This is a genomic window from Acidisarcina polymorpha, from assembly GCF_003330725.1.
GTDB classification, from domain to species: domain Bacteria; phylum Acidobacteriota; class Terriglobia; order Terriglobales; family Acidobacteriaceae; genus Acidisarcina; species Acidisarcina polymorpha.
On record NZ_CP030840.1, the window covers coordinates 4,605,242 to 4,662,912 of the forward strand.

The 57,671-nt window shown below is 57.9% G+C and carries 38 protein-coding genes (1 of these 38 cut by a window edge); 8 read left to right on the top strand and 30 right to left on the bottom strand.

The window, feature by feature from the left end:
• The 17 genes from ACPOL_RS19515 to ACPOL_RS19595 form a co-directional block, all read right to left on the bottom strand.
• A protein-coding gene (locus ACPOL_RS19515) for a hypothetical protein (protein ID WP_114208535.1) crosses the window boundary here: on the bottom strand, positions 1–239 show its start. It extends 364 nt beyond the left edge of the window; only the first 239 of its 603 coding nucleotides appear in the window; the start codon lies at positions 237–239; its stop codon lies off the left edge, out of view.
• An 84-nt stretch (positions 240–323) separates the two neighbouring features.
• Positions 324–563 carry a hypothetical protein gene (locus tag ACPOL_RS19520; RefSeq protein ID WP_114208536.1) on the bottom strand — a complete coding sequence of 80 codons (240 nt, stop codon included), beginning with the start codon at positions 561–563 and terminating at the stop codon, positions 324–326.
• Between the two features lie 78 nt (positions 564–641).
• Entirely contained in the window at positions 642–2,960 is a 2,319-nt protein-coding gene (locus ACPOL_RS19525; RefSeq protein WP_114208537.1) for a hypothetical protein, read from the bottom strand.
• Positions 2,961–2,980: 20 nt separating this feature from the next.
• Positions 2,981–3,961, bottom strand: coding sequence for a hypothetical protein (locus ACPOL_RS19530; protein WP_114208538.1), 981 nt, complete (start codon positions 3,959–3,961; stop codon positions 2,981–2,983).
• Complete coding sequence (locus ACPOL_RS19535; protein ID WP_114208539.1) at positions 3,958–4,446, bottom strand: hypothetical protein; 489 nt, start codon at positions 4,444–4,446, stop codon at positions 3,958–3,960. Before ACPOL_RS19535 ends, ACPOL_RS19530 begins: the two co-directional genes overlap by 4 nt.
• A gap of 33 nt (positions 4,447–4,479) precedes the next feature.
• Positions 4,480–4,917 (bottom strand): hypothetical protein, encoded by a 438-nt coding sequence (locus tag ACPOL_RS19540; protein ID WP_114208540.1) that lies wholly within the window; start codon positions 4,915–4,917, stop codon positions 4,480–4,482.
• Between the two features lie 34 nt (positions 4,918–4,951).
• Positions 4,952–5,575 (bottom strand): hypothetical protein, encoded by a 624-nt coding sequence (locus ACPOL_RS19545; RefSeq protein WP_114208541.1) that lies wholly within the window; start codon positions 5,573–5,575, stop codon positions 4,952–4,954.
• 108 nt (positions 5,576–5,683) lie between these two features.
• Positions 5,684–6,652 (bottom strand): hypothetical protein, encoded by a 969-nt coding sequence (locus ACPOL_RS19550; RefSeq protein WP_114208542.1) that lies wholly within the window; start codon positions 6,650–6,652, stop codon positions 5,684–5,686.
• A gap of 124 nt (positions 6,653–6,776) precedes the next feature.
• The gene (locus ACPOL_RS19555) at positions 6,777–7,223 is read right to left on the bottom strand and encodes a hypothetical protein (RefSeq protein WP_114208543.1); all 447 of its coding nucleotides are present in this window, start codon (positions 7,221–7,223) and stop codon (positions 6,777–6,779) included.
• 42 nt (positions 7,224–7,265) lie between these two features.
• Positions 7,266–7,814 (bottom strand): hypothetical protein, encoded by a 549-nt coding sequence (locus ACPOL_RS19560; RefSeq protein ID WP_236656899.1) that lies wholly within the window; start codon positions 7,812–7,814, stop codon positions 7,266–7,268.
• 147 nt (positions 7,815–7,961) lie between these two features.
• Complete coding sequence (locus tag ACPOL_RS19565) at positions 7,962–9,287, bottom strand: phage portal protein (RefSeq protein WP_338026682.1); 1,326 nt, start codon at positions 9,285–9,287, stop codon at positions 7,962–7,964.
• Positions 9,288–9,444: 157 nt separating this feature from the next.
• Entirely contained in the window at positions 9,445–10,353 is a 909-nt protein-coding gene (locus ACPOL_RS19570) for a DUF3037 domain-containing protein (protein ID WP_114208544.1), read from the bottom strand.
• A gap of 328 nt (positions 10,354–10,681) precedes the next feature.
• The gene (locus ACPOL_RS19575; RefSeq protein WP_236656900.1) at positions 10,682–11,437 is read right to left on the bottom strand and encodes a HipA domain-containing protein; all 756 of its coding nucleotides are present in this window, start codon (positions 11,435–11,437) and stop codon (positions 10,682–10,684) included.
• 68 nt (positions 11,438–11,505) lie between these two features.
• On the bottom strand, positions 11,506–12,981 hold the full coding sequence (locus ACPOL_RS19580) for a terminase large subunit (RefSeq protein WP_236656901.1): 1,476 nt from the start codon (positions 12,979–12,981) through the stop codon (positions 11,506–11,508).
• Positions 12,982–13,199: 218 nt separating this feature from the next.
• Positions 13,200–18,350 carry a glycosyl hydrolase family 28-related protein gene (locus ACPOL_RS19585; RefSeq protein WP_161557453.1) on the bottom strand — a complete coding sequence of 1,717 codons (5,151 nt, stop codon included), beginning with the start codon at positions 18,348–18,350 and terminating at the stop codon, positions 13,200–13,202.
• 2 nt (positions 18,351–18,352) lie between these two features.
• Positions 18,353–18,841, bottom strand: a complete 489-nt coding sequence (locus tag ACPOL_RS19590) for a hypothetical protein (protein ID WP_114208546.1) — start codon at positions 18,839–18,841, stop codon at positions 18,353–18,355.
• 313 nt (positions 18,842–19,154) lie between these two features.
• Positions 19,155–19,598: a hypothetical protein gene (locus ACPOL_RS19595; protein ID WP_114208547.1), complete on the bottom strand. Its 444-nt coding sequence runs from the start codon at positions 19,596–19,598 to the stop codon at positions 19,155–19,157.
• A gap of 847 nt (positions 19,599–20,445) precedes the next feature.
• On the opposite strand from ACPOL_RS19595, the gene ACPOL_RS19600 reads away from it, so the two are divergent.
• From ACPOL_RS19600 to ACPOL_RS19610, 3 genes are all read left to right on the top strand, one after another.
• Positions 20,446–21,066 (top strand): S24/S26 family peptidase, encoded by a 621-nt coding sequence (locus tag ACPOL_RS19600; RefSeq protein WP_150133067.1) that lies wholly within the window; start codon positions 20,446–20,448, stop codon positions 21,064–21,066.
• A gap of 62 nt (positions 21,067–21,128) precedes the next feature.
• Complete coding sequence (locus ACPOL_RS19605) at positions 21,129–21,344, top strand: hypothetical protein (RefSeq protein ID WP_114208549.1); 216 nt, start codon at positions 21,129–21,131, stop codon at positions 21,342–21,344.
• 8 nt (positions 21,345–21,352) lie between these two features.
• Positions 21,353–22,402, top strand: a complete 1,050-nt coding sequence (locus tag ACPOL_RS19610) for a Gfo/Idh/MocA family protein (RefSeq protein WP_236656902.1) — start codon at positions 21,353–21,355, stop codon at positions 22,400–22,402.
• 13 nt (positions 22,403–22,415) lie between these two features.
• Here ACPOL_RS19610 and ACPOL_RS19615 read toward each other — a convergent pair whose 3' ends face one another.
• Entirely contained in the window at positions 22,416–25,031 is a 2,616-nt protein-coding gene (locus tag ACPOL_RS19615; RefSeq protein WP_114208550.1) for a GAF domain-containing SpoIIE family protein phosphatase, read from the bottom strand.
• 114 nt (positions 25,032–25,145) lie between these two features.
• Here ACPOL_RS19615 and ACPOL_RS19620 point away from each other — a divergent pair, with 114 nt between their 5' ends.
• Entirely contained in the window at positions 25,146–26,159 is a 1,014-nt protein-coding gene (locus tag ACPOL_RS19620; protein WP_236656903.1) for a VOC family protein, read from the top strand.
• Between the two features lie 99 nt (positions 26,160–26,258).
• Positions 26,259–27,611: a carbohydrate porin gene (locus tag ACPOL_RS19625; RefSeq protein ID WP_236656904.1), complete on the top strand. Its 1,353-nt coding sequence runs from the start codon at positions 26,259–26,261 to the stop codon at positions 27,609–27,611.
• Here the strand turns inward: ACPOL_RS19625 and ACPOL_RS19630 are convergent.
• The 7 genes from ACPOL_RS19630 to ACPOL_RS19660 form a co-directional block, all read right to left on the bottom strand.
• Positions 27,608–28,597, bottom strand: coding sequence for an LOG family protein (locus ACPOL_RS19630; RefSeq protein ID WP_114208551.1), 990 nt, complete (start codon positions 28,595–28,597; stop codon positions 27,608–27,610). The genes ACPOL_RS19625 and ACPOL_RS19630 overlap by 4 nt on opposite strands.
• 2 nt (positions 28,598–28,599) lie before the next feature.
• Positions 28,600–28,962 (bottom strand): hypothetical protein, encoded by a 363-nt coding sequence (locus ACPOL_RS19635; RefSeq protein ID WP_150133068.1) that lies wholly within the window; start codon positions 28,960–28,962, stop codon positions 28,600–28,602.
• Between the two features lie 149 nt (positions 28,963–29,111).
• Positions 29,112–30,923, bottom strand: a complete 1,812-nt coding sequence (typA, locus tag ACPOL_RS19640) for a translational GTPase TypA (protein WP_114208553.1) — start codon at positions 30,921–30,923, stop codon at positions 29,112–29,114.
• Positions 30,924–31,371: 448 nt separating this feature from the next.
• A complete protein-coding gene (locus tag ACPOL_RS19645; RefSeq protein WP_114208554.1) occupies positions 31,372–32,928 on the bottom strand; it encodes a S10 family peptidase in 1,557 nt (518 codons plus the stop codon).
• Positions 32,929–32,932: 4 nt separating this feature from the next.
• Positions 32,933–33,256: a hypothetical protein gene (locus tag ACPOL_RS19650; protein WP_114208555.1), complete on the bottom strand. Its 324-nt coding sequence runs from the start codon at positions 33,254–33,256 to the stop codon at positions 32,933–32,935.
• A 261-nt stretch (positions 33,257–33,517) separates the two neighbouring features.
• Positions 33,518–34,957: an ATP-binding protein gene (locus ACPOL_RS19655; protein WP_114208556.1), complete on the bottom strand. Its 1,440-nt coding sequence runs from the start codon at positions 34,955–34,957 to the stop codon at positions 33,518–33,520.
• Positions 34,954–35,685, bottom strand: coding sequence for a response regulator transcription factor (locus ACPOL_RS19660; protein ID WP_114208557.1), 732 nt, complete (start codon positions 35,683–35,685; stop codon positions 34,954–34,956). Before ACPOL_RS19660 ends, ACPOL_RS19655 begins: the two co-directional genes overlap by 4 nt.
• A 319-nt stretch (positions 35,686–36,004) precedes the next feature.
• Between ACPOL_RS19660 and ACPOL_RS19670 the strand changes: the two genes are divergently transcribed.
• The 3 genes from ACPOL_RS19670 to ACPOL_RS19680 are packed head-to-tail and all read left to right on the top strand — an operon-like array spanning position 36,005 to position 41,904.
• The gene (locus ACPOL_RS19670; RefSeq protein WP_114208559.1) at positions 36,005–37,246 is read left to right on the top strand and encodes an efflux RND transporter periplasmic adaptor subunit; all 1,242 of its coding nucleotides are present in this window, start codon (positions 36,005–36,007) and stop codon (positions 37,244–37,246) included.
• A 3-nt stretch (positions 37,247–37,249) separates the two neighbouring features.
• Entirely contained in the window at positions 37,250–40,456 is a 3,207-nt protein-coding gene (locus ACPOL_RS19675) for an efflux RND transporter permease subunit (RefSeq protein WP_114208560.1), read from the top strand.
• Entirely contained in the window at positions 40,453–41,904 is a 1,452-nt protein-coding gene (locus tag ACPOL_RS19680) for a TolC family protein (RefSeq protein WP_114208561.1), read from the top strand. Before ACPOL_RS19675 ends, ACPOL_RS19680 begins: the two co-directional genes overlap by 4 nt.
• Positions 41,905–42,299: 395 nt before the next feature.
• On the opposite strand, the gene ACPOL_RS19685 is transcribed toward ACPOL_RS19680, so the two are convergent.
• The 5 genes from ACPOL_RS19685 to ACPOL_RS19705 all read right to left on the bottom strand — a co-directional run bounded on the left by ACPOL_RS19685 (position 42,300) and on the right by ACPOL_RS19705 (position 57,208).
• Positions 42,300–42,884, bottom strand: coding sequence for an ECF-type sigma factor (locus ACPOL_RS19685; protein WP_201758906.1), 585 nt, complete (start codon positions 42,882–42,884; stop codon positions 42,300–42,302).
• Positions 42,885–42,899: 15 nt separating this feature from the next.
• Complete coding sequence (locus ACPOL_RS19690; RefSeq protein WP_114208562.1) at positions 42,900–45,716, bottom strand: serine/threonine-protein kinase; 2,817 nt, start codon at positions 45,714–45,716, stop codon at positions 42,900–42,902.
• A gap of 229 nt (positions 45,717–45,945) precedes the next feature.
• Positions 45,946–49,335 carry an MBG domain-containing protein gene (locus ACPOL_RS19695; RefSeq protein ID WP_114208563.1) on the bottom strand — a complete coding sequence of 1,130 codons (3,390 nt, stop codon included), beginning with the start codon at positions 49,333–49,335 and terminating at the stop codon, positions 45,946–45,948.
• A gap of 442 nt (positions 49,336–49,777) precedes the next feature.
• Positions 49,778–53,197, bottom strand: a complete 3,420-nt coding sequence (locus ACPOL_RS19700; protein ID WP_114208564.1) for an FG-GAP-like repeat-containing protein — start codon at positions 53,195–53,197, stop codon at positions 49,778–49,780.
• 108 nt (positions 53,198–53,305) lie between these two features.
• Positions 53,306–57,208: a protease pro-enzyme activation domain-containing protein gene (locus ACPOL_RS19705; protein ID WP_114208565.1), complete on the bottom strand. Its 3,903-nt coding sequence runs from the start codon at positions 57,206–57,208 to the stop codon at positions 53,306–53,308.
• Positions 57,209–57,671 lie beyond the last annotated feature (463 nt).

Here is a 57,671-nt window from a genome sequence, read left to right on the forward strand (position 1 = left end):
TGGGTCGCGGTAACTGGTCGCCGCCTCTGCTCCTCGATTGAGGAAAGCCTCGTCTTCAGTGCCAGCTGCGCTTTTGTTTGCTGCTGCACCAGCCCCTCAATCTGTTTTTGCTGCTGGCCGTTTTCATTCGCCGCTTTGAGGCGTGCATCGTGTTCCTGCTTCCACCCGTGAACCCCGAAAAGCGCCACCAGTAGAACGATGGTTCCTGCAATCACAAGAAAACTCGACTTTATTGTCAAGGAGTACTCCTCACTGCCCGAAAGCTTGATTCGAGGCGAGAGATCATCTGCCTCCTAACTCCACTTGTAGAACGTTGGCTGATCCTAGCGCTCATGAAGGTAGCGGACTGCCACTTCAATCAGAGTGAAGATCACACCAAAAGCTGCGATAGCTCCCTTTGCGTGTTGTATTCCGCGTTCGTGCTGATCAAGTCGGTGTTCCAGCGCATAGAGCCGGCCCGGCTGTCCAGCGCCCACCAGGGACGCCATCTGGTTCTTCAATACCGCCATCTCACTCTTTACCAGCGAGAGGTCGTTGAGCACGGTTGTCTCGAAATCTGTCATCGCTTCCACATCGCTTTCGAAGTATCGTCTGTTTCCGCAGCAATGTCGCCATCACTGTTACAGAACAAGACAGTGCGATCACAAAGGAACGTTGATGAAGACCGCGCTGGAAAAGCGCGAGTAATTAGCAGGCGACGAAGCGTCGTATTGACGGATGAAGTATTGCTCGATTGCGGCCTCGCGGGGAATGGCGAAGTTGGATACGGGGCTCCGCAGTACCAGGTCGGCATCATTGCTCGGTCCGAAGTACCAGTCCCGGCGTCGCACCTCAAAGCCGCCCCCGGCCGGTGGACTCACTCCCGCTGCTATCTGAATGACTGTTCCTGTAACCGAAGACACTGCCAATAGCGTCAAGCTCGCGAGTACCGTCACCGCGGTCTGCGCCTGCTGTGGCAACCAGGCATCTTTGGGCACGCTAATTGACACTTTCATGGAGAGTGCCTCTGCCCAGTCATTGGCGAACTCGATTGTGTAGCGGGGTAAATCGGGCGATGAGGTGCTGGCCTCGATCGACACCGCACGAACCACCAAGCTCACGTTGATCCCCAGAGAGATCGAATTCACCGCCAGCAAATCTCCCGGCCAGAAGTCTTGAGGAGCCTGCAAATTGAAGCCCGTATAACTTCCCGACCATGCCGCGTCACGGCTGGTCGTCTGCGCAAGCAGAGTAAACGCCGCGTTTTCACAATCTGCCGAGCTGCGAGTAACCGGACTCGTAACGCTTCCTATCCACCGTGCCGTTCCCGGGATAGTGCCGTTTCCTTCTGCGCCGACGCTGGCTGAGTTGGCTAATCGAGCCACGGAACGATGCGCAGTTCGATACGTCACGGTGATGGTTTCATTAGCCGCTGGTATTGCGCTTGTGTAGAACCGCAGTCTTCCATTCCGCTCAATCCGGGCATCCGCACCCTGAGTGGCTAGCCCAAGTTTCCGCGTAAACGCACTTCCGCCTGGATCTTGACTCATAACCCAGACAGCACCCGCCTCAGTCACATGGATACTGGCGATGCTTCCAATCAGATTCGTGCTATTCACTGGAGCAAAAGTTACTAAGGCCGGTGAACTCACCACCCATCCGTCGTACAGCACCGTCGATATGTCGGTCGCTCCACTAGTCGTGTCCTGTACTTCGATGACCAACTTAGCTCCCGCCGGTATGGCATTGCCTCCGTAGCTGACTTCTCCGTTGCTTCCTACTGCATAGTAGGCGGCCAGGATCCGCTGAATCTCGACGCAATAGGTCCGAATGCGCAGGGTATAACTGTGTCCCGCTGTCGGAGTGAACGTGGCGCCCGCTGCGACGCCCTCTATTAATGGAGAAACAACCGTAGCCCCTGCCACTTGCTCTACCAGAAAACCTGCGAAACATCCAGCCGCGCTCACTGAGCCCGTATACAGCCCGCAGACAATCCCCGCGCTCAACGCTCCGAACTGTACCCCTCCCGCCTCAATCACCAATGCTCCGCCGACCTCCAGCTGATCGATAGCCACAACCGCTGTCTGTCCGTCGATGCCATTCCCTCCACTCAAGGTCAGACCGGCTGCGGTAAGGCTGATGTGCCCTCCGCCATCCTCGATCTGCCATAACACTGGATTGATGACCGCCCCCTGGAACAGATCGACCAAGGCTTTCGAGTGCGACGCGGTAGGGAAGTAGGGAAGAAGAGTCAGATCGAAGACCACCGTGCTGCCATCTCCGGAGAAAATCTCGGTGACATAGGCTGCTCCCTCCTCGGTCCCGCAAACGGTGATGTCATTGGCCAGAGTCTTTACTCTGGATGCGTTAAGACTCTTCACCTGCAGCGTCCCCGCAGATTCGCTTAGCACATGAGTCACAGTGCCGATCGGAGCCAAACTTAATGTGCCGGAAATCGCCGAATAAGCGGAACGTGCCATCGCTGCAATCGAGCCCGCGTTCTGCGACCAGCATTGCCCTGGATCAGGCATAAAATGCCCCACAGAAACCGGAGTGGCCGCTATATTCAGTGTCAGAAGAGTTGGATCCACCCTCGAGGTGAGTGCTGAGAGGAGTCGCCCCGCCGTCTGGCCGGCGGTCGCACGCGTCTGCGGAACGCTCTGCCGGTCCAGTAGCACTTCATCGCTTTCCGCCGTGAGCGTAAGCTGGCAAATAGCGCCGGTTGTTCCAGCACCTGCAAGCTCGCGTGCCGGTTCAGTGACCACATAGCCGGTGAACAGGACGACGCCGTTGTCATCTGTAACAATTACTCTTCCGTTTCTAAGGGGTGTCTCTGGTCCTGGAGCATTCAGCGCCAAAGCAAACGAGCAAATGGACGGCACATTCAGCTTCCGCGTTATAGAGACGGGCGGTTTGTTCAAAAGCGATCCGGAGTAGTCGATGGTTCCATTGCCGTTGAGATTGTCAATCGTCAGTTTCAAAGCACTGTCCCTTCCTCGCTTTAAAGCAATGTCATCGGACTAGGCAGGAAGCTGCGGAAACAAAGCACCTGCTCGCCATCGTTCGCATCAATGACCGGCATCGCTCGAAAGCTGGCACTAAGTGTTATCCAATCCAATAGCGGGATCAGTGTCTCAATGCTTTCGTGTGCGCCACCCATCGGCTGCAAGCGAGGATAGTGATAGAGGATCCGCTCCCGCTGTTCCCCGAGCATTACAAAAAGCGCCGACCACTCCTGAAAGAAGGAGCCACCTTCCCGATCGACGAATCCCTCAATCACTTGAAGCCTCATATTGGTCACCGGTGCGCCGGCGGGCAGAGCTTGAGCCAGCGTTAAAGCAGTTCCGCTGACCGACGCAACCAAAGCCACGTTGAAGCTAACCCTCCGTACGTAATCCGGATCGTTGTTCACACTCGCTGCGCTGCGAACATAAGCTGCGCTGACCCCGCTCCCGACGAATCCCGTTTGCCCGCCATAATCCAAATCGGCGACGACCATCTGCCCCGCATGAAAACTAGCCAGGTTCGCCGAAGGAAGATAGAGCGTCGTCGCCGTCGATCCAGGAAGCAAAGTCACCGCCGGCTTACCAGTACTTCCAGAGCCGTTCGCAGCGAGCGCTGAAGCGGGCGCCAGCAGGTTCATGTGTTCCGATCCTGCGCTAAGCGCCATCGACAACTTCTTCCAGGCAAGAAAGCGGAACGCGACGCTCGCTCCAATCATCTCCCGCATTTGCACTTGAGGAGCAGCGGGACTGCCTACGTTGAGAACACCCACCGAGCTGGCCGATGTTCGAGAAAAGTCGGCGATCCATCCAAGGTCGATCCAAGGAGATGGAGGACTATCCAGATTGAACGATCCATTGACCGACGGGTCGAAGATCGTGGGCTGCCCGGCCGCGCGGTTCACCGGAGCAAAGTAGGCCCGCACTCTTCGTGTCAACGGCGTCGTCGGTGTCGTATACGTCACAGCGGCTGTGCTCATAGCTCTCCCGGTTCCTGGTAGGCAAATACGGTAACGGCGGCAGAACGCGTCAGGCGGTCGCGGAGCGGAATGACCGCGGTAAACGCGGCCGCCGTCCAGAAAACCGGAGTGTTCAATTGCAAGACCGGGCTCTGGGCATAATTGAGCTTTGGCGTTGACGGCGGTGAAAGGATACTGACAACTTCAGCATCCATCTCCTCCATAGCCCGCCCTCGGTCTAAACCCGATGCCACTTGCGTTCCACCGGTCGTGTAGTGGATTTCGCAAACCATCTGCGCCATCACCAAAGGCAGGTAAATATCTGTCTGAAGTCCTCTCCAGCGCAAAACAAAAACATCCGCTGGCAGCATTGCAACTACCGCCTCCGCCTCTTCCACTAAGATTCCGGGACGCTGAGTACCACGCAACAGCATTGTCCGATTTGGATTCAAAAGCGCCAGCCTGTTGCGCAAGGCGACATAGAAGGTGTCCTTCGCATTTTGCATATTGTCCTCCGTCACGCCGTCAAAGCCGTATCGTCAAAGGGCTTGAGCTAACGCCTCTCGTAACTGCAGCCGATACAAATAGGCTTGACCAAACACCTCGGGCGCCGTCACTGCTTCGATCATGAACAACTTGCCATTGACCGTCACTCCCGCTGCTTGCGTAAACAGCGCATCGGCGGAACTCAACTGCAACGCTCCGACCAGCGCCTGGATCGCAGAGGCGGAGATTGACAGCTCAAACTTCTCCGGCTCGCCCTCCAGCATGGGTATGCGCACCCGGCGGAAGATGGCAGGGCTAAGCGGAAGCTGCTGGTAGGTCTGTGGCGTGATGCCGATCTGCGCCGCATCTCCCGCCGCGGCGTATACCGGCATCTGCAATCCAACCGAGAACCCGCCGAGGGAGCGCAGCAAAGCGTCCGCGGCACGCTGCGCGATCGGGCTGTAAATTCGAACACTTAGATCCGCGCTCATTGTGTCCTCTCTTTGTGCATTCCGCCGGCACCGCTCATCCTAGCCGATTTGCGATGTAAGGCCGCAGCAGCGCAGCCACTTGGCTATCGATGAGCGAATTAGAAAAATAATTCATCTGCAGCGTGTCTAACCTGCTCGACTTGACATTCAAGGATGGCGTCGACTGCATGTTCTTGATGATCTGCGCGCACGCCGACATCACGTCATTGCCGATCGCCATCAGGCCCACCGTGTAGGTGATCGCGACCTCGTTATAGGGAAGCCCCAGAATGTTCATCGGGAAGATTAGTTCTCCAGTGTCGAAGACCCAATCAATGGTGCTAGGGTCGACAAATGTCCATGCGCCCGGCAAGCCGAATGCCCAGGCTATCTCCGCCTGCACCGGGTAAATAAGTTCACCTCGGCGAGGCCGCGCATACCTGGCATTGATGCTCACCAGCGGTGAGCTCGACGGCGGAATCGCGACCAATGGAAGATAGCTCAAACGCACCGTCTGCGCGCCCTCTGTCAACCTCATCCGTTCGGCGTATTGTGCCGGATTCAGACTGGTGCGCCGGCAGTAGGACTCCATTAGAGCTGAAGCCGCCGTCACCCGGTCATCGGTCGTCGCTGGGTCCAGGCCGAAATTCGTATAATCCGTTGGCTGCAAATATCCCATGCTGGCACTCTCAATCGGTGGTTCCGCTCAACTTCGAAAATCAACAAGAAAGGCCAGTCCATTTCGGACTGGCCCGATCGTGCGCGGACTCAGCGGCTTCCATACCGCCTAGCGGTCAACAAGGACCTGATAGTGCGCGTAACTTGCGCCCTTCACCACGACCCCGCCAAACTTGACAGCAACATACTGAGAGGCAAGCGAGCCGGGGACTCCAAGCTGGAAGATCCGCGGCGAAGGATCGCTCAGCCAGTGGTACTCGATCATGTCCTCGGTCACAATGTAGGCCGGAAGCACCGCCGATCCCGAACCCGGCGTACCCGTGTAAGGAAGCGCCCACTCCGGGATCAACGGAAGCTCGCCGGCTTGAGTCGAAAGCGTCTTCACCGTGAAACCGGCGTTGATCTCCTTCGTCGCCAACACCACGTTGAATTCGGTCTTCATCTCTCGATCGATCAAATCCAGCAGCACCGGATTGGCATAAATGGCCGTGGGACGAATCTGATAGTTGGCGTTCGCCACCATCTGTGCGATTGTGGATTTCAGTCCATCCACAATGCTTGCCGTGGTGCCGATCGTCGTTGTGTTTCCACCCGCCACAATTTGGCCTATGGCGCCGAAGTACTGCGCCGTGGTTGGCGTTGAGAGCGACGTGTCGCTTCCGCTCCACAACCCAACATCATGAGTGGTGAGCACCCCCTCGACCGTATCCACCAGGTCCTTCGCCTGCAGATAGGCGAACTGCTTCTGTTGATTGCTGAGTTCGATATCGAACAAGTTGTAATTAATCTGTGCCACGATCGCCTTGAGCGGCACACTACGTTCGACTCGCGTCGGGCTGACAGTTGGAGCCACGATCGCGCGCGGATTCACAAACCCGGCCGAACCCGGATTCGGAATTGCCGTCTCTTCAAAGAAGCGCGACGGATGACCGGTCGCCGGCACTTGCTTGATGCGCTGGCCGAAGATGCCCCGGCGGCGAACAATATCCGTAATCTCCGTTTGATAGAGGGGAACTTCGATCGCACCAGGTCCGATAAAATCAGCTGCCGAATGGATGTCAAAGAAATTAGCGTTCATAGGTTCTTTCCGCCTGAACAGGCTCTCGCAGGTTAGGGGCACTAAAGTGCCGCTACTGTTACAAATTCCGGATCACCGCTTATCGACAGGCTCTTCCATCGATTGGAGCGACGCGATAAGGAGTTTAGCCTAGGAGTCCAGCACGCATCAGCTGCGACTTCACCGCAATCCGCTGTTCGAGGCTGAGGCCAACCAGAGCAGCGTCGAGGGCGCCGCCGTTGACTTGTTCCAAGGTGTCGATACCGTGCTTGGCCAGCAGATGGGAAGCCGCCACCGGCAGCGTCTTGCGGCTCGCCCCCGCTGCCGAAACTCCCAAGGATGCCTGGGCGCGTAACTCGGCAATCTGCTGCTCCGCTGTCTGCAGCCTGGCCTCGAGTTCGGTGATCCGTCCGGCCGGGTCGGGGTCGATCGTCGCCACCACCTTGGCGACCTCGCCACTCTGCGGAGCTCCCGCGCCGTTCCACCGTTCTTCGAGGACCAATGCTGTCTTCTGAAGTTGTGCCGCTGCGGCCGCGAGCTGAGTTACTCCGTCAAGCAGTGCGCCGTTGATTCCTTCTGTAGGGTTTTCCATGTACTTAATCTCCTTGTCGTCCCAGATTGAATAGCAGCTAAACTATGTCGCAGCCGTCGGTCTCCCGGCGAAGATCGAACCAGCATGCAGGTCGGCGCCCGGAGCGGCCTTCTTCAGGCGGAATGACGTATGCTGGTAAGCCGCCTTGTCCCGCAGCAAGATGGCCGCTCCCGTAAACGTTGCTCGAGTAAGCACCCAGACCGAAGCCCTCATATCGGCAACATGGGCATCGGCCAATTCATAGGACATGCCCATGCTTCCGGGCGCACCCTTGTGCATTTGTTCCTCCACCTCCGGGAAATCACGTCCGAAAAGATAGCCGCTCACGCACAGCTTGCCGGCTTCGATATCGGCCTGAGTCAGAATCCCGCACTTGCGGCGCGCATCATGCCCGTCCCACCCAGGCCGATAGTCGACCGCCATGCCCAGCAGGGATGGCAGTGCCGCCATCGCCGCATCATGGGTCAGGACGACCCGATGGCCCCGCGCTCCGGAAGGAGAACGGTCACTGGCGGCATCGACTACCGTCAGCACCCCCTCAAACGGAACCCGGTTTGGGTGCCCCATCACTCTCGGCATCGTCACTGCCATCGCCTCTAGTCTCATCAGATTTAGCCTTTCCCTGCGCCATCGATCCGGTTGTACTTACGCTAATCAGCTCACCACCTACAGTGGAGGCCAGGGCATGTTCGCAATGTAACTAGACTGCGGGCCGTCGGTGATTGCGATCTTATCGATTCAATTCGTCGTCGCCTCCTCTTTTTCACGCCCGATCTCAAGCGCTGGCAGAACGGGTGGGACGTCGCTCTCCGGCAATTGCCCCAATCCCCGCATCGCCCGAACTTCGTTGACTGTCAAAACTCCCGCAGCCAACAGAGCCGTCTGCATCGTGACCTCGGTCATCTCGTCCCGCGCTTCGAGATCGTTGAACACGAATTCGAACTCCGGCCAGCCCAGCTTCTTCGCGAAAAGGTCGCGCGTGATGTGTTCCGCTACCAGCTTCGCGAGAGGCACGATCGCGCTGCGAAAGGCCTCGTCGGCCTGCTCCGAAGCCGTCGATTGATTCACATCGCGCTCTAGGCCGAGCAGCATCGGGGGAAGAGAAAATGCGTTGCCCACCATACGAATGAGGAACTCCTGCCAGTTCAGCCGCAGATCGGCGTCAGTGCCAGCGGCGAAACGCAACACTTCCGGCTTCTGCTCGCTCGATATCAGCGGCACTCTTCCCGTGCCTTCAATCTCGTCCTGCCACCAACGGATCAGCCGTTCATGCTGAGACGGGCTGGTCTCGTTCAGCCACAACGCGTATTGCACCACCGAATTGCTGGCCAGCTTACCGGCAAACCGGTGCGCCCCGAGGAAGCTGTTGATCGTCTCGAACGCGACTTCTAAAGGCCCAAGCCCGAAGGGGGTATACGTCCGGGGATTCATGCGGAGATACATCAACTCGTCGTCCCGGAGCGGGATCAATCCAGGTGTCAACGTTCCGTCGAGCGGACTTCCCCCGAGTGGCGCCATCTGTCCCATCGCCAAACCAGTCGCTTGCGCGTAGCGAGGTGTCTCCGCGCTTCCGTCCCATTTCGCATTCACCTTGATCGTGGCGCCATCGACCGGCCACAACTCGAAAGGCCGCTGGCGGTCGCCGGTGAGCTCCATCTCGATTGCTCCGTAGCCGCCGACCAGAGTGTCCTCAAGCACCTGTTCGATTAACGTCCGGAAGGAATCGCCCAGGTTCGGACTCTCCAAGGTTTGCCGCAAGATGGCGCTGCGTTCCTCGAAATCAGGGACTGCAGCCGCCGGATAGCTTCGCTTCAAAGTGATCTGCCAGTCCAGGCTGGCAATCCTGTCCTTGATGATGTTGATCGCCCTGCGCGCAAGTGGAGTCTCCGCGAATCTCCGCAGGTTGACCGGGGTCGGTTTGGGTAGCAGACTTGCCGGCGCCTGATACGGTCCGAGAATTGAAGGCAGCGCGACCGTTTTCCTTGGTGTCGAAGGCGTAGCCCCGGCGCCGACCTCGCCAGTCCATTGCTTCCAGAGTTGTTGAATCGATCTCGCTACGTTCACTTGGAGTACCGGTCCTTTCCTGACACGCCGCTCTGCTTTTCAGATCAAGCTGCTATTCAGCTCGAGATGCTTGCCTGATCCAGGTGCAATCCAAATAGAAAAGGCATGGCGCCATCGCCATGCCTCGTTTCCCAAATGCTTGCCGTGCTTCTTTACCTTATTGGCCCGCCATCTCCATTCGTGCTCTTTCGGCTACCCGCGGAAGGTCCAGGGTAGTCAGCACCCGGATGGTCTCGCGCTCCATCGTGTCCACCGCAAAACGGTATTGTTCTTCCCGTTCAATATCGATCTCTCCTTCGGGTTCGTCCCCCTGGCCTTGAGTCTCCTTCATCTTCCCTCCTAAGCGAGAAGACCAGGACCCAAGCGGCTCAACAATGGCAGTCAATTCCAGGTCTGCTTTTTCTTCTCTTCTGATTCCGTCCTTAATTGCTGAAATGCTGAATGCCAGCACCTTCGCAGCATCTGGATCGGCTTCGAGAGAGACGGCCTGAAAGAGGCGGACTACTCCGTTCGGACGATAACCGCAATCGATGCGCAGCGGGTCGCCCGGTCTTGTGTACTGAGATACGGGGATCCGTTTGCGCATTCTCTCCCATACTCCAGCTACTTCGAACTGTCTGCGCATCGTCGCTACGATGGTTTGACGGCGGTTCTTCCTCGAGATAGCCTCGCGTTTCTGAGGCTCGACAAACAAGCGCATCAGCAGCTCTGTCTCGGCGATCAAATTCTCCGCGAGACAACGCTTGATCGCCGTCAGTTGCACTGAATTCGAGAGGGTGTCCTCAAATTCGGAAACAATTGAGCGGACACCGTCGCCGGTTTCCTCCAGCCGCCGGCGGATGTCCGCTTCCATTGCTTCCAGCCCCGCAATATCCGCGTCCGGGTCGAGACAGCGCACCCGCGACCAGTTGCGGGTAAATCGCACCACGGTCTCGCCACCGGCGCGCGGTTGCCCGGGTACCGTTCCCGCCTCGCGGAGCAAAACTCCGATATTCACAAATTCGTTCTTCACCCGGTCGGGCACATACCGCACCAGAAAGAACTCACACCGCCGACGCTCCTGCATTTCGCCCCATCCCGCTACCCATGTCGCCTTCAGCTTCCTGCAAAGATCGCGCAGCGCTCATCCAGTCTGACCGTCGCGCAGCGCTCGAAGCAAACGCTCGCGCATCACTCATCCAAGCCGACACTCGCGCAGCGCTTATCGAAGCTGACAATCGCGCAGCGCCATCCAAGCTGGCAATCGCACAGCGCCCCACCCCACGGCGGATATTCACATGACCGACTTGCTACCGCTATTTTCGTCCCAATCCACTCCTCGCATCACCTTCCCGCGGACATTTTCCCCCCGCCCCACCCACTTAGGAAAAGGCACGCGCGAAGATTCCCGAAACTCACCAATCAGCTCCCGGACTCGTGCCTGCCGCCCCAATCAGCTGCTCGACCAACCGTTCCAGCGCTCCCGTGTCGCCCCCATACCACTCCGGAGGGACCGTCTCCGCAATGCTCCAGATCTTGTCTGCCGCCATGTTTTCAATTCGTCCCAGCCAGGGCTCGAAGCTCTCCCAGCCGATCACTTCGTGGTATACCGCGTTGCGCGCGAAGACTCCTCGCAATGGCGCATCTACGAATTTCCACTCTCCCGCATTGAAGCAATATCCCTGATCGACGAAGGTGGCGAGGTAACGCTTCTCTCGATACTTCTTCGAAAATACCGCCTGTCGGCCGTTCCCGTTGCAAGTCCATTTGTCCAACGCCAGAATGCCAGGAAATTCATGAAGGTTCCTTACCTCGAGCAACATCTCCTCCGGCAGGAAGTCCACCACCTGCCCGGGCATTAATCCGCCCACAAAACGCGATCCGAACTGCAGCCCCGGAAGGCAACTCTCCCGGCTCCGGCTCAGCTCCATATCTAGCTCCGAGTTATTCGCAACCAGCCATTCGCTTACCTCGATCACTTCGCAGGCGGGAACTGTCAGTCCGGCAGCCTCTGCCAGCCGGGTCGCCATCAGCTCATTCGCTAGCACCCGAAGGTGCTGCGGGTTGTTCTGGAACTTGACGACATACAGGTGGTCGTCGGCGCCCAGCATCAATTGACTTTGAGCGCCCCCGCGCATCCGGCGGATCTGTTGCACAGCAATGACCGCCAACCCATTTCCTCCGATGGCCCTTTTCTGCCGCAGCTTTTCAAGTGACGAAGTGTTCCCAGATTCTACCCCTATATCGATAAGATTGGCCTCCGCATCCCATCGGACTTCCGGCTCGCTCTCCCCGCCATCTCATGCCGCGCCGCCAGTCCGATCGCCATCGCCATCAAGCAGTCGTCGTGCGAGCCCGACTCTGCCCCCGTTTTTCCATTGCGAAACCGGATAAACGTACGGCACTCCTTCATCAACCGCCGGCTCTGAAAGGTCCCTGCACTCTCGACCAGCGCTGCCGACATCGTTCCAATCATCTCCGGCCGGGAAAGGGAGGAGGTGAGCCATCCATCCTGCCCCTCCTGCTTGTAAACCCTGGGATACCGGCAGACGCTCCTCAAATACGCCAATACGCCCGAACCATGATTGTTGCGCTCTACGACCAGGATTGCCGTGCCATATTCACGCGCGAGCGCCGCTACCCGTAACGCCAGCTCCAAAGTTTCCAGCTTGCCCTGCAATTCCGCGCATTGCAGCCCCGTGGTCGTCTCAATCACTTGGGCCGCGGAAAAATCGCCTGCCGCACCGCCTCCCGCCGGATCTACCGCGACGATGTAGTCCCGCCCGGTCTCCGGCGGGTACCAGATCAACAGCTCCCCGCCATCCCGCGCCTCCACCGGCTCCGGCAGCTCGCGAAGGCGGGCATCCACTGAGGCTACATCGAAGACGCAGGCTCCGCTTGACAAGAAGCACGCGTCGGCATCCTCGGCATATTCTTGGCGCGCTAAATGGCGGAAGCCCGCTTCCATGCGGCGCCGGAAACCGATCTGTTCGCCGCGCAATCCATAGCGCTCGGCAAGCTGTCGTTCTTCAACTGAATACTGCGCCTTGGCGACCGGATCTCCAACATAATCCGCATCCCACCACCACGGGAAAAAATGCCGAACCAATCCCCCTCCGGCGCTCTCCCCACTGCGTCCGTCCTCCATCCCCCGCTGCCACTCCTCGTAGAAGCAACCGTCCGCTCCGTTCGGCGTCGACTCCAACACCAGCTCTCCATCCTTCGGCAGCGCCGCCCTCAGTCCCGCCAGTGTCTCGGCCGCATCTCCCGGCCAGCGCGCTACCTCCGAACAGTGCAGGTTCTGTATCGTCACCCCGCGTCCCGCATTGCGGTCGCCCGCCGTCTCCACCCGGTATTCACTGTCTAGAGCAGGGAAGACAATCTGCCTCGAACTTGCTCTGGCCGTCTTCAAAGCCCCATTGCGGAGCGAAGCCGGTAAAGCCCCAAGGAAGCGGTGCACACAGCGAAAGATGCTCTCCGCCGCCTCCTGGCTATGCGCCACCTGCACCGTCAACGTTCCCGGCTGAGTAATAGTCTTCAGGAAGAATCTTCCCGCGATCCAGGTACTGATCCCCATCTGCCGCGCCTTCAGCACGATGTTGTTCTGGCCGCGCCGTCTCTCGTACTCCCGCTGCGCCCGGTTCGCTCGCAATGGCGCCTGTTTCCCCTTCTTGTCCCGCACCCGCAGCAGCGACTCGGCCAGAAACACCGCCATGGTTCTTCCCCTTAGCTCCGGAGAACTGCGTTCGAGTTCCTGTCCCAGGTGCGTTAGGTCCGCCAGGCTGCCACCAGAAGTACGACATCGTCGCTCCATCCAAGCCTCCTCTCAGAAAACGGTTACGCATTATCAATCCAGATGTACTCCCGCCGGCGCGCTACCCTTGCGTTGACCGCACCAGCCTCCACGCTGCGCAGTAGCTGGGGAGCCGTTCTCTAAAATGCCTGCACCCACGCATAGGTCCCCGCCGTCGCCGTCTGCACACAGACTTGCTCATGGTCGGGCGTCCCTTGCACATACCAGTGCAGCGACCGGTTGGTTGCGTTACACGCCGGTTGGATCGCCGTGCCGGGAACGATCTGTAGACTTGGCACCACCACCTGCGCCTGCAATGCCGTCGCTCCGGTCTTGGTAGGCGTGAACGTCAGCGTTGAGATCGGACTGCTGCCCGAGCCCAACGACTGCTTCACTATCCAGTCGCTCGACTGCGACTGTGTCCCATCCCAGTAAGTCGCATTCAAGTCCCAGCCAGGAGAGTTATAGTTCAGCGATGACGTCGCCGAGGTGTTATAACTCAACTTGAAGGACGGTTGAAACGTACTGTAAAAGCCGACCGGCGCATAAAAGTTGAGATTCTCGAACGTTGGAGTTCCAGACGGCGTTCCGCCCACCACCACTTGCCAGGGATCATTCACTGGAGCAATGTTGTTCCAGAAAGAATCCGAGAAGTAGAGCGGCTGCGAGAAATAGTTGTTCGTCGAACTGGCGCGATTTGTGGCGTTCAGATAGACCGGCTCCCCGAATAAGGTCTGGGATGTCCCTGAGCAGGCCCGGTCCGCAACTACTGTCACTCCCGAAGGCAGCGCCGAGGTCACCGGCCCATACTGGTTCCAGAACTGCACATATCCAGAAGGTACATTGGTCAGGCATTGCATCGATCCAATAATCTTTGCGTTGAATGCGTTTGGAGAAATATAGTATCCGGCCGACAGAGGGTAAGCCGTCGCATTGTTCCAGGTGAATGTAGTTCCGAAGATCCCAGTTCCGCCCTCGACATCGAAGCAATACTCATACATCGAATCACACTCGGTCCCATAATATGCGTTCCCGTAGTCTGAAACTCCGACCGGGGAGCCATTCGGGTGGAAATGATAAAAGACATTGTCGCCCTCCAGGACCTCGATCGCAGCCGTGGTCCCCACCCCTCCGGTGGCGACGTCATAGAGGGTGTTATCGGTGAAATTGCCAAAGACGATTCCATAAGCCGCCGCAGGCAAGCTCGATATCATCACCGTAATCGCACCACTGCAATTGGAACCAGTTGTCACCGGAGTCACTGCCGTCACTACGCCACCCACCACCGTCACCGTCGCCGTCGGCATCACCTGACAAGGGTTTTTACTATAGCCGTATCCCAGCAGATATACCTGGTTTGTCGAACCGTAGTTACTCCCGCCACTCGTCACCGTGTAACTCGTCACCGAACCGCCAACTACGTTGGCCGTCACTGTAGCAAAGCTAGGCAGCGGATTGCCGGTTATATACACATTGCTCACCGGCGTCTGGTAGACCTGTCCATTGCTTCCATTGGCCGGAGTATCGCCAATCTTCATGAAGTGATCGCTTCCGCCGGCGCCCGAGCAGTTGATGTTCTCGATCTTCGATTCATTGACTCCGAAGATGTCCATGCAGGAAGGCGCCTTCTGGTTGGCGTTCACCCGGAAGTCCCGCAGCAGCAGCCGGCTCAGATTGCCGTTGATCGCGTCCGCGTGGTAGATCACCGCATTCGCGATCGTGCACGTCTGGGAGATGATCGTCTGTTCCTGACTCGCGCCTTGGATGGAGAGGGACCCAAAGTATCCATTCAAGGATGGAAGGATCAGTCCGCTACAAGTCGCGTAAATGCCCGGCCCTAGCACCAGTTTTGCGCCTGCATTGTTGGCTGCGATCCATGCATCCGCGGTCGCTGCCGCGCAGTCGAGTTCGGTCGTATAGACAGTGCTGCCCACCGTACAGCCCGCCGCCGGATAGCCATCCGCATAAAAAACCTTGTTGATCTGCCCGGCCGTAACCGTGGCCGCCGTTAAGGTGGTCGAACTGATGCTGCCAGCCGCGCTTACATTTCCAGTTGCAGTCAGGCTATCGGTTGTACTGCCGCCAGTTACCGTCGACCCGCCGGACACGCTCACGCCCAATGCGAAGCTGCCGCTGCCCGCCGTCGACAGGTTGCCATTCCCGTTCACGCTGAACTGCGTCTGCCACGCCGAGGTTTGAGGATTCCACTTATGAAATCCAATCCCCGCGCTGGCCCCCGTGTAATTAGGTCCTCCCAGAAACTGAAACCGATAGAGCGGATGGCAAAACGCCGAACAACCCAAGGGCAGAATCCCCAGGTTCGTGGTCGGCGCCGTACTCAGCGTGAAGGCGCTCCCAATTGCCAGCGGCGTGCTGTTCTGCAGATTCTCATTGCCCGACGTGCCCACATAGATGTTCCAGCCCGTTGCCAACCCGGCCGCATCCGCAGGCGGAGACGCGACCGTCATCTGCTGCCCAGCCGACACTGCCGCCATAACGCTCGGCGACACGATACCGGCTCCGCCTGCATAGGTGTACGCCGCGCGAACGCTGTAGCTTCCCGCTGGTACGCTCCCGCCAGCCGTCAAAACCGGGACGCCCGGCGCTGCCCAGTAAGGCATATCCATCATGTCGTTTTCATTGGCGATCTGCTCACCAATGCTGTTGTGTCCGTTTCCGTCATATACTGCGGCCGTCTGTTTATAGATACCGCTGATGTTCCCCACCGTGCGCTGGTTCGCATCGTCGACCAGCGTGAGCAGCGCCTGCGAGCCATTCGCATAGGTGGGCACCGAGACCAGAGAGCCGCCGGTTACGTTCACCAGGGATGCTCCCGAAGGCACGCTATATCCTTCTCCAGGCGAGATCCCGGCGTTAACGCCGCTTAGTTCGAGAATCAAATTACTGTGAGCAGCAAGCATGCCCTGTCCAGCAACACCGCCGGTGAACATCGAGACGTTTGAAAGCACCATATCGACCGCGGGGCCCGTTGTGCTGTCGCCCGCGCTCCCGCGTTGTTGTACCCAGCGTCCGTCCGGCACATACCCGCCAATGATCTCCGCGCAGGTATTGACCCCGCTGTCGTCACAGTTGCGCGTCAGGTTCGCGCCCGGAGCACCCAGCACCGAAAAAGCATCCTGCGCGTTTACATGGGAGTTCGTCAGTTTGAAAGACCGGATTCCCGTACCCCGAGCCTCGATCAGCGCTCCCGCCGGCCACGCTATTGCGGTCGTCCCGCTCGCGCCCCGTCCATTTGTCCCCAGGTACAATTTGCCATCTCCCGCGAACCCTGCCACTTCGACCACTTCATAAGTGCCCCGGGTGATCCCGTTTCCTAGGACAGATCCCGATGTGCTTCCAAACAAGAAGTCGGGAGGAAGAATCGTATAGGCAAGATAAGCCGGAAGTGTGCTCGGCACGTCGCTCGGCGACGTATAGAACTGCGGCATCCACGCCGTACTCTGCACCGGGAATGAAAGTGCCGTCGCACTCATCGATGCAGTCGTAGCAGTCCAATCTCCGATGCCGCCCGCAATGACTCCCGGGTTGACAAACCCGAGTTCAAAGTAGAAATGGTCGACGCTCGTCTCTTCCGAATTGAACGTCTTGAATCCACTCATCATCTGCAGCGATTTGATCGAGCCGCCATAGAAGCCGACATTTACGCCTTGATAGTTGTAAATCGCTGCATGTGGGTCAGGTGCAATAGCTCCCGCGGCCGGATACACGCCATTTACGCAATTCACGTTGTAACAGTAGCCGTCTGCCGACTGGCCGGGATAAAGCACTTTCGTGTTATAGAAGTAACTCTCATTGCTAGTGTTGGAGATAACCAGCGGCCATCGCGTCAGCATGATCGTCAAGTCGTGGCTCTCCAGGCGCTCCGTGCCGCCATTCAGCTGGAGTCCCCGTCCGCCGCCGTTGTACAGGCGCAAATTCTGCAGCCGGTAACTCACGACGTTATCGATCTCAACCAGCGTGCCCGTACTGGTATGCCCGTTGCCTTCAATCGTCAGATCGAAGATTCCGCCCTCGCAGTCGACGAATGGGCCGCCCACGCCACCGATGCCATTCGTGCACCGCGTCACCGTGATCGCATTCGCGGTGGCGCTGGTTTGTTGTAGGATCGAGCCTTCCTTGGAGATGCCTTTTAGCGTTACATTCGACGGAATGCGCAACTCACCACTGACCTTGCAAGTTCCGGTTGGCACTAGCACGGTCTGCGTGCCCTGCTGAAAGGTCTTTGCCGTCGCTGCATTCGTGGCAGCTGCTATCGCTCCCTGGAATGCCGCCGTGTCGTCCGCGCCGGTAGTGCCGTTCCAGTTGCACAAGGCTCCAAATTGAGGGCTGCCTGCGTAAATCTCTGTATTGACGCTCGCCGCAAACGCCGTCGGCATGTTGGTCGCTCCCACGCGTGCGGTTCCATCAAGAGCAGCTACCCCGCCCGCAACACCCACCTTGTTCAGAGGCAGCGCGGCATTCGCTGTAGCTTGTGCGGCATTCGCTGCAGCCTGTGCTGCGTTCGCCGCTGTCAAGGCCCCGCCTGCGCTCCCTGAACTCGTATCCACATACTCCTTCGTCGCTGCCTGCAGAGCGCCGGTCGGATCCGCCGCAAGCGTTAGCGGCCCAGTCAGGCTCCCTCCCGAAAGTGGAAGCAACGATCCGACTGAATCATCCACATAGTGTTTGTCCGCCGCCTGTTGGGCCGAAGTAGGATCACTGCTCAACAACAGTGGCCCCAACATCGTTCCACCGGTCGCAGATAAGTAGCTGCCCGTAATTGCCGAGACCGCCGCGTCGACGTATTGTTTGCTGACTGCCTGGATCGCCACGGTAGCCGGCACCAGTTGCGATCGAATCTCGCTAAGCGTCACGCTCGTCGCTGCCGGAACCACCCAGTATTCCTTGTTCACCGTGCCATCGCTCAGGTGATACACAGCAGTGTAGTAAGTGCCTCCCGGCAGCGCCAAGGCGTTGGCCGCGAGACTGAAAGACACGGCTCCATTCGCACCGATCGGCACCGTGATGCTCCCCGCGCCAATTGCTACATTCGTCGCAGTGGTAAACCCCGGCCAGCTTACGATTAGGGTTCCAGCCGCCGGCGACCCATCGGCGCGATAGATGACGTCGTGTATAGCGGTCGTCGCCGGCGCTTGGGCCGTCGCCACCAGACCCATGGCGAGCGGCAGTATCGCGGTCAAGCTTATCTGAAGGATGGAGCCCGCAAGGTTCTGGAGTCCTCGCCGGCTCGCATGCAAGCGCGTCGCGATTTGATGGAAAGCCTTGCTCATGGTCATTGTTCCTTCGCTCCGCAATTGACGCCTCTTTCCTTCATGTCGCCATTAGACACTGCCTCGGAGTCAACCTTGATATCTCCGCCACTCTTGCTAGCCTCGTCCGCGTGCTGCTTTCTGATTTCTGCTAACAACAGATCGGCCAGACTAGGCTCCGCTTTCCCTCGCTTTTGACGGTGAATATCTTCCTTCACCCCGCCGATATCAAAGAGGTATTTGGTGTGCGGCAGGCTGCCTTTCTCCGATGCTTCCGCCATCCTCACCATGATCTTGGCAAACCTTCCAGAGATAACTCCCTTTGTATGCCGCCGGTAATTTCGCACCGGCTTTTCTTTCTCACCTTCATCGAGAGCCGGCAGCGAAATCGATGGAACGGCTTCAGCCTTCTTCAGGGTCGCCTTGCTGCCGGCCGCCTTGTTCCGCGGTTTTGCGTTGACGCGCAACGCAGCCTTTTTCGCGGGGGTCTTCCAGCTGCTTTTCTCTTTCACGGATCGCCGCCTTACCTGGAGCCAAAGCAAAGTAGTCATCGTACGAAACCATCAAGTCGAACAAAACTTACCCTGGAGAAACCTTGCTGATCATGATCAGACAGCTTCCGGTAACTCTGCTTTGCTCAAATCTCGCCCAAAAAGAAAAGGAGGCGCAGGCAGCGCCCCCTTCACTCACTTCTTTCTTGATCTCTATTATTAGAATACCAAGTTTACCCCTTTCACTATGCCAGCTTTTGTGATTTATTATCTCGAACTGAATCCTATACTTAGCCGCTAAATCCGAAATCTGGCCCCTTGACAACTTCTAGACTTACTCAAAAAGCTCACATTCAAGAAGGATCCCGGTCAGCTTATCGATCGCCTCACCGTACTTGCGGATTACGGATCGCAGCGACAAGCCCGTCAGTGACACTGTCTCGCCTTGGGTATATTCCTGAAGAGCAATCCTCGCCACGAGCTGTCGCGAAAAGCCGTCAAGCCGCGCTAAGCATCTCTCGACGTCGATCACAAAATTGATGTTGTCATCGAACCCATGCCTGCGAGAGCTTGAGGCCTTCCCCCGCGTAATAGAATCACCCAGCATGGATGGCGAACGGCCTATATGCATAGATGCTCGCATATATCGGTGAAGCAGCGCTTCCGTCCGTTTGCGATAGAACGCCAGGGTTTCGAACGGCTCTGCATAAGTTGGCGCTATCGCTGGTCGCGCCCGATTGCTCGCCCATATTCTCGGTAGAATTGGCGCTGCGCTCATCGCGCACTTCCCATGCCGGCTGCAAATAGGGTTACCATGCCGCACGGTCGTTTCCGCCGTCCTCCCGGTCTGCGCCGCAGCCGCGGGCTTGGAAATTCCCCTAACTTGATTGCGCAGCTGGCGCAATACACCTGCCTTACACCGGATGTCCGATACCAGAGCGAACCGCAGCTTTCGCAAATCTTCAAATCGATGAGCTGATGCATTGTCGATACTCCATCAGAGTGCGTGGAATCCGCATGGCAACTGCAGGGTCGCCGCCACACGGGATAGAGGAAGCTCTGGATCGCGGACGCGGACTCTTCTGGCCCGGCTGCGTGATGCGAGTAGGCTTCCGTTCTTGGTCATGGTAGGGATCGCGGACGCGTAATTTCGGGGAAGAGGGCTAAGGATATTCTGAGACTGCCGAGCCAGAAGAATCCAGCCGTTCTCGGCATACCTTCCTTCTGTCACCCTCACGCGCAAGCAATCCATGGCCCATAACGGACCAGCCCGTTAGGAGCAATGGCTTTCCTATCCGGAAAGATTCTTCCAGTAAAGGCCTGCTTGCAGTTGTAAGAGTGCGAAGTTGAAACTAAATCTATCTATCTGGAAAAGTCCGGTCAATCAACTCCGTGCTCGCCATAGACCCGAATCCCCCCAGGGACGATGGACCATACGGAAACACTGGGAAACAGTCGTAATTTTGTTTTCTTAAAGCTAAGTACGCTCACTGGAAATTAGTTAGCTCAGAGCTAATCGCCAAACCATGAACTCCTCTCAACTACATGAACGGCTACGTCTTGAAATAGTCGGCCTTATTCGTCGCAAAAAGCTGTCGGGCTATTTGCTTTCCCGGAAGACCGGCATGTCCCGGGAACACATCTCGAACTTCCTGAGACGAAAGCGTGGGCTCAGCCCTGGAACCGCTGACAAGTTCATGGGCGCCCTGGGGCTCACCGTGGCCGATCTCACTCGGGAGGGTAAGCCCGATCTCACGGAGAACAGGCCCCAACTGCCACCTGCGAGTTTCCGCTCCGTTCCCCTGGTAAACTCCGCAACCGCCTTGCACGATCCTCAGCTGAGCTCCAGGGTCACCCTCGATTTCATCCCAATTCGCAAAGGACTGCTCGAGGCGCTGCGCGACAAATGCTCCTCCACCCGGCGCCGGCAATGGGAACGCTTCGTCGCTGTCCAGATCGGAGAAGAAGACGCTCGTTTCATGCAGCCCAAGATCCCCGCCAGAGCGATCGTGCTGCTCGACCGGCACTATACTTCCGCGATCGGTTACTCGCCCAACGAGCGAACCGTTTACGCGGTCCAAGTCAAGGGGGTGTTGGCCTTCCGGTATCTCCAGCAAACAGGGAGGCAGCTCCTCCTGAGTGGCGACAATTCTGCATACGTTCCAACCCTCTTGCCATTCGGTGCGGGCCAGGCCGCAGGGGACCTTATCGTCGGCCGCGTCTTCCTCGTCCTCTCTGAAACGTGACCGCCCACCTCGTCTTAGGCAAGACTTGGCGAACTTTGGTAGCATCGCACCGGAGGATGTTCATGGAACAGGCACAGAATTCGCCCAGCGGACTACGCCGCAGCGAAGACATCGCCCTTGATTTGCTCAAGTTCGTCGCATCGGTCGCCGGTGTCGGTCGCACCACCACCCCGTCGACCGGCTTCACAACCCCTTCCGCTCCTAAGCAGGAAGATCAAATCACCCACTTGCTGGAGCTGTATACCCGCTGCCTGCGCGTTGTCGAGGACAAGGCCTGATCTCGAACTTGCCAGCAAAGCGTTTTCCACTGACAGCAGGGCAGCAGGAAGCCAGTCTCCGGGTTGCGGTCTTTGGCGCGGGCGCCTTCGGGCGCAACCACCTTCGGGTCTATCGCGAACTCGAGCAGGCTGGTCATGCCGTCACGTTAGTTGCCGTCGTCGATTCGAATCCAGACCAAGCGGCGCAGGCAGGCGGAGAGTGGCAGATTCCCGCCTTCGCCTCAATCGAGGAACTCTCCGCCGCCGCTCTCTCGATCGATGCCGCATCGGTCTGTGTGCCGACCACCGCCCACTTTCCGGTCGCGTCCGCACTCCTCGAGAACGGCATTGATCTGCTGATTGAGAAGCCGATTGCGTCCTCGACCGAGGAGGCTGATCGCCTCATTGAATTGGCGCAAAATAAAAACTGCGTTCTCCAGGTGGGCCATCTGGAACGCTTCAATCCGGCCGTCGCTGCCATCCAGCCCTACCTGAATGGCCCGATGTTCTTCGAGGCCCACCGGCTGAGCGTCTTTACTCCGCGTGCGCTCGATGTCGATGTCGTCCTCGACCTCATGATCCATGACCTGGATATCGTGTTGAAGCTGGCCAACTCCCCCGTTCGAGAAGTGCGTGCTGTCGGCCTTCCGATCCTCTCGAGGAAGGTCGACATCGCTAATGTCCGTCTCGAATTCGAGTCAGGTTGTGTGGCCAACTTTACTGCCAGCCGGGTCAGCACCGAGCTCGTCCGCAAACTTCGCTTCTTCCAGCCTCACCAGTACGTCTCCCTCGACTACGCCCGAAAAGACCTGCTCCTTATCGACGTCAATCCCACCGCAGGCTCTCCGGCCGGGTTGGGGTTTACCAAGCCGCAGATTTATCCCGGCGAGCCGCTTCGCCTGGAGCTGGAAGCCTTTATCCATGCCGTCCGGACCCGCCAAGCACCCCAGGTCACGGGAGCCGATGGCCGGGCCGCCCTGGCTCTTGCTTTGGAGATCAACTCGACCATCGCTGCCCACGCCGAGAACGCCGGTTTGAATCGCTTCCAGGAAGAGAAAAGACACGCGGTGACAGATTGACGAAAAAGTGAGACTACAGCGAATTCAGCTTCAGAATCAGTAGCGTCATATCATCGTGCTGCGGAGCTCCCGCAGTGAACTTATCCGCTTCGGCAAAGATAATCTTCAGCACTTCGCTCGCCGACGCTCCATTGGCTGACGCAGCGGCGGCCATCATCCGCTCTTCACCCCACTCCTCATCATCCTTGGTCATCGCCTCGCTGATCCCATCGGTGTAGGTGACCAGCAGGTCACCGGCTCGAAGCTGCACGCTCTGTTCGCTATACGGAGCGAAAGGGAGTAGACCCACAACCGGACCGTCAGCCTCCAGTCGCAGGATCTCCGAGGAGCCATCCGGCTCTCTGCGCAAGATCAGCGGAGCATTGTGGCCAGCATTGACGCACTCCAGCACCTGGGTCACCGGATCCAGCGCCCCAAAGAAAAACGTAGCATAGCGATTGCTCGCCGAGGCTTCATAGACCAGCCGGTTTACTTTATCCATCAGCTTCGCGAAGTCCCGCGGATTATCTAGCGTGACCCCGCGCAGCGAAGCTCGCAAGCTGGCCATCAACAACGCAGCCGAAATCCCTTTGCCGGACACGTCGCCAATCGCCAGCCCCAGCCGCCCATCCTGCAATGGAAAGACGTCGTAGTAGTCCCCGCCCACTCCCAGTGCTGGCCGGCAATGGCCAGCGACATCTCCACCCAGAAGCATCGGCATCTCCTGGGGGAAAAGCCGCTCCTGCACCTCGCGGGCGATCTCCATCTCCCGGTTCGAACGTTCCCGTTGGGCAGCTTCCTTAGCGAGGGAGTGAGCGAGTTCACTGACCTCGAGCGCCATTCCCGTCTGGGTGGCAAGCACCTGCAATAGATGCAGGTCGGATTTTGAATACGCCGCCTCCGATTGCTTCGGGCCAAGCGCCATCACCCCCATCAGCCGGTCTCTCCCCGGAAGCGGAAGCAGCAGTTCCGCACCCAGGTCGTCCAGGGTTTGACGCTCCACCTCATCTGCCATCAGGTACCAGGCATCGGGATCTTCGCGGTAGAGTTCCGCAGGCGCATTCGTGTTACTCAGATTGCGGATTGTGGAAGAATTGACCGCTAGCGCAAGCGTACCGGCATTACCCGGGAAGTGGCCGACAGCTTGAGTGACACAGAAAGTCGCCCCATCCCGGAGCAGCATGCCGATTTGCGTGACATGCAATGTCTCGGCAACGCATTTCGCGACCGTCTTCAGCAACGGGCCGCTCTCGGTGTACTTTCTCACCTCTTCGGAAAGCTCGTTCAACACCTGCTCGGAGTCATAAGCCTCACGAAAAAACTTCTTATCCAGCCAGTTCTTCGATTGCCTGCTGAAGCCCAGCCGCAGAAGAAGGATGAGAACAATGAAAACGACCGCCTGCCAAAGCTGATCGCGGGGGATCTGCTTCTGCGTCAATAAAGGCAGCAGAAATCGATAGGTGACGACCGCCGCAAGCGTAAACTGTACAACCAGAAGCGTGGCCTTTGCCAACGCATACTTGGTCCCCTGACGGACGAGAATGCTGACATCCATCGCCCGCTGAACGAGGACCACGTAAGCCAGCGCCACCGGCGCCAGGAGAAAAAGGACTGCTCCTAAGTAGGCGGCCCATAGGTGGGCAGGAGTATTCGGTGAAAAGCCCAGATCGGGTAGCAGGACAAAGACGACGATCAGAGCGCCGACACCGGTCCCAGTGCCTGCGAGCAGGATCCGAAGCCGGCGACGCGCATCCTCGGTCGATGCCGAAAGTAGCTTATCCGACATCAAAGCGATATAAAAGCCGACGCAGACGAGCGCCAGGGCATTGTCGAAGCGATCGACCTGAGTCATGAGCTTGGCGAATGCCGGAGAATTTCCGCCGTAAAAATATTGGCCGATCGCCTGCTTTATTTCGAGCAGGCCGCAGACCACGGCCGGCGCCAGGATGACCCACTTCAGCCAGGGCCGCCTGACGTCGATCCGTGACCGCTCGGGGAAGTAGACGGCGAAGGGGACCAGAGCAAGGACCCCGAAGTTTTGCAGCAGCTCGTAGTAGAGGCCGCGGAACAAGAGCCATTCGCCTGTGGCGAATCCGGTTCCCCAGGCGAAGACCACCGCGGGGTAGAGCAGCAGTACGAGCAGCAGCCACGCGTTCGGCTCATCGGGCTTTACGAAGACCACCCAATAGCCGATCAACATGCTGAAGAGCGGAAGCAGGTCGAAAAGAATGAAGCTGCGCCAGAAGACCGAGGCGAAGCCGGGGGGTACTCCAAGGAGAGTCTGTCGGGCGGCCAGGGTGATGACGGCGCTTCCGCTCGAGCCGTCCGGACGCCTGAAATCCACTGTCAGCGATTCGCCGGGAGAGGCCGGATAGACGATTTCAATGAACTGCATGATCCCCGCGTAAGGCACGCCGTTAAGCGAGTCGATGGTCGAGCCTTTGACCAGGCCTGAGTGTTCTGCCTCCTGCTGCAGGCTGGCGACTCGGCGGTTGTCGGCGTTCACTTCGAACGGCATGCGGGCATGCTGCTCTGGATGCATGCCCAGCTCGAAGCGGTCGCGAGTATCGGAGAACCAAAAGACAATTCCCGCCAGAGCGATCATGGCCAGCAATATTCTGAGCAGCGTCGAGTAGCGAGAAGATCTCATAGGCGAATCGTCACCATACTAACTCGAACATACGGAAACGCCGCCAATCGAGTTCGCCAGCTCCCTAGGTCAGCGAATATCCTCTAGTCTTTGCAGGCTCTTAGGAGTTCATTCATGATTCAATCGTTCCGCTCCACCACTCTCATCCTCTCTCTGTGGATGCTGCCGCTCCTCGGCACGGCGCAGAGTTCCGCGTCCCCTTCATCGCCCCCCCATGCCTCCCGCCGGCAGGGCTCCCATGCGCCTGCAACCCGGCCGGCCATCACCGGCGTCTCCCACCTGGCGGTCTACGCCACCGATCCCATTAAGACCGCGGATTTCTATCAGCGCATCGTCGGTTGCGAAAAGACCTCGGACTTTGAAGATCATCCCGGAGTACGCTACACCTTCAACTCAGCCCAATATGTCGAGGTCTTGCCACTCCCAGCCTCTGCCGGTGAGGATCGCCTCGACCACATCGCTTTCCGCACCGCCAATGTCGAGGCGCTCCGGCTCTACCTGCAAGGCCATGGGGTACCGGTTCCGGACCGGATCAACATCGGCCAGGACGCCAACAAGACCAAGTGGCTCGAGGTCAAGGATTTCGAGGGGAACCGCGTTCAGTTCGTCGAAGATGCCAAAGCGGCGGCGGGTCAGCCGGCAGCGCCTGATACGAAACTCGTCGGCCACCACATCATTCACATTGGGATGGCGATTCGCAATCGAGCCGAGGCCGACAGCTTCTACCGGGACGTCCTCGGCTTCAAGCTTTATTGGCATGGCGGGGTAGATCCAGACCAGACTGACTGGGTCTCAATGCAGGTCCCGGACGGCACTGACTGGCTTGAATATATGCTGACCAGTGGCCCTTCAGGATCCGGAATTCCATACCGCATCAGCCAGAAAGCGCTTGGTGTGCTGAACCATCTCTCGGTAGGCGTCCCGAACATGGCGGCTGCGGTTGCGACCTTGAAAAGCGAGAACCGCGTCGGCCCTCGTGGCAATGGTCCGCAGATTGGAAGAGACGGCAAGTGGCAATTCAACGACTTCGATCCGGACAACACCCGCCTGGAATACATGGAGTTCACCCCGGTGAGGGAGCCCTGCTGCGCGCCGTTCACCGGACCGCATCCAGCAGAAGGGAACTAGGGCCTGTTAAAACGGTGAGGATGGCGAAATCGTTGCGGGTTTAGTAAACAGGCTCTAGCCGGAGCAAATACGTGCTCCCCGACACAAGGATTTGCAACCATGGCCACGTATGATCGGTTCGGGTTGGGTCTGCTTCAACTTCGGACAGCTATGCCTGGACGCGTAGCTGCCGCACTCCTGCTGATCGCAATAGCAAGTTCGTACGCCTGGCCACAGGAGAGCCAGCAAAAGCCTGGACAATCCCAAGGCGCCGCGCCGGTGCGCCCGGCGAAACTCGCAGAGCAAGCCGCAGAGCAAACGGCTTATGTGCAGGAACTCGACTCCGATGCCTTAGCCCTGGGGAAGATTCCTCCTGATCCACTCTTTGCTACAGACCCGCTGCGCCCGATCCTCAAACCGATCGATCGAACTGCCCGCCAATTCGTTCCTTCCGGCCGTATGGCATTCAGTGCGACCTATACCTTCCTCAATCAATACGCCACCCTGACGCCCAATGGAGTTCGACACGACCAGACCAGCGGTCGGCTCGATTTTTCCGGAACTTGGGTAGCCTACGATCACGAAAGTTCGTCCGGATCGTTCAGCCTGCTGGTTCGCTCCGGTACGAACATCGGCATCAGCCAGCAATTCGATCTCAGCGACCGGCTCGGCTCCGGGCTTTTTCTCAACTGCTTGCAAGGGGGCGGTCCGCAGCGCCCCATCATGGTAAATATTTTGTACTACCGGCAGGATGTTCTTGCCAGGCGGCTGTCGTTCTATGTAGGCAAAATCCATCCCAACGAATACGTCAGCTTAAGCATGTACAACAATGACGAACGCAGCCAGTTTCTCAACGGAGAAAATGACGGTAACCTGGCCATCGCTTCTGATGGAACTTATGCCGGAGGGGGAGCGGTCGAATTCCAGGCCACTCATCATCTTTATTTTCACGCTCTGGCCGTTGACACCGAAGGCTCCGCGCAGGCGAATCTAAAGACCTTAGCCGATCGAAAATACCTGGAGGCGCTTGAAACCGGCTGGTTTGCCGGTACGCCCGGCAAGAATTACCAGAACTACCGGTTCATCGTGTGGCGGGATGACACTGCTAATCTCGGTAGCGGCTACGGAGGAGGCTTTGCCTTCGAACATGAATCCCTGAATGGATGGGCGCCCTTTGGCCGTTTCGGCTTCGCCAGCGACACCGGAACCAGCATCAAGCAGACCAACTCCCTCGGAGTTGTCAACACGCATCCATTCCGCCGTCGCGGCGATCTGTTTGGAGCGTCGTTCAACTACACCGAGCCAAACCATCCCGGCAAGCGCCATGAAAGCCTCTTCGAATCCTTCTACCGGCTGCGACTTACCAGCAGCATCGAAGCAGGCCCGGACGTCGAAGTCTCGATCCATCCAACCTATGCCGCCAAGCCCTATGCCACGACCCTGATCGGCACTCGCATGAAAATCATCTTCTAGAACGTCTGCGCAATCTCCGGTCCGGGCAACTGCTCTTCCTCGTCGCTGCCTCTGGCGCGACGCTCCGCCTCCGGCTCCAGGTGGTTTCGAGTCAGACCAGCCTTTAACATCTCAAAAGCTTCTTCGGGAGTATCCACCATCTGCAAAAGATCGCGATCGCTCGGCGAGATCGCGCCCTTATCGACCAGAACGTCGAGGTTTAGTACCTCTTTCCAATAAGACGATCCGTAAATCAACAGCGTCATCTTTTTGTTCAGTTTGTGGGTCTGTCCAAGGGTCAACAACTCGAACATCTCGTCGATCGTGCCAAAGCCGCCCGGAAAGACGACTAAAGCCTTGGACATATAAGCAAACCAATACTTCCGCATGAAGAAGTAATGAAACTCAAAGTTCAACGACGGGGTCACGTAGGGGTTCGGGCTTTGTTCGAAGGGAAGCCGGATGTTCAAGCCAATGGTCTTGCCGCCCGCCTCGTAAGCGCCACGATTGGCCGCCTCCATGATGCCTGGACCGCCACCTGATGTCACGACGAAGCGGTGGCGGCGAGATTTGATTCCGCGGCTCCATTGCGTCAGCAGAAATGCCAGCCGGCGGGCGTCCTCATAATAGCGGGACATCTCGACCGCAGCTTCTGCCCGTCGCAGGCGAAGTTCGCTCGTGTCTCCCTCATCGATATCGGCGTCGCTGGCTGGCTGCTCTTCGATCGGCGCCGCCTGCAGCGACCCAGTATTCGCTAGAAGCTCTAATTGCTTGTGCGCTTCGTCCAGGGCGCGGAACCGGGCCGAACCGAAGAAGACGACAGTGTCCTGAATACGCTCCCGGCGAAACCGCGCCAGCGGTTCGGAATACTCCGAAAGAATTCGAATAATCCTGGCGTCGGGGCTATTCAGGAATGGAGCATTTTCATAGGCCAGCGGCGCTCGTCCCAAAGGATCCGGCGCCGGCACTGCAGAGATCGGAGACTCCTCACGAGAGGTGGACGCCATCGCTAACGGTCCGATTCGCGATAATGAATTGCCTCATGAAAGGCGATCCACAAATTTAATAGACCGAACCCGGAGATGATCCCTCGCACCGAGCCATATGACGCCAATTCTCCGACCCCGGGCAACAAGTGGAACAGGGGATTATCGTCCCAGAAACGGGGCCACCAGGGCAGCACCAGCACGAAGATGCCTAAATAGAGCCGCACTGCTACCCGCAGGAACAGCTCAAGCCGCTGCAGCCAGACCGGCGCAGGCTGCTGCAGCTTTGGGAGTGGCTGCGGCTCTGGTTCGGCCGAGCCGCTCGGAACTTCCGACGAAAACAGGTTCGGCTGTTGGTGCATTGTCTTTAGACGGATGGAAGCCACTCCTCGCAAATTCCATCCTGAACCTTCAAACTAACACAGCAGAATGATCGGCTGCGGGTACCCGCGTCCGCAGGGATGTAGTCGAAAATCTCGTGAATTTCAAGCGGCACCGTCTCCAAACGGAGCTCCGGACTCCACTCCGCGTCTCCTTACTGCGAAGTCTGGCGCCGCGGCCGACGGTTGGCCTGCAGTACCTTCTTGCGCAGCCGCAGCGACTTCGGCGTTACTTCAACCAGTTCATCTTCAGCGATGAATTCAATTGCCTGCTCCAGATTGAACGCCTTGAACGGCACCAGGCGGATCGCTTCATCGGCGCTCGAAGCGCGCATGTTGGTAAGCTTCTTCTCGCGGACGACATTCACATCGAGATCATTGTCGCGATTGTGCTCTCCAACGATCATGCCCTCATAGACCTCAACCGTCGGCCCCAGCAGCAGCGTTCCCCGTTCTTGCAACCCATTCAATGCGTACGTTGTCGTTTGTCCCGCCCGGTCCGAGATCAGCGCGCCTGTAGGACGCTGAGGAATGTCTCCCTGATGCGGGATATAGCCATCGAATATCGTGTTCATCACGATCGTTCCACGAGTCTCCGTCAGCATCTCGCTGCGCAGTCCGATCAGCCCGCGGCTGGGCACACGAAACTCCAGCCGGACCCGGCCATACCCATGGTTATGCATCTTGACCATCTCACCCTTGCGCGGCCCGAGCTTCTCGATGACTACGCCGACAAAGTTGTCCGGTACGTCGATGGTGAGGTGTTCGACCGGCTCCATGAGCTTCCCGTCAACCTCTTTGGTGACAATCTCGGGTCGACCGACCATCATCTCGAAGCCCTCTCGACGCATGACTTCGATCAGAATCGCAAGCTGCAGCTCACCACGCCCGAGCACCTTGAAGCTGTCCGGGCTTCCCGTATCTTCCACGCGAATCGAAACATTGGTGAGCAGCTCTTTCTCTAGCCGCTCGCGAATATTACGGGAAGTGACATACTGCCCCTCCCGACCTGCCAGCGGAGAGTTGTTCACCGACATCTGCATGGCGATCGTTGGTTCATCGATGACGATCAGCGGCAACGGCGCCGGGTTTTCGAGATTGGTAATTGTCTCCCCGATGGTGATGCCCTCGACACCGGCCACGGCGACAATGTCGCCTATCTCGGTCTTCTCGATGTCGGTGCGTTTCAAACCACTGAAGCTGAACAGCTTCGTGATCTTCGCCTTTTGCAGCGAACCATCCCGCTTGGAGATCGCTACTTCCTGGCCGAAGTTCAACGTTCCGCTGAAGACCCGCGCAATGGCAAGCCGGCCAAGATAATCGGAGTAGTCGAGGTTCGTCACCAGAATCTGAAGCGCCCCCTCGGCGTCGCCAGTCGCCGCTGGAATCGTGCTCACAATCGTCTCAAAGAGCGGTTGGAGGTCCACTCCGGGAACTTTCAGGTCCATAGTCGCCGTCCCCAGCTTCCCGTTGGTGTAGACCACCGGGAAATCAAGCTGGTCTTCGCCGGCGTCGAGATCGATGAAGAGGTCGTAGACCTCATTCAAAACTTCCTGCGGCCGGGCATCGGGACGGTCGATCTTGTTGATGACCAGGATCGGCGTCAGCTTTGCTTCGAGCGCCTTATTCAGCACGTAGCGGGTCTGAGGCAGCGGCCCTTCCGAAGCATCGACCAGCAGCACCACGCCATCCACCATCTTCAGCGCACGCTCGACTTCGCCACCGAAATCGGCGTGTCCGGGAGTGTCGACGATGTTGATCTTCGAGTCGTGGTAATAGACCGCGGTGTTCTTGGCGAGAATGGTGATGCCGCGCTCCCGCTCCAACTCATTCGAGTCCATGACGCGCTCGGTGATCGCCTCATTGGCGCGGTAGGTCCCGGCCTGCTTGAGCATCGCGTCTACGAGCGTTGTCTTGCCATGATCTACGTGGGCGATAATGGCTATATTGCGGATAGTCGTACTCACGGGCGCGGGTTTCCTTTTATCTTTATGTCGTTACTATGTCACTGCTGGATATTTCCTGGCTGGGGTAAAGCAGGCAGGGCACGAACAGCTAGACCTCTAGTTTAACAGGCGAGGCGAACCAGAGTGTGCCGTTCTGGATCGCCGGCTGAGGTTGAGCCTCCATTCCGCTGCTAAGCCTTGAGGCCTGCACTGCTTAAGCCAGTAGGAGACCAGCCGCTCGGCAGCTCTCGATCAGAGCGTCACAGAGGGAAATGCGGTGGCTTGTTTGGAGAGCCAATCGCCTCAAAGTAGACCCCTCAATCACCAATCGTGCCGGGGAAGGTCGGTCGTCTATGATGTCGAGGCGATCGACTGAACACTCTCGTCGAAGTTCATTCTCGTTGCCAGGAGACAAAGTCCTAGTGCTTCGCGTCGTCGAAGTTCATTCTCGTTGCCAGGAGACAAAGTCCTAGTGCTTCGCGTACATCTCCATCACGTCCCTACGAAGGGCATCGCGGCTCGATGGCCGGGTGTAAAACATGTGGCCGCCCGGATATTCCTTGACCGCGACCCGGGTCAAATCACCCATGATCGGCATCTGGTCTACGGTGAGCACCGATCCCATAAACGGGCACGAAAGATCGTTCCATCCATGCACGATCAGCACTAGCAGCTTGGGATCGGCCGATACCGACTCGCGCAGATCCTCGACCGAACCCTTGCGGAGGTCGTCTCCTCCGTCCCACAACCGGTTCACTTCATAGGACAGCGCGTTATACCGGGCGTCCACTTTCCAGCCGACCACCCGGGTCACGAAGTCAACCATTGCCGTAGTGGTCGGCGCAATAATGCTTTCGAGGATCGGATCATTCGACTTCTGGTCGGGCGAATAAGGAAAGGGATCGAACGCGGTTACGTTCGAGTCGTAAACGGATCCAATCTTGCCCTGGTCCCGGAAAGCTTCGCGAAGATAAGCGCCAGTCTCTAGGCGGCCGCCGGAGCGCTTCACGAATTCCGGGTTCAGCCCGGTCATCTCCGTGACCCGTTTGACTACTCGGGGCGTCGCCTCCGGGTCGGAATGCCCTTTCAGCAGGTCGGTCGCATACTCTCCCCGCGTATAGGAGATTACCTGATTCATCGCCTCCGGCGTCAGCTGCTTCTCGCGTTCCAGATGCGCAGCGGTGATCGAGGGCAGCGTCACCATCCACGGAATGGGGGAAAGATCGCCGTTGTCTTCGAGCGTTGGGTTCAGGTAAGGGGAGACCAGCACGACGCCATTCATCGCGACTCCCAACTGCGATTGGAGGTAGTGGGTTATCCGCGGCCCACGAAAACCGCCGTAACTCTCCCCCACCAGGTACTTTTTGGAAGCCATGCGATTGTTCTTCAGCAGCCAGTCGTAGACCGCTCGGGATAGATACTCAATGTCCGGCGTCGTGCTGAAGAACTGCTTCTTGCTCTCCGCCTCGGGGACCGTCGACCGGCTGAAACCAGTGCCGATCGGATCGATGAACACCAGGTCGGTGAAGTCGAGCCAGCTCCCCGGATTATCAGACAGCGTTGCCGGATCGGAAGGACTATCTCCTTCATTGCCGACCAGCAGATGCTTGGGCCCGATCGCGCCAAAATTGAGAAAAACCGACGACGCTCCAGGTCCACCATTAAAGGCGAAGGTGACCGGACGATTCTCTCCCTCAACCGTGTAAGCAGTGAAAACCACCTCCCCGCTGATCTTGCCCTCTTTGTCTCGCACTGGAAGCGAGCCCACCGTGACCGTGTATCGCAGAGTTTTGCCGTCGATCACCGCGCTTTGCTGCGTATGCGCATCCGCGGGCAGCGGCGGCAGTTTGTCGGCCGTCTTGTCGGCGGCCTTGTCCGCACCCTTGTCGGTACCTTTGTCTGGCGCTGCTGCCGAATCTTTTGCAGCCTGAGCTTCTATCACGGAAAAGGCGGGGAACAGCAAAGGGAGGGCGGACGCAAGCAACAGCACACGACTTGCACGATTGGCAATCTGAGGGAATTTCATATCCCTAAAATACATGGTTCTCTGATAAAGAAGGAATGGACCGCCATAGCAATCGCTCGACCCGCTGCTTCATGCCCTCATGCGTCGAGATCATCGCAGGTACAGTCTGCGGCACATCCTCATAATCCGATTCCACTTCGCCGCACAGCCGTTGAGCGTACCTCAATTCCGCCATCACAATGTGGTGCAGCAAAGCGCGCACCGTGCCCGTATCCAGCACGTCACACGGCACGTCCAGCAGTTCCGGATGTTCCTCGACAAACCCCATCCATTTCGTGAACGTCGCACCATTCCATGTCAGCAGTTCTGTCCCACTAACACCAGTCATCTCACCGCTCCGCAAACAATCATGTCGCTCTCGTAGCATGGGCGCAAGCAACAGGGCGGCAACCACTAAGAATGGCCGGTGGCCTGTGTCTTGCTGAAGCCATAGAAATACCAGAGACTGATTGCGGTCTGATGGATCCGTGGCGTCGCCTCGGCAGTTGCCGACGAGAAGTTGGCTTGATGGTCTATATCTGAATCGCGTCGACTTATCGCACGCTTGCGACGATCGCCCTTTCCTGTTGGCAAGAAGCATGGAAGTCCATCACTTCTTTTCTGGTGGACATTGACCCACAGGAAGATCAATGCAACAGCGCGCGCCCTCGGTGGCAGCTTTATCGAAGAAGATGCGACCGCCGCACCGGTCAATCGCGAGTTTCGCGATGGACAACCCCAACCCTGAGCCACTGCTGAGTTGAGTGTCCGGGTTCCGACTGGTGAAGAAGCGGTCGAAGATACGTTCATGCTCGCCCGCCTGTATTCCAGGTCCTGAGTCCGCAATGCACACCCGCTCGGCAGGCTTGGATTCGAGCGTCGCGCTTGAGTAGGCAATCTGAAGACGTGATCCTGGCGGACTGAACTTGATGGCATTGTGAAGTACATTCAGGATCGCTGCCCTTACAAAGCTGCGGTCGGCACACACTGGAACCTCAGGATGGCCGTCGTGATCCTCCGACACAGATACGCGACGTTCTTCGATGACCACCTCAAGCAGCTTTAAAATCTCGTGAACCAGTTCAGGAAGGGAAACCAGCTCTTCCGTTTCACCTACCTGTCGAGCTTCTGTTCGGGCCAGAATTAGAAGACCGTCTATGGTTTGATTGAGCCGTATCGTCTCCTCAAGCATGCTGCTGACCGTCTCGCGAAACTCGTCGGCTCCCGGATTGCGTTCAAGAGCCAACTCCCCGGTGGTTCGAACAGACGCTAAGGGCGTCCGAAGTTCGTGCGCGGCATCCGCAGTAAACCGCTGCAACTCGGCAAAGGCCCTCTCAAGACGACCCAGCAGATGGTTGAACACGCGAGCCATGCGCCCGAGTTCATCATCCGGATTTTCGACGGTAAGACGTTCATGCAGGTTCTTTGAGGTTATGCTCTCCGCCCTCTCTGTCATTTCATCCAGCGGACTGAGCGCCTTTCGCGCAATTCCGTATCCGGCAAAAGCTGCTGCTATCAATGCGATGGGCAGGCCGAGCAGCAGAACGAAAGTGAACTGAAGCATCCGGCTTTCGAGAGAGCTGAGACGATATCCGAGGCGGATCAGCAGCGGATGGCCTTCAACTGGGTGAACGTGGCTTACCAGAAATACGCGCGATCCATCCGCAAGCTTTGTTGTGCGCTCATTGAAGGAGTTCGTTCCTTCGCTGGGAAATTGGGCTCCATCGAGTGGGAGATTTTTCAAAGTGGAGCTGCGATAGAGCACTTGCCCGGAGAGATTCTGCACCTCCACCAACCGATCGACAAGCAGACGATTCTGCGGGTGGACAAAGTAATTTTGTTGAAGCTGCAATTGGCCTGATGGGTCGAAGAAGAACAAGGCTTCTACCGTTTCGACATCCTGCACGGCGTCGTGATACATCTGCCGTTCAAGAAGCGCAAGTTGAAAAAAGAAAACTACGCCTAGGTATACCGCCAGAATGAGCGCCAGGACAGCGACGTACCACAATGTCAGGCGCGCCCGAATACTCCTAGACGAGGGCCGTTTCATGGGCGTGGCTCCCGGAGACTGAATCCAACGCCACGAACCGTATAGAGGAGTTTGGTTTCAAAGGGCTCATCGACCTTCCGGCGCAGTCTGGCCATCTGGACATCAATCACATTGTCGATCGGTGTAAAGCGGGAAGTCTCATGCCATACATCACGCGCCAGCATCTCGCGGGACACCGCTCGATTGCGATTCTCGACCAGATAGAGGAGGAGGTCGAACTCCTGGTCCGTGAGAGCCAGACTGATTCCCGACCGTTGCGCGCGGCGTAGTGTCAGATCGAGGATCAGGTCAGCCACGGCTAAAGAGTGCGAAGGCGCAGTGGGCTGACCTCTGCGAAGCAATGCCTCGACACGTGCCATCAATTCAGAGAATGCAAACGGCTTCCCGAGATAGTCGTCGGCTCCTTCACGCAATCCTTGCACACGCTCTTCCAATTCGTTGTGAGAGGTGAGTACCAAAATTCTCAGATCAAGCGCCTGCTCTCTAAGCTGTCTAAGAACTTCCAGGCCGCCGCGTCCCGGCAGGTTGAGATCGAGGACGAGCAAGTCGGGACGAAAACTGAAGACAACAAAGAATCCCTCTTCTCCGCTGGAAGCCACTTGCACGTCGTATCCACGCTCATCAAACCCTTCACGTAGGGATCTAGCCATCTTCTTGTCATCCTCGACAATAAGGATTCGCTGACGAGGGGAAGCAGTAGACAAAGTGAGACTCCTTTGAGCAATCATGGGCTTTGACTGCCGCACGGCACAAGTGCCGCACACGGCATGTCAGGAAATGTAAGGCAATGTCAGGAATCTATGTGGTGAACTCGTGTCAAGGCGAGACGTATCGCCGTTCAGGAGTTGACCATGTCGGTTGTCAGCGTCGGTATCCGTGCCGGATTATTTTCCTCGAAAGCCTTGACACCCGAGACTCCTCCAGCTTCGGAGAGAAGCCTTGACATGGACTTTCCCAACATTGCATGCGTAACCTGCTCCGCGGTCGGCGAAACAGCATTGACGATGCGACCCCAAGCAATGATCTCCCAAAACAGAAAGATCCACGATGCGCAATAGGCGCTTGATACCTATCACCGTCTGTTGTCTTGTCGTGATTGCCATTGGGATTGCTTTCATGCGCCACCGGCGCTCTGACGAAACCCCCGATGCGGATGGTTCGCGTCCGGCACCCGCGGTGTCGGTAGCGACGGCGGAGGTGGGACGGATTGCGAACGAACTCACTGTCGCAGGCGTGTTTCAGCCGTTCCAGGAGATCGACGTTCACGGGAAGGTCTCCGGTTATATCCGTCACATCTACGTCGATATTGGTGATCGAGTCCGCCAGGGTCAGACTCTAGCTGTGCTTGAGGTTCCTGAGTTGCAGGCAGAGGTGGCCGGCGCCCAAGCCGGCGTTACTCAGACAGAGCAGAACATCACACGCCTAAAGAATGAGGTCTCGCGGGAGGAGGCCGGCTACGCCGCTGTTCACGCGAACTATGTGAGGCTTAAACAGGCCTTCGATCTACAACCAGGTCTGGTAGCAGCGCAGGAGCTAGACGACGCCCGCGCCAAAGATCTGGCGGCAGCGGCCCAGGTAGACGCGGCTAAGTCCGCAGTTGCTGCAGCGCAAGGGCAACTTGGCGTTTCTCGTGCCGAAAACCTCCGCGTTTCCAGCATGGAGCAGTACGCAACAATCACCGCCCCTTACAGCGGTGTCGTCACCATGCGCTACGCGGATACCGGCGCGCTAATTCCGGCTGGCACTGCTGAAGGTTTGAATCAGGCCGTGGTAAGACTGGCCCAAAGCGACGTGCTTCGCCTGCGGATGCCGGTGCCGGAAAGGGACGTTCCGATGGTTCACGAGGGTTCGACGGTGATGGTGCATGTGCAAGCAACTGGTCAATCATTTTCCGGCACTGTGGTCCGGTTCACCCGCGACGTATCGAATTCAACGCGCACCATGTTGACGGAGGTTGACGTCAAGAACCCAAGCCTGACCTTGACTCCGGGCATGTATGCGGATGTGACGTTCAATCTGGAGGAAAAGGACAACGCGCTGATCGTTCCGGCCAGCGCCATCATTCAAGGCGACCAACCTTCGGTGATGCTTGTAGACAGTGGCAACCATGTTCAAAAGCGCCCAGTCGTCCTTGGAATTGCCAGCGCTAACGCCCAGGAGATCACTTCGGGACTTCAGTCAGGAGACCGGGTCATCATCGGTGGGCTCTCTACGCTTCAGATTGGCGAAGCGGTAAAGCCTCAGCCCGCCCCCAGCGATCTTGCCAACTACCAGAAGGGCGCCCAGTAGTTTATGTCCTCCTTTGCGATCCGTTATCCGTTTTTCATCCTGATGGTTTGCCTTTCCAGCATCGTTGTGGGCGTTGCCGCGATCACAAATATGCCGGTGGATTTGTTCCCACCTGTCAAGATTCCTGTCGTTGTAGTCGCTACCTTCTACTCCGGTATGCCGCCTGAGCAGATTGAGTCCGATATCACGGATAGTGATGAGCGCTTCTTCACGCTGGGGAGCAATATCGACCATATCGAATCCCGCTCGATGAGCGGCGTCAGCCTTATCAAGATTTACTTCCAGCCTGGCACCGATCCGACGGCTGCCGTCAGCAATATCTCGAATCTTGCGATGGCTAACTTACGTCGCCTTCCACCGGGAACCCTGCCGCCCGTCGTTCTGAGCTTTGACGCGGCGAATCTTCCTGTCTGTCTGATCACCCTGAAGGGTGCGGGAATGAACCAGACGCAACTCAAAGATGCAGCGCAGTTCAACGTGCGCAATCAGGTTGCAAACGTCCCAGGTGCTTCCGTTCCTCAGCCCTATGGAGGAACGTACCGGCAGATCATGGTGTACGTCGATCCGCTCAAGCTGCAGGCCTCGCAGCTTGGCGTCATGGACGTCGTTCACAGCATCAACGACTCCAATTTGATTCTGCCGGCCGGCGATGTCCGCATTGGGCCAAAGGACTACAACATCTATGCGAATAGCCAAGTCGCAACCCCAAATGATGTCAACAGCATTCCCCTCAAGACTGTGGGCAATGCTTCTATCCTCGTGGGCGACGTAGGCCATGCGGTCGATGGAGGACAGTTCCAGACCAACATCGTTCGCGTCGATGGCCAGCACTCCGTCTACATTCCGGTGCTCAAGCAGGGAGGTGGCGCAAACACCATCACTATTGTCGATGGCATTCGGAAAGCAACGGCCCATCTGCTTGATATCCCAGCAAATCTCAAGACTGCCGTTGTCTTTGACCAGTCAGTGTTTGTGAAGACGGCGATCAAGAACGTAATCAGTGAGGGCGCAATAGGACTCTGTCTCACCGGCATCATGATCTTGCTGTTCCTCGGTAACGTGCGCGCCACGATTGCTGTGCTGCTGTCTATCCCAATCTCCTGCATCGCCACATTTCTCGTCTTGAACGCTTTTGGGAACTCGATCAACACGATGGTTCTGGGCGGTATGGCGCTCGTTCTCTCGCGATTGATCGACAACTCCGTCGTTGTGCTGGAGAACATCTTCCGTCACTTTGAGATGGGCGAAGACAGCATCAAGGCGTCCGAGGAAGGCGGAAAGGAGGTTGCACTGGCCGTTTTGGCAGCGACCTTCAGCACTGCCATTGTGTTTTTCCCGGTCGTCTTGCTCACCGGCGTCAGTAAGTATCTCTTCACTGCTCTAGCTCTGGCAGTGGTCATCGCGCTCTTCTGCTCTTATGTCGTCGCGATGACTGTCGTGCCGCTGTTTTGCTCGAAGTTCATCAAGGAGACAGGGCACGGCACGGAACATGAATCCGCCCAAGCCGACGATCCAATCCCGGAGCATATGCGCGGAAGTCATGCGCCCAAGAACTTGTTCGCAAGGATCGTCTACCGCTTCAATGAGGCGTTCGGTTGGTTGCAGACCCGTTACGACAGTGCAATTCATTATTGTCTCGGGAAGCCGGCGCTCGTGGTCATAGTGTTCTCGGCGTTCGTGCTTCTGAGTTTTGCACTTTCTCCATTCCTGGGACACGCATACTTCCCGCGTACCGATCCCGGACAGTTCGTCATCAGTGTCAAGGCCCCGTCGGGGACTCGCATCGAATTGACGGACCAGTACATCTCGCGGGTTGAGAATGACATCCGCGCAGTTGTTGACGCAAAAGATCTAAACATGATCGTGTCCAACATCGGAGTGACTCCTGATCTTTCCGCTGTTTACACGCCCAATTCGGGGATGCACACCGCCTTTGTACAGGTCAGCTTAAAGGAAGACCACAGCCTCAGCAGCTTCGAGTACATGAAGCGTGTACGGGCAAAACTGGCCTCGGACCTTCCCGAAGTTCAGACATATTTCCAGTCTGGCGGATTGGTGGATTCCATCGTGAACCAAGGTTTGCCTGCCCCCTTTGACATCCAGGTAAGCAGCAACAATATGGAAGGTGGGTATCAGGTCGCGCAGCAACTTGCGCAAAAATTGCGAGCCCTTCACGGGGTCAGTGACGTACTAATTCCGCAGGATATCGACTATCCAGGGCTGGCCCTTGACATCGATCGTCAGCAAGCAAGCCTGGAAGGATTGACCCCAAAGACGATCGTGGACAGTGTCATTACGGCGATGACATCGAACGGACAGGTTGCGCCAAGCTACTGGATCGACCCTAAGAGCGGCAACAACTACATGCTGACGGTGCAATATCCCGAAACGCAGGTTCAGACTTTGAACGACTTCAAACAGATCCCGCTGAGGTCAGCAGATGGCAAGAATACGACACCGCTCGAATCCGTTGCCTCCATCAAATCGATCAATACGCCAACCGAGGTAGACCACTACCAACTCCGCAGGGTCTTCGATGTGTATGTCATGCCCAAATTAGAAAATCTTTCGAGCATCAGCGGTGACGTTCAGAAGATCGTGAAAGATGCGAATCCGCCGCATGGCACGGTGTTGACTGTACGGGGTTCAGTCAACAATATGAACGAATCGTTCAAATCATTCGCCATCGGGCTCATCCTGTCCATTGTCCTCGTCTTTCTAATCCTTATGGCGCAGTTCGCATCTTTCGTCGATCCTTTCATCATCCTGTTGGCTATTCCTCCCGGCATTTCCGGTGTGATCCTGTTCCTGCTCGCCACGCACACCACGCTGAACATCATGAGCTTGATGGGGGTTCTTATGATGACCGGCATTGTCGTATCTGACAGCATCCTGATCGTCGAATTCGTCGGCCAGTTGCGCGGCCAGGGACTGAAGCTGGAAGAGGCGATCATTACGGCCTGCAAGGTTCGCTTGCGTCCGATCCTCATGACTACGTTGGCAACCGTGCTCGGCCTCATACCGATGGCGCTGGCGCTTGAGGCCGGAAGCGAGCAGTACGCTCCTCTGGCTCGTGCGATTCTTGGAGGCCTGACTGTCTCCGGTATCGTGACGGCCTTTCTGGTGCCGAGCGCATACCTGCTGATCCATCGCCGGATTGAAGAGCGAAACGAAAGGGCCACGGCAAACCCGGCGGAGGCTCACGCATGAGATCTTCTTTTAGAAGCCTCACAGTTGCTACGACCTTCGCATTCGCTCCTCTGGTGATGTCTGCCCAGCGGGGAAATTCCCCGCCCGCACCCGAGTTCGTGGCGCTCAACCTGTCATCCCCTCCACCGAGTTCAGTTCAGACGACAACACCGAACTCTGAACAGTCGAGGAAACAGCCCCCTCCGCTTGTCAATCCCGACACCCCGACGGTTTCGATCACACGTTCAGACGCGGAGCGCTTAGCACTCAAGAACAATCCCCGTATCACTGCAAGCCAACTCCTGGCCCTTGCTGCCGGACAGGTCACGCGGGAGACTCGTTCGGCCGCCCTGCCGCAGGTCACTGGCTATCTCACTGGCGAAGGTGCCGAAGACGCGAGTCGCATCGGTGCCGGTGCAGGGCTCACTTCCTCACGGCTCTACTCGCACTTCGGCGCGGGTGGTACTCTCTCGCAACTCATTACGGACTTCGGCCATACGCGCTTTCTCGTAGCCACCAACAAACTCCAGCAGCAAGCACAAAATCAAACCACTCTCGCCACGCAACAAGATGTTCTCCTGGCTACGGACCAAGCCTTCTACCGTCTGGTAGATGCCCAGTCACTCCTGGATGTCGCTAACGCTACGGTGAGCGCCCGGGGAGATGTTCAGAACCTGACTTCGGCTCTAACCAAATCCGCGCTCAAAAGCAATCTCGACCTCAACATAGCCTCCGCTGACCTCTCGCAATCGCAGTTGCTCGAACTCGACGCCGAAAATGCTGTAGCCTCTGCAAGTGCCATGCTCGCCGCTCTTCTCGCGTCCCCGCCAGAGACACTCTACAAAGCCATCGAAGACCCAGACCGGGCGGCTCCGCCCCCGCCCGAGACTTCCAGCACTGCTGTCATCACTGCTGCCGCAGAAATGGAACGGCCAGACTTGAAAAGCCTCAAGCTCAACGCCGAGTCTTTCCGGAAACTCGCCAAAGCCCAGTTCCTACAGCATCTTCCCAACATCACTGCCCAGGGAACGGGCGGCATCACTCCGGCGGGGCCTGCCGGTGTCTATGTGCCAGACTGGTACGCCGCTGGCGGCGTAAACCTCACTCTTCCGGCCTTTACCGGCTTCCGTATCACCGCCCAAACCCAGGAAGCCAGGCTCCGCGCGAAAGCAACAGAACAACAAGCCCGCGAGCTAACGGACAACATAGCCCGCGACGTCCGCGTCGCCATACTCAATGCCCAAACCGCATTTCGCCGTATAGCAGTCGCCGACGAATTCCGGCGCCAGACTGCTCAAGCTCTTGCCCTGGCGCAAACCCGCTATAAGTTAGGTCTTAGTTCGATCGTTGAGCTTTCGCAGGCGCAGCTCCAATCCACCCAGGCTGCAGTGGCCGCCGTCAACGCACGATACGACTATCTGCTTGCGCTACGAACGCTAGACTACGCCCGCGGTCAACTCACTCCGTAGGAGTCTGATGATTCAGTCGCGACTTTAGCCTGCGAGGCCAGAGATCAGGATTGAACGAATCCTGTTTGCTAGAGACTTCCTGGAAAACTCCAGGCTGTCGTGAGCTTTCAGACCCGCGAACTCAATGCCGCTGATGATTGGCTGTCATTAAGAAGCCTCATCCTAGCAAAACTCCCGGGTGCAGCTTTCGAAGCGCGGTTTCTGTTCGCTCAACTGACGACCCAGACCGCAGGTGCAGCGCCAGCACGGCAGACTGCCGCACGCTGACTGTTTTCGGTTTATGCGCCCGCAGAGTTTCATCGGCGACGACTCGGCCAACTATCATTCTGACGAGGTGCAATGAGCCGGCCAAAAACACGACTCCTCAGAAGCGGTCAGTCAAGTGAAATTGGCATTCATGATTCTAAGCGTGCTTGTGCACTGCCGATCTCGTTCCTGAGCCAGGCTTTCGCTAATTTCAAATCACGGTTGACCGTGGCAGTCGAAACCCCTAAGACAATAGCGGTTTCTGCGGCGTTCATTCCGCCGAAGTATGTCAATTCGATAAGGCGCCCCTTGCGCGCGTCCTGCTCTGTCAATCGCGACAAGGCAAAGTCAAGTGATAACACGTCGAGATCCATGGGCGGTTGAATTTGAAGCAGGTCGTCTAACTCAATCCTCTTCGCACCGCTTCCTCGCTTGATCCTTCTGCTGGATCGCGCGTGCTCTACCAGAATGCGTCTCATGGTGATGGCGGCAATGGCCAGAAAGTGAGCGCGATCTACCCAGTCAGTTGTTTCATCGAATAATCTGAGATAAGCCTCGTGAACCAGGGCCGTAGCCTGAAGCGTATGTTCGCCGCGCTCACGACGCATATAGTTCGCGGCCAACGAATGAAGTTGCTCGTACACTAAGGGCAAGAGCTGGTTCAATGCGTCAGAGTCGCCAGAGCGGCATGCATGCAACAGCCGGGTTACCTGCGAGGTTGACTCCGCCATCATGAAAGCCTTCTCTGATTACAGGATCTGTGTTGGTTTGACGAACGAGCTATGCGCCTTCAGCCATTCCCGCTCTTCATGATAGGTTTCATTGGGGGAGGCGAGCAACGCTGCCCCATATTTGTGCACAAGTATTTCGGCTTCTTGCCGCCGTCCTAAGGCCGATAAGCAAGCGGCAAGCCGGACGCCTACTTGGGCAGTCTGAACCTCGGCAGGTCCATACGTCTCGATATCGATCGACAGAGCCTCGCGGAAAAGTGGCGCCGCCTGATCGAATTTGCCGTCGCGATAGAGTGCCCAGGACAAACCGGACAGAATTGCCGCAAGCCGAGGATTTCCCGGCGGAAGCGTCTGGCGGAACTTGGCCACCGACTGAGTACCGAACTCCTCGGCCTCCGACAGCTTACGCTGTGCCGACAGAATCTCCAGTAATACAGCGTCGAATTCCGCCAGTTGGGGATGCCCATGAGGGCCATACACCCGCTGCATGATCTCAATGGATTTGCGGCTCTCCTCAGCGGCCAGCGGAAGGTCGGCGGCGGCAAAATCTACCATGGCGAGGAACATCCAGGTCTTGCCGATCTGCATGTGATCGGGCGGTAACAAGATGAGACGGGCAGCCAGCGCAGACTCAAAGTGCCGCCGCGCCACGGCTGTGCGCCCTTTGGCGAGCAGAGCGAGACCAAGGGAGTCTTCCGCGAAGGCGGTCTCGCGGTGAGTCGGTCCATAGAGAGAGGTCACAGTATCTTTGGCCTGAGTGGCGAGGGAGAGCGCCTCATCCGCTTTGTTGCGGTTGAGCAATATGTAAGCCAGGCTTGTCTGCGCGCCAGCTGTGACCGGGTGTTTCTCCCCGTAGGCCTGAATGCGGAGGGCGAGTGCGTTGCGCATCTCCTGCTCAGACTGGGCAAATTTGCCGAGGCGGTAGTGAAGCCAGCCGTTGTAATTCCAAGCCAGGCCAAGGTTGGGGAGATTGCGAGGCCTGAGCGCTTGCTCTGCGGAAAGAAACTCGTTGTAGTAGGGCTCTGCCTGGAGCGCCTTGCCTTCAAGGTCGACGATGGTCCCCAGATCGCCAATCATCTCCAGTGTGCGCGGATCATGGCGCCCGACCAGCCGGGTGCTGAGTTCTAAAGCCTCCCGCTCATACGCTTCCGCCTGCGACATCTTGTCCTGTTCCCAGTAGTCTGAACTGATCCTTGCCAGACGAGTGGGAATGCGTTCGTCCTTCCCCCCAAACTTGTTTCCAAAACGGCGGCGATAGGCGGCGAGCGCGCGTTGACTTAGTTGGATTGCCTGATCGTAGTGGCTTAAGTCGGTTTCAACGTCGGCCAAGCGAGCCAACGTGTCGGATTCCGCGACATCGTCTTTCGGAAGACGCTCCAGGCGAAGGCGCAGCGACTTCTCGAGCATCTCCTTTGCCTTGTCCGACGCCCCAAGGGCGTTGTAAATGGTCCCCATGCTGTCTAGCAGGCGCACCTGAACAACGGGATCCTGGTCAGCGCTGTCGCTGAGGTGGCTGGCGCCTTTATCCAACAACTCGCGAGCTGTGATCTTATCGCCACGGCCCTGTTCCGGGTCATTGGCCTCGAAAAGCCCAAGCAGAAAAGCCGTGGTCTCGTTTGCAATCCGGGCCTGCTGAGAGGCGCGGCGGGCGAAGATCGCCATACCAATAGCGAAGCTTGTCAGCAACAGCAGGAAGAGGCTCGCAGCAGCTACGGCAAATCGGTGACGGCTAGCAAATTTGGCAGTTAGATAGGGCCAAGAGGGAGAGCGGGCGCGAACTGGATAGCCATTGAGATATCGTTCAAGATCGTCTTGAAGTGCTCCGGCTGAGGCATAACGGCGGGCGGGATCCTTTTCGAGCGCATGCAGCAAAATACGGTCAAGGTCCGCATCCAGCCTCGGTTTTGGCGGTGTCGATTCGCATATCGCCCGCTCCAATTCCCCCATGCTGCCAGTCGGCTTGAAAGGCCTCAAGCCGGTAAGCAACTGGTATAGAAGTATGCCAAGCTGGTAAGTGTCTGTCGCCGTGGTAATGGCTTGCCCGCGCACCTGTTCCGGGCTTGCGTAGTCCGGCGTCATCAACCGAGTCCCGTCGATTGTGTGTACACCCGGAAGGCCCTTTGCTCCTGGATCGAGAGCCTTGGCGATACCGAAGTCCAACAACTTGGGCTCACCCGTGGCCGTAACGAGGATGTTGTCCGGCTTCAGGTCGCGATGAACTACTAGGTGCTGGTGCGCGTAGTCCACCGCTCTAGCCACGATGACCATAAGTCGCACCCGCGCGCGACGATCAAGCGCCGCATCGGCGCAGAAGATGTCGATCGGCTTGCCGGGAACGTACTCCATGACGACAAACGGAAGCCCATCGGTTGTCGTACCCCCGTCAAGAAGCCGTGCAATGTGCGGGTGGTCGAGGTTCGCCAGTATCTGACGTTCGCTTAGGAATCGCTCCCGAAAGTCGCCGGTTGACAAACTGATCGCAGCCACCTTGATGGCTACATCTTTCTCATACTCGGCGTCGTCACGAGTGGCTCGATATACAACTCCCATACCGCCCCGGCCAAGGATTGCGGTGATTCGATAAGGGCCTACGCGTCCACCCAAAGCTGGGAGCGAAACGTCCAGAGTTTGACTCGCGGCCGCCCCAACCAACTCGCCTAGCTTTGTTCCGGCCTCAAACGAAGCAATGAGTGATTCCACTCGGAGGCGCACATCGGGGGTTTCCACGCAAGCCTGCTCGAGATAGTTCGAGCGCTCCTCACCGTGCAATTCCACGGCGGCATCGAAGATCTCTTGCAGGCGAATCCAATCTCGGGATGTTAAAAGCGTCGGCACAGCCTACTCGCCCATTATCATACCCCTCGATTGCTTGGATGGACTGGCCGACCACAGCATGTGCAGGAAGAGAACTGGCGATTTATCAATGTTCACCGCAAAAGCAACAAGGCCCTTAACCTGAAAGGCAAGGGCCTTACTGCTTTTCGTTCGATCGCACGCAGACAAGTGTCGCGAAGAACCCAAACTGCGTAACAGCCAACGTGCCATTCACAAGATGGAGCCACGCTTACTTTGGTGAGGGATGGGATCCTTGCGTGATGTCGGTTGAATAAGTGCCTGGAGCCAAGCCGATTGCTCCCGGTGTAGTTTGCGATGGATCGCCGGATACAACCGTAGGATCATCCCCATCGGTTAGTCCGGTGATCGTGTAAGTGGAGGTAGATGCCGGGGCCAGATACGTGTTGCTCACGTTATTCGCAGAGACCATCAGTGGCGTCGCTGTTCTCGACGCTGCGGCTGCGGTTCCCGTCGCAGTGAAGCTTGTGCTTAGTTTGGTTCCGGTGACCGTCGCCGTTGCTATCAGGCTTCCTACGGCGGTTGGTGTCGCGGTCACCGAGGCGATGCCCGAGACAAGTGTGGTCGAGGTTTTGCTGGAGAATTTCATACCGGTAGAGGTGTAGGTGATCGGTACACCCCCTAGAGGCTGACGAAGGGTTCCCACAACAAGCGATTTCAGCGGGTTAACAAAGGCTGTGCCTTGGGGAGAAGATTGGTAAAGGCCTGAGTAAACCGTGACTGCAGCTGGTGTATCAATAATCAATACCCCTGGCTCATAAACGACTGTGTAGCTTGCCGGTATCACCAGCGTCCCCTTGCTAGCGGAGATGGAATAGAAGCCAACTGGTGACCCCACATGTGCTGTCGCCGTCAAGACCGGTGTGCCGGTGACGGTGTCGCCGTTAACAAGTCCTGTAATGAGGTATTGCGTGAGCGGGAAGGCCTCGTTCAACTCCCACGCGAACGTCGTGGCAGTCACTTTCAAAGTCACCTTAGTGCCCGTCTCGTTGAAGGTAGCGGGCTTGGTCACGCCGGTGACCTTCGCCGTCGCGGTGACGCTGCCAACCCCAGCAGCGCTCGCCATGACAGATGCGTATCCGCTGGCATTAGTGAGCACCGTCGAGGAAGCGAATTTGACACCAGTGCCCGTGAAACTTACAGTCGCATTCGCCACTCCCGCCCCCGAGCTGTCCTGCACGAGCACGCGCAGAGGCGCTGCAAACCCGGCTCCATATGCTGCAGTTTGGCCCGAGCCGCCCACGTTGGTAATTGTTGTCGCAACATCCGTGCCTGTGCCCTTCAGCCCGATCAAAGTCGTGTCAGGATTGGCGTTGGACGCGAGCAAGTCGGAGCTGGCCAACGGCCCGGCCAGCGTGGGCTTAAAGCTGAAACTGAGTTCGCAATTGAACCCTGGTTCGAGCCAGAGTACCTCGGTGCAATCTGTGCCCGACCCTGTATAGGGGACCTGAGCGAAATTCGTACCGTTGGTCAATCCGCCGGCAGCCACCAGTGGAGCATTACCCACATTTGCAATCTGTACCGACTTCGGACTATCGGCGCTCGTCGCGCCCACATGTGTCGATGCGAAGCTTAATGTCGGAGCTTGGGTGCGAGTGATTTTCAGGATGCGGCCGTTCCCGGAATCCGCCACAAACACGTTGCCGATTGCGTCCAGAGCCACGCCACAGGGATTTAGAATGCCCTTTCCAAGATTCACTTGGGGTCCTCCGTTCACCGGAACTTCGACCACAGCATTGATATCTGAATCGCCCACGTATGCATTGCCTGCTGCATCCACGGCCAGGCCGCAGGGTTTGATGAAGCCACTGCCGATAACGGTTGAGACGCCAGTGCTTATCGTCAATTTCCAGACCTTCGGGTTGGTTACACCTGGCCCATCGATGGCATACACATTCCCTTCGCTATCCACGGTAACCGATTGCGGTGTTGTCCAGTTGCCAGCCACAATCGACGCATAGCCGCTCAGAGGCGCCACCTTGACGACACGATTGTTGTCCGCGTCCGCGATGTAGACATTCCCCGCATTGTCCAACGCCACGGCAAGCGGATTTGCTAAGTTGTTCCCCAGGTGGAACTGCGTTCCATCGGGCGCCACCTTGACTACCTGGTTGCCATCGGAGTCTGCGATGTAGACGTTGCCTTGAGCGTCGACTGCCACTGCGACTGGAGTTATCAAAAAGCTACCGATAGCCTTCGAGGGGCCACCGCCTGCTGGGAACTCCACAACATTATGCGCCGCTGGGTTTGCGACAAACACGTTGTCTGCGCCATCGACAGCAATTGCCTTGAGACCTTTCCCCATACCAACGGTACTCTGCACCGCAGAGTTGAAAACGACCTGCGGTCCAACGCCCAAACCGTAGACGTTTGTACTCGACTGCACCTTCCCGCTCGAGTCCAATAGTTGCATCACCGCGCTGCGCGATCCGCTGTATTTCGGCGAGAAGGTCACGTTGAGTGGACATCCAGACCCGGCGCATGTGTTGCCAGGGTAGTTGGCTACGAAATCCTTATTCGGCACTCCACCCGACATGAACCGAACACCCGGCGTAATCGCTCCTGGGGTACCTAACCATAGCGTTTGCGTTGCGTTGCACGCGGATACCGAGGTCCAACCCGGAACGCAGATCTCCGCCGATCCAAAATTCACGGAGGCTCGCTGAGTCGTTGCCACAAAATAAATTTCATTGCCGCCATCCGTAGCTGCGAACGTTAGATCTCCCTTCATATCTACCGCGATGCCCTCGGTTGGCACTACTTCAGGACCATAGTAGCCCGGCGAGTTGAGCACACTGTATGCCACGATCGGAGTCGAACTACCTGCCGGAATCTCGTCAATCTCGTTGCCGTTGTTGTAGAACAGATTTCCGGCTAGGTCGGTCGCAATTCCCCAGGCGGCGCTGAGTCCGGTCACCAGAGTCGTTTGCGTGGTGCTGTAGGCGGGCAATTCAGTAATCGTGCCTTGGTCCGAGTCCGTGACATACACATTCCCTAAGGGGTCAATCGCAATGCCGCTGGGTGAGATTAGTCCGTTGAAATTCAATTGAACGCGCGTGCCGCTCCCTCTCCCCACCATGAAAACGCCGGAAGCACCCGTAAAGTTGACGTTTGCCTCCACCACATACACATCCCCAGCGAGGTCAACCGCGATTGCAACAGGGCTTATCCAGCCGGATGCAACAGTGCTCTGCGCGCCGCTTGGCGTCAATCTGATGATCGAACTCGTCGACTGCCCGCCATAGCCTACAGAATCATTCGCGATGTAGAGGTTTCCGGCTCCGTCCACTGCGATGCCCAGCGGATTGCTTACGCCCTTCACATTCACTGGAGCCAACTGGTTGCTGCCTGCGGGAAGCTCCACAACCGAACCCAGGCTGCTATTGGCCAGGAACAGGTTCCCGGCCTGATCGACCGCCATGGATTCGAGGGTGGGTTGAGAGGTTTCAGTTGCGGGGAGAATTTGCGCTGAACTAAACGCAAAAGTTGGTGTCTGTGCCGTCAAAGGAGAACTCGCGGCACACAGCATAATACCGCCCAACATGACAGCTATTTTGTGTGACACCTCAGAGATGCGGCGAAGAGCTGTTTGGAGAGTCATCGAGATCCATCCTTTGAATTACGGAGTCGGACAAATTGGGGGAAGTCTCCGCCAGCTCAATTCTTAGCGGCCCCTGAACTTGCCTGCACTCCCTAATGCGCCAGCGCCGACAAAACTCTATCACTCGTGACAAAAACGCTCCTTATCGACATCGCTTCGTTGTACCGATCAAGTTCCCGGCTGAATTTGCAATACCCTAGTCGGATGATGCAGCAGTGCTCAGACGGCAGATGGAGTCCGCTTCCGCGACAGTTAATCTGCGCCTCCGGCGCCTTAAGCCACCTCCTCGCGCAACTAATCGGCGACAGTGCGAAAGGCCAATGCTAGTTGAGCGAATTGTCCACACGCGATCGACGAGTGTGCTTGTAGGATTAGCCGGTTTATCGGACAAAAGGAGCCGGCTTAGTGGCCGGCTCCGGAAAAACGCCCTACTAGCCAGGAGCTAATTCACGGTAAGAGAAACCGTCGTCGTCTGTGCGGCGGCCGTACTGCCAGTGGCCGGTGTGGCCGACACGGTAATGGTGTAGCTGCCTGGGGTCACGGTCAGGGCCGACGAATTCTTGGGATTGCCACCGCCACCGCAACCAGCCATGAAAGCACCGATCCAGAGCAACGCAACGAGCCCGAGCGCCGACGAGATGTGGAGGCGTCGGCGGCGGAGGAACAAGACGCCGCAGAGGGCTGCTAGGCTTGCTCCGGTAGCGGGAACCTGCCAGGGTGAGGGAACGCTCTGCAACTCGGCATGCGTTGCGGAGGTTCCAATGAGCAGTGTCGCTACGGATGAACCGCCAGCCGTCAGCATCGCGCTACCCGGGTTAACCGTGCAAGTGCCGTTCGTTGGCATGCCCGAGCAACTGAGGGTGACCGCTCCGCTGAAGCTCGCGTTGGCCGTGAGATTCAGTGTAACCACGCCCTGCGATCCACCCGTGACGGTTACCTTAGCCGGCGTTCCAGTGAGGGTAAAGGCAGGCGGCAGCGCAGCAACCGTGATCGACGACGAGGCCGATGTAACGGGGTTATAGTTCGTGTCTCCCGCATATACTGCGCTTATGGTATGCGTACCGATGGCCAGCGCAGCCGGCGAGTAGGTCGCCGCACCGGAGCTGAGCGAGGCCGTACCGAGCAGTGTCGTTCCATCGTAGAACGAGATGGAGCCAGTCGCTGCAGGACGACCTGCCAGGCCCGCCTTGACGGTGGCGGTCAACATGGTCGAATCGCCGAAGTTGATCAACGACCCCGATGAGGTCAGCGCGAGAGAAGAGCCGCCTTGGCCGATAAAGAGCGCCGGCCCATATCCGGTCTCGGTCATCACGTCCATTGCGTTGTCGTCGTAGAAGCTTCCCACCAGCGGCAAGGTGCTGCCGAGGGTCTGGAGCTGGTTGTACGGGCCCGTGAACTGGCCATTGCCGAGTCCGATGTAAGTGACCATCCCAAAATTTTCTACGGGTTGGCCATCTGTCTCATACAGGCAGGCGACGATGTCGGGAATGCCGTCGTTGTTCATATCGGCTACCTGCATTCCGTAGAAGAAGTCGCCCATGGTGACCGTGGACGGCAGATTGAAGGTGCCGTCTCCGTTGCCGGTGATGGTCACAATGCCGCCGGTGGTGACGTCACTGCCGGCAACCTCTTCTGCGCTGAGCACAATGTCGAGCTTGCCGTCTCCGTTGATGTCGGCCGTCGCCACATTGCTGATGACATAGCTGCTCTCGATCACCGAGCTCTGACCGAAGGTCCCATCTCCGTTCCCGGGAGCATAGGAGAGTTGATATCCGGAGCCGTTGACGAATGGAACATCGTTGATCAGCATGTCGAGCTTGCCATCGCCATTGATGTCGGCAAGCGTCAAGCTGTAGAGTTCGGTACCGAATTGCATAAATACGGGCTTGGCGAAGGTACCGTCTCCATTGCCCAGCGCCACCCAGTATCCTGAAGGGCCGCCGGAGAGAGAGCCGCAGGCTGCATCGCTACCGTATGGGATAACCAGGTCGACTTTGCCATCGCCGTTGATGTCGCCGGCCGCGCCGTAGTAGACAGGGCAGGCCTCAGTGCCAATGCCGATCGACGCGGGTGTGCCGAAGGTTCCGTCTCCTTTGGAGAGCGCAACCAGAACATCGCCCGTTGAGGTCGCGTAGGCGAGGTCGGTCAAGCCGTCTCCGTTGAGGTCGGCTTGGATGGGTTGAATATACTGGAGGTCTGAAGGCAGCCCACCGGCAAGCGATTGCACCGAGGTGAAGTTTCCCTTGCCGTCATTCACTCCGGTATAGAGCTGCGAAATAAAGGTAGTTGAATTCTGGTACAGAAACAGCGGGCTCTGATATCCGGACTTGGTGTAGTTTCCGCTCGCTACCAGCTCCGTCGAAATTGCCTGCGGATCGTTGTTGGCTGTCACAACCGGCGCTCCGGGAAAGTTCGTGCCGTTGCCGAAGAACAGCGAGACCTGTACGTAGGTGGCTCCGAGCAACGCGAGATCCTGCTTGCCGTCGCCGTTGAAGTCCCCCGCCAACAGCGAATTGTAGCCGGCCGGATCGATAACGTATTGGTTGCTGGCAGTCGGCGCGGCGAAGGTTCCGTCGCCGTTGCCGAGCAATATGCCGAGGGTGCCGCCCGCGGTCACGAAGTCCGGCTTGCCATCGCCGTTCACGTCTAGAATTACCGTCGATGCCGGGCCGACGATCGCGGCGTCTGAACTCGTGACGGGCGCGCCAAAGGTTCCGTCGCCATTACCGGGGGCAACATAGAGAGTGCCGTCCAGCTCGGAGAGGACGTCGACCTTGCCATCGCCGTTCACATCCGCCAGAGAGACGCCGCTGCTATTGAAGAACGGTCCGAAGGGGCCGGTAAGCGCCGCTGCCGAAATGGCCTGTGTCGCCCCAAAGATCGAAAAGGTTCCATCGCCGTTGCCGAGCACGGTCATCACAACCAAGTTGCCGGTGCTGCCGGTATTCTCGGGCAGCCCCAGAGCAAGGTCTATCTTGCCGTCGCCATTTATATCTCCCATGGCCATACTCGCCGCCTGAAACAGCGATACCGAGGCTGGAATTGTGAGCTGCTGCACCTTGGCCGCGGAGGACTGGCCGAAGGTTCCATCTCCTGCGCCCAGCTGCACCTCCAGGGCGATCGTGGTGCTGGTGTTGGATTGCGCGATCGTGGTGTCGTAGATCAGGTCGGCCTTGCCGTCGCCGTTGACATCGGCTGCATACACCTGGCCGGCATAGCCGTACGTCGTATCGAGCAGCGTGGTGACAGCGGCGTTGAACTGGCCGTTGCCAAGATTCAACCAGGTGATCACGGCATTGTTGATGTAGTCGAAGGCCACGATATCCACTGCGCCATCGCCGTTCACGTCCACTGCATTCGCATTCAAGACGTTAGTCGTCGCCTGGTTCGGATTGAAGTAGCTCGTTGGAGCGCTCAGATTGCCCGCCCCGTCTCCTATCAGGATGTTGAGAGTCCCGTCTTCCTGCATAACGGCGATATCCGGCTTGCCGTCCTTATTGAAGTCGGCTTCCAATTCAACGGTAACGCCGGTATCGAAGATGCCGGCGGCCAGCGATGCGGTGTTTCGCGCGGGGAAATTCGGCGCGTTTACGTAACCACCGAAGTTCGGCACCGTGACATCGGATGTTGCATTCGGATGGATCGCGTCGACCCGAGAGCCCGAGTTTCCGTGTGCCTTGAGATAGGGGATCATCAACTGGTCTGCCGGTGTCTGGTAGCGCTTTTGAAGAGCCGTGACCGGAGGGGTCTTGGTCTTCAGCGGCGCCGGCTGCGCTTGCCGCTGAGAGAAGGCGATACTTGAGCAACCGATCGTAATCAACGTAACCGCCGTTCGAGCGCCGGCAGGGAGAAATCGCAGCATGGAAAAGCCTCCTCAAACTTTCTTAGAACACTGCCAAATCGCAGAATTTCTTGGGTTGCGCCGCGAACCGAACGTGTGGCTTCGGTCCGCGGGTCTACGGGAAATCCTCTAGTTCACAGTCACGTTCACGGTCGCGGTTTGCGCGCTGGCTCCAGCCGGAGTCGCGGTTACGGTAACGACATAGGCTCCCGCAGTGGTGCCGGTCGACGTTGAAGGAGGGGTGCCCGATGAAGCCGAGGAACCGCCGCATGCCACCATGCCGCCCAGAGCGATCAGAGCGATCAGCGAAAGGAAACCCCGAAGCTGACGACGCCGAACGGTTGGAACCAGGAAGAACAGCATTCCCGCCAGCGCTGTCCCGCCAATGGCGCGAAGCGGAATCGCTCCGATTGTGACAGGAGTTCCAGCCGTCGAGCTGATCGTCAGGGTTGCCGTCGCCGCCGTCGCGCCGCTGATTGTCGCCAAACTCGGCGATACCGCGCAGGTGATCGGCTGCTTTGCCGCAGCCGGGGACGTGGTGACGGCGCAGGAGAAGCTTACGGCGCCTGTGAATCCGTCAACAGGAGTCACCGAGAGTGCTGAACTGTTACCGGTCGTCGCCCCACGAGCGATCGTGATCGCCCCGCTGTTGGTCAGCGTGATGGCTGGAGTCCCGGTGACGACGACCGTGCTGGTCGTCGAGGCCGTGACCATGCCGGTAGCGGCATCCTTACCCGATATCGTAACGACATAAGTTCCCGTCGTGGTGCCTGCGGAGGAGTTGACGGTCAGGGTTGCCGTTGCCGGGGCAGTTCCAGACAGATCGATCGACGCGGGGATGCCGCAGGTGATCGGGCTGATGGCATTGGCCGGCGCAGAGGTGACAGCACAGCTCAGATTGACTGGGCCGGCAAATCCCCCGGCTGAGCTGACGGTCACCTTTGCCGTGTTGTCGGTGGTGCTGCCAGCGCTGACATCGATCGCTTCCGTCTGCAGCGAGATGGCCGCCTCAGTGACGGTGACGGTTGTCGCGCCAGTCGAACCGGAGTAGTTCGAATCGCCGCTGTAGGTTGCGGTAATCGTGTTCACCCCGTTGGCCAGATGCGACCCGAGGACGTTGAAGATCGCGTAGGAAAGCGAAGTTCCGTTCTGGACGCTCTCCGCGCTCGTGAGGTTCGAGGAGGTCCCGAGCGTTACGCCATTGGCGCTGAGGGTGATGGTACCGGTGGGCGCTAGCGCGAGGCTGGATGTTGTGATGTCCACTTCGATCTTGTCGCTGGTGTTTGAGACGAGCACTGCTGTTGCCGGGAAGAGAGCCGATGACGTTGCGCCCTTGACAACCGTGAAGCTCACCGCGTTGGAAGTGTTTGGCTTGTAGCTCGAGTCGCCTGGATAGGTCGCCGTCACGCTATGCGCGCCGACAGCGTAAGGATAGACAGTGGCGCCGACTGGCGGAAACGAGGCGTAGTTGCCGCTGGTGATCGGCGAGGTGCCGGCGATTGTTCCGTTATCCAGGTTGGTCATCGTTCCGGTGGCGAAACCCTGGGAGCCGGCATAACCCTCCGCCGTTCCATAGACCGACGTGTCGGCGAAGATATACGAGCCGTACGGGATCGCATTGAGGCTCGCCAGCGGCGTCCCGGCGAGGTTGTAGGCGTTCACTGAGAGCTGGGTCGAACTGGCCTCGGCAGAGATGTTTACGCTGATTGCGTTGGACTGGCTAGCAGCGGTCTTCGTGTCTCCGCCATAGTTGGCATAGACGGTATAGACGCCGCCGGGCAGGCCGTTGTAGCCGGTATTGCCCGTACCATCGCTGATCGCGATGGTGGCTGGCTGGCCATTGAGGGTGGGCGCGCCGGCTGCGGCCGTCGCGGTCGTCACCAGACCCGCCGCGCCTGTGGCGGTCGATGGAGTCACGTTTACGCCAAAATTCAGGGTTGTGCCATGAACCGCGGTGACAGGCGAGGTCGAGCCATTGATGGTCAGCCCGGTGGTCGAACTTGCGCCGACGGCGCTGGTCCAGTTGGCCAGCATGGCGGCGGCATCCACGCTGCCGAGGCCTGAGGCCTGGTCATACCCCGTCCCGGCGTTGTAGCCGGTCATGAAGCCGTTGCCGCCGCAGTTCTGGGTTCCGGAGGTACAGACGACTGCATTGTTTCCGGTGGTGACGTCATGGAAGACCGTGCTGTATTTATTTGCCGCCAGCGTGTAGAGGACATTGTTGACGTTGCCCAGGCGCGACCCGGTTGCCTGCACCACCAGCGCCAGCATCCCGGCGAAGGCCGGTGTCGCGGCCGATGTGCCGCCCGCCCCGTCAAACCGGGTGCTGGACGTAAACGCGCCGTTGTTGGTGACGCAGTCCGGACCGTAAATCGCGCTTGTTTCGCAGAGGACCCACACCGCGCCATAGAGGCCATTGGCGGCCAAGAGCGATACGTCGGGCAGATCGCGGGCATTATCGGCGGGTGTAAGCGCGTTCTGATAGGCCGGCTTCGGGAATACGCTGCTCGCGCCGCCGCCGCCGCCGATGATGTTTGTGCTTCCGTTGGAAAGCAGGGATTGATTGTCGGCTAGGTTGCCGTTCACGCTGGTCGAGTCGTTCCACGGTTCTTCAGGAATATAGGAGAGCGCGGTCGCATAGTAAGGCGGATTGCCGGTGCTCCCGGTCTCCACATAGGTCGAGAACGCCGTCCCAAGAACATCGTAGTCGGTGCCGCCCACCGAAACGTTGTTCGGCGAAGAACCCAGTCCATTGACCCCCAGCCCGTTGATTGCGGTTGTTTCACTGTTTTGGTTGTCGCAAGCGGCGGATCCGGCGTCGCCGGAGGAGACCGTCACCGTGATGCCCTGCGCCGCGGCCTGCTGGAAGAGTTCTCCTATGAAGTCGGTGGTTTCCGTTCCGGCCAGCGCCTCGCACTCGCCGAAGCTGATGCTTAGTACGCTTACGGCATTGTCGTTGACGGCGCGAATCATCGCATTGAACAGACCGGCGGAGATGTCGCTGTCGGCGCTGGTGTAATAGTTGATCTTCGCCTTGGGCGCGATGCCGCCCAGCACTTCAAGATCGAGCCAGGTTTCCACCTCATCGCCGTTGAGTCCCGGGTCGTCGCCGTCGACAATCACCGTCGGCAAATTGACGGTGGCGGTCGTCTCGCCTAGAAAGGCCGTGCGATAGTTCGTGACCGGGGTGAGGTCGACATTCGAGTCGCCAACCACGCCGACAGTCACGCCGGTGCCGTCATAGGTCCTTCCCTTATAGCTAGTGTTGAGGTTGGCATTGGGCGTGTCGTAGATCGTGGCCGCATCCGCCGGATCCACATAGAGATACGGATTGCCCACCGAGTCGAACAGCGTGAGCTCCGGCTCTATCCGGCGAGTTAAAGAGTTATATTTCGCCGCAGGACCGATTTGAAGGTTGGAGCGGGGATGGATGTCATCCAGCCCCACCACGGTCTTTACCGCCGCCGCGAAGGCTCGTGGAATCTGGGGCGCTGTGGTGTTGGCGATATGCTTTTGGCCGCCGATCGAAATCGAACGGATTGAAGTCGAGAATGCCGTTTCAAGCTGGCCCACCGAACCCGAAAAGGTGATGAGATTGGCTGCGGGCGATGTCTTTTCGATCGTCAGGCCTTCGGATTCAAGCCACGCTGTGATGGTCTGCACGTCCTCGGCCGCGGCGCCGAACCGAGACCCGTATTCTGCCGGAGTGAGCCAGTGATGATATGCGGCGGAATGCGGGTTCTGAACATCGCTCAAGTACTGAGTGAGCGACGCCTGCCGCATCCCCGGGCGCTGCAGCACCATGGTGACGTGATGTGCTGGGAGCGCAAGGTCGGCGGCGCCAAGGTCGACGGCCCGCTCGACCGCACTGCGCACGCTGCCGCTCAGCGGAACTCGGTCGGAGTTGTTTACCGTAGTCGTGATGAGGCGGGGAGCCGGGCTACCCTGCCCAACAGCGCACATGGGTTGGATAAGGCCCGCCAGGAATGCTGCTCCAGCGCAAAGAATACGGTACCGGGAATTTCGAATCATTCCAAAAGCTCCTGTCTTACTTCACTGGGAACATCGAGGGTTTCAAAACCAGAGGATTTGCGAATCATTACGCCTGCCCCGCCGCGTAGTGGTCAGGGAGATTTTGGGCCTGGCGCGTTCGCTAGCGCTACGGACATATCTCGAGTCACGCGGAAGACACCGCGAGTCACAAATAGACTTCCCTAAAGTGAAGTCGCTGAGGATTTGGGTTACCGGCAAGCCCCGGCCGGCCGGCCGGGATCGCTGGAGAAGAAATGGCTCTGTTGTGAAGATCGTATGAACAGGTAGCCTTTGAGGCAATTGAACCAAGCTAATCTTTTCCTAAACAAACCCTAACCGGATAATCCTTATGGTTTCTATGATTTAGGTGCTGTGCGCCAAAGAAGGGGCGTCTCGAAGCACTCCGGGTCGCGTGCTAAACTGGCATCAAGATTTGGTACCGAACGCTTTCTTCCGCTTGCCG

Excerpts from the sequence above, each read along its gene's own strand:
- ACPOL_RS19675 (WP_114208560.1), top strand. The coding sequence starts at position 37,250 with ATGTCCTCCTTTGCGATCCGTTATCCGTTTTTCATCCTGATGGTTTGC.
- ACPOL_RS19535 (WP_114208539.1), bottom strand. The coding sequence starts at position 4,446 with ATGCAAAATGCGAAGGACACCTTCTATGTCGCCTTGCGCAACAGGCTG.
- ACPOL_RS19650 (WP_114208555.1), bottom strand. The coding sequence starts at position 33,256 with ATGACTGGTGTTAGTGGGACAGAACTGCTGACATGGAATGGTGCGACG.
- ACPOL_RS19595 (WP_114208547.1), bottom strand. The coding sequence starts at position 19,598 with ATGAGCGCAGCGCCAATTCTACCGAGAATATGGGCGAGCAATCGGGCG.
- ACPOL_RS19655 (WP_114208556.1), bottom strand. The coding sequence starts at position 34,957 with ATGAAACGGCCCTCGTCTAGGAGTATTCGGGCGCGCCTGACATTGTGG.
- ACPOL_RS19560 (WP_236656899.1), bottom strand. The coding sequence starts at position 7,814 with ATGGCAGTGACGATGCCGAGAGTGATGGGGCACCCAAACCGGGTTCCG.
- ACPOL_RS19520 (WP_114208536.1), bottom strand. The coding sequence starts at position 563 with ATGACAGATTTCGAGACAACCGTGCTCAACGACCTCTCGCTGGTAAAG.
- ACPOL_RS19685 (WP_201758906.1), bottom strand. The coding sequence starts at position 42,884 with ATGATGGCGGAGTCAACCTCGCAGGTAACCCGGCTGTTGCATGCATGC.
- ACPOL_RS19645 (WP_114208554.1), bottom strand. The coding sequence starts at position 32,928 with ATGAAATTCCCTCAGATTGCCAATCGTGCAAGTCGTGTGCTGTTGCTT.
- ACPOL_RS19540 (WP_114208540.1), bottom strand. The coding sequence starts at position 4,917 with ATGAGCGCGGATCTAAGTGTTCGAATTTACAGCCCGATCGCGCAGCGT.
- ACPOL_RS19615 (WP_114208550.1), bottom strand. The coding sequence starts at position 25,031 with ATGAGATCTTCTCGCTACTCGACGCTGCTCAGAATATTGCTGGCCATG.
- ACPOL_RS19630 (WP_114208551.1), bottom strand. The coding sequence starts at position 28,597 with ATGGCGTCCACCTCTCGTGAGGAGTCTCCGATCTCTGCAGTGCCGGCG.
- ACPOL_RS19555 (WP_114208543.1), bottom strand. The coding sequence starts at position 7,223 with ATGGAAAACCCTACAGAAGGAATCAACGGCGCACTGCTTGACGGAGTA.
- ACPOL_RS19530 (WP_114208538.1), bottom strand. The coding sequence starts at position 3,961 with ATGAGCACAGCCGCTGTGACGTATACGACACCGACGACGCCGTTGACA.
- ACPOL_RS19680 (WP_114208561.1), top strand. The coding sequence starts at position 40,453 with ATGAGATCTTCTTTTAGAAGCCTCACAGTTGCTACGACCTTCGCATTC.
- ACPOL_RS19670 (WP_114208559.1), top strand. The coding sequence starts at position 36,005 with ATGCGCAATAGGCGCTTGATACCTATCACCGTCTGTTGTCTTGTCGTG.
- ACPOL_RS19580 (WP_236656901.1), bottom strand. The coding sequence starts at position 12,981 with ATGGCGGTGTTTCTGGCCGAGTCGCTGCTGCGGGTGCGGGACAAGAAG.
- ACPOL_RS19605 (WP_114208549.1), top strand. The coding sequence starts at position 21,129 with ATGGAACAGGCACAGAATTCGCCCAGCGGACTACGCCGCAGCGAAGAC.
- ACPOL_RS19700 (WP_114208564.1), bottom strand. The coding sequence starts at position 53,197 with ATGCTGCGATTTCTCCCTGCCGGCGCTCGAACGGCGGTTACGTTGATT.
- ACPOL_RS19600 (WP_150133067.1), top strand. The coding sequence starts at position 20,446 with ATGTCCCGGGAACACATCTCGAACTTCCTGAGACGAAAGCGTGGGCTC.
- ACPOL_RS19545 (WP_114208541.1), bottom strand. The coding sequence starts at position 5,575 with ATGGGATATTTGCAGCCAACGGATTATACGAATTTCGGCCTGGACCCA.
- ACPOL_RS19625 (WP_236656904.1), top strand. The coding sequence starts at position 26,259 with ATGGCCACGTATGATCGGTTCGGGTTGGGTCTGCTTCAACTTCGGACA.
- ACPOL_RS19705 (WP_114208565.1), bottom strand. The coding sequence starts at position 57,208 with ATGATTCGAAATTCCCGGTACCGTATTCTTTGCGCTGGAGCAGCATTC.
- ACPOL_RS19695 (WP_114208563.1), bottom strand. The coding sequence starts at position 49,335 with ATGACTCTCCAAACAGCTCTTCGCCGCATCTCTGAGGTGTCACACAAA.
- ACPOL_RS19550 (WP_114208542.1), bottom strand. The coding sequence starts at position 6,652 with ATGAACGCTAATTTCTTTGACATCCATTCGGCAGCTGATTTTATCGGA.
- ACPOL_RS19585 (WP_161557453.1), bottom strand. The coding sequence starts at position 18,350 with ATGAGCAAGGCTTTCCATCAAATCGCGACGCGCTTGCATGCGAGCCGG.
- ACPOL_RS19620 (WP_236656903.1), top strand. The coding sequence starts at position 25,146 with ATGATTCAATCGTTCCGCTCCACCACTCTCATCCTCTCTCTGTGGATG.
- ACPOL_RS19660 (WP_114208557.1), bottom strand. The coding sequence starts at position 35,685 with ATGATTGCTCAAAGGAGTCTCACTTTGTCTACTGCTTCCCCTCGTCAG.
- ACPOL_RS19570 (WP_114208544.1), bottom strand. The coding sequence starts at position 10,353 with ATGCAGGAGCGTCGGCGGTGTGAGTTCTTTCTGGTGCGGTATGTGCCC.